The organism is Cedecea sp. VD22, assembly GCF_037150195.1.
In the GTDB taxonomy this organism is placed as follows: domain Bacteria; phylum Pseudomonadota; class Gammaproteobacteria; order Enterobacterales; family Enterobacteriaceae; genus Cedecea.
The window spans coordinates 55,110-111,518 of record NZ_JBBCPX010000008.1; the positions used below are offsets into that span (position 1 = coordinate 55,110).

Consider the following 56,409-nt stretch of genomic DNA (forward strand, 5'->3'; position numbering starts at 1 on the left):
TCGGCGGTATGGATAACTTTTTCGTCCGGCAGCGTCAGGAAAAACAGCTCGATGGGCGCCAGTTTGTGGTCGGATAGCCGGTCTTGCACTACCACCGCCGAGCCGGAATCGTCGAAAGAGACGGCAAGGTTGGTGTTTTCCAACTGGTACTGAGCCGCCAGCGCTGCGTTGCTCATGAACATAATAAGCAGGGAGCTTTTTATTATTGTCTTCATCAGATCTCCTTACACCAGAGAGTTAAAGCGCCGCTTCTGATTCCGGCAGCAACTTATTCGCCGAGCCGCATACAGCGACTTTGCTACGCACCACTTCTTTCATCGCGTCCATGCCGACGCGCATGTAAAAGCGTGGGTCGTTGCCTTCCGGGTTAGCGCCAAACCATTCTTTCACCGCGGCGGCGAAGGCGATTTTTAATTCCGTCGCGACATTCACTTTGCAGACCCCAAGCTCGATGGCGCGGCGTACAAACTCGTCAGGCACGTCACTCGCGCCGTGCAGCACCAGCGGGACGCTGACGACGTCGCGGATCTCACCCAGCCGTTTGAAGTCTATTTTCGGGCGTTTGGTATACAGGCCGTGTGCGGTGCCAATGGCAACCGCCAGGCTATCGACGCCGGTGAGCTCAACAAAGCGGCGGGCTTCCTGCGGATCGGTCAGAAAAGCGCTTTCTTCATCCACATCCATGTCGTCTTCCACGCCGCCGAGCCTGCCTAGTTCGGCCTCGACGCTGCAGTCGTTGCGGTGGCAAAACTCGACCACGGATCTCACCAGCTTCACGTTGTCAGCAAAGGGGAAATGGCTGCCGTCAATCATGGCGCTGCGCACGCCTGCGTTAACTTTGCGGCTGATGTCCGCCAGGCTTTCGTGATGATCGAGGTGCAGCGCTAGCGGTATGCCGTAGCTTTCGGAGTAGGCGTGACACAGTGCGTAAATCTCTTCGAAAGCGATATGTTTAAAGGTGCCCGGCGTGCCGGCAAGGATCACCGGGGAATGCATCTCTTTGCACACTTCAAGAATCGCCTGGATGGTTTCGGCATTGTGGATATTAAAAGCCGGTACCGCATAGCCTCTGGCCTGCGCGTCCTGAAGCAGATACTTCGTGGAGATAATGCTCATGATGAACCTCTCAGCCTTTCCAGGTATGAATAACGACGCCTTTAACTACGCGATTAACCGTGCCGCTGGCGGAGGGCGTGTCCGGCGTAATGCCTGCTTTAACGGAGGAGGTGAGGGCGAAAACCTGGGCATACATCAGGAAGCAAAACGCCTGCTCAACGTCGAGGAACGTCCGATCTGCCGCAGGCAGGAGGATATGCGGGCCTGATACGATCTCGGGGCTGGAGGAGGCTGAAATGGCGATCGTTTGCATAGCCAGACTGTCCCGGCGCAGCTCCGCCAGCAGATCCAGGTCGTACTGGCGAGTGTACGGATCGCTGGAGACCAGCACGATCGCCAGCGTCTTACTATTGACCAGGGATTTTGGACCATGCCTGAAGCCGGTTGGTGTGTCATAAAACGCCGCCAGCTTGCCAGCCGTGAGTTCAAGCACCTTCAGAGAGGCTTCTCGTGCCACGCCCTGCAAGCCACCGCTACCCAGGTAGACCACGCGTTCGTAGGGAAGATCGCCAAACGGAATTTCGCTGAAATCGCCCAGCGAATGAATAATTTGGGCACAGCGGTGAGCGACATCCTGAAATGACTGCGTATTGATGACGTCCGGGGCGAAAACCGCAAGGCAGCTTGCCATCATGGTCGTGATACTGCTCGTCATGGCAAAACCGCGATCGTGCGTTTCCGCAGGCATCAGCAGCGGCAGTGAGCGGTTGTCCTCCAGCGCACTACGGTAGAGGCTACCGCCCTCGTTACAGGTGATGGTGATGTGATAGCAGGATTTCACGAGCTGGTTGGCAAGTTCCACCGCAGCGACGCTCTCGGGGCTGTTACCGGAGCGAGCGAAGGAAACCAGCAGCGTGGGCTGTTCAGGGGAGAGATAGTCCAGCGGATTGGTCACCAGATCCGTGGTGGGCACGGCAACAAACTGTTTGCCGGTGTGGCGAGACAGCCACGGTGCAATGATGTCGCCGATAAACGCCGAGGTTCCAGCGCCAGTAAGGATAATTTTTAACTTGTCGTTCGCAAGTAGTGGATTCAGGAAGGCGGAGATCTCATCGCGCGCGCGGTCTATCTGTTGCAGGGAACGGATCCAGCTCACGGGCTGCTGACGGATCTCTTTTTCAGTCCATGTCGTGTGGCTGCGATCTGTGGCCGTGGAAGTTTCACTCATGACTCAGTCCTTAGCATTACAGCGTCAGATGTCGGCTTTTTATCGCCCATAATCTTTCGTTTTGTTTCACTTTATGGTTTTTAGTGCTTTATGAAAATTTATAGAAAGGAATCGATAAGATCAATATGAAAGGTGAAATAAAACGAAAATCATGATGTGGATCTCTGTTTGTGCATAACACTTTGTTTTATTTGGTTTTCATTGAAAATAAAACAATTAAGAAAAGAAAAAGAAAGGCCCATGGCGGATCTCGCCACAGGCCAAAGTGATGCATAATGAAAGCAACAGGAGCCGCCGCCTGCATTAAACGGGGTTCGAAACTGGAGATAAGCAATCCGGTCTTTTACTTCAGATGCCTTCTTCGCTGGCTTTCGTTGCCCGGTGGCGCGCCATTTCGTCGACCAGGCTGGTCAGGCCGCGGTGTCCGCATTCCAGCGCCATCTGGCGAAATTCGCTGCCGTTTAGCCCTTCTCGCTCGAGTACCATCTCCAGCAGTAGCTGCAGATTGACGCCAGTAACGACTTCGCGTCCCGGCTTCTCAAGCGCCAGCGTGGAGGCGACACGGAAAGGCGTACCGCCCAGCAAATCTGTCAGAAACACTAAACCTTCGCATTCATCCAACTGGCCGATAGCGGCTTGAAATTGTTCCGTCAGCCGTGCCGTGGAGGAGGTTTCCGGAAAGTCGATGGCAATAATCTGCGGCTGCTCGCCGAGGATCTGTTTCATTGCCTGCTCCATCCCGCTGGCAAAACCTCCGTGGCCGCTCAAAATGATGCTCAACATCTGCTTTTCTCCTCAGAGGAAGTGAAGGAACTTCCCAACAACGGCTAAAACGACGGTGATGCAAATCAGGCGCAAGGGGCTCCAGCCACGGCGCACCAGGGCGAACATTGCCAGGGTATAGACCAGCGGCAAAAACGCAGGCATCAATTTGTCGATGACGTCAGCCTGAAGCTTAACCACCGCATCCCCGGCCGTAATTTCAAGCGTAGTGGACAGGCGAACATAGGTGGCAACGAGAGCGCCGATAACGGTCATCCCGACGATGGAAGCGGCATGCCCTACTTTACGTGTATTAGCCTTAATTAACGGAATAGCGGCCACGCCCATGCGGTAAGCGTAGTGCGCCAGGCCGAAACGCAGGCCCAGATGCACCACGTTAAATAGCACGATAAACACGATGGCACCGAGTATCGACTCCTGAAGCGCCAGGCTGGCGCCGATACCGCCGCAGATTGGCAGCAGCGTCAGCCAGAACATCGCATCCCCGATGCCACCGAGTGGGGCACCAACGGCAATTTTTGTGCTCTGGATACTGTTTACATCCTGCTTCGAACGTTCCATCGCCAGAATAATGCCGATCACAAAGGTGACCAGGAAAGGATGGGTATTGAAGAACCCCATGTGCCCCTGCATCGCCCGCGCCAAATCGCGTTTGTTGGTGTGGATCTTTTTCAGGGCGGGTAGCAGGCCGTACAGCCAGCCGCAGGCCTGCATACGCTCGTAGTTAAATGAGGCCTGCAGCAACATCGAACGCCATGCTACGCGGTTGATATCTTTTCGGGTTAGCTCTGCGCCAATAGTCTGATCTTCATAAATCGTATCATTGGCAATGATGTTCTCAGACTCAATGGCCTGTGAAAGCGTTTGGGTATCAGATGCCATCTTCGAATTCCTCTTTCTGGACGCGAGCGGGCTGTGGTGGAGTAGGGTCTTTACGCATCAAATCCATCAGGGCCAGCGCTAGCGCGGCGGCGGCAATTGCCAGTACCGGTAATTTCAACCAGGCTGCGCCAACAAAGCCGATGATGAAGTAGGGGATATAAACGTTTTTCATCATGATTTTCAGCAGTACGGCGAAACCGATAGCTGGCATGATGCCCCCGGCGACGCCCAGCCCGTCAATCAGCCGCGCGGGTAACATATCGATGGCTGTTTTGGCATGTTCGGCCCCAAAATAAATGGGTAAGAAGGCGCAGAGAAAATAGAAGATGCCGAGTGCGAGCATCGCCAGATAGTTAATGCGCTCAATGCCATTGGTGTCGGCGTTTGCCGCCATGCGGTCGGCACGTGCCATGACGCCGGACATCACGGAGAACAAGAAGGTGATGCCCATCTGTACCGCAACCGCAAAAGGCACTGCGACGCCGACGGCGACTTCGGGCTTCACGCCGGTGGTAATGGCAAAAGTCGTGCCCACGATGGTGCCGATAATGACGTTAGGCGGCTGCGCGCCGGCGAGCGGAGCCAGGCCCATCCAAACCAGTTCCAGCGTGCCGCCGGTGAGAATACCGGTGTGTAAATCGCCAAGAATAAGGCCAACCAGCGGGCCAAGGACGACGGGGCGGTGCATATGGGTCAGGCCGTTGAACATATCCAGACCGGCGATAAAAGCCAGCAGGCCCAGGGCTATCGCTTGCAGTAAGCTGATTTCCATAGCAAATACCTCAGAGAAGTTTATAGAGATCCTGAGCTGATTCCGTCGGTACACCTTGCACAAAACATTCGACGCCGGCCTGTTTCAGGCCGGAGAAGGCGGCAATGTCTTGTTCATCAACCGACACGGTTTTAGCCACCTGCTTTTTGCCTTCGACGTAGTGCATGTTGCCCACGTTGATGCGCGTTACCGGCACGTTGCCGTTCACCAGGGTGAGGAAATCCCGCGGGTTTTTACAGACCAGCAGGATCTTCTGGCGATCCGCCGCGCGGTGAATGTTGTCGATGACTTTTTGCAGCGGCCAGAAGCGCACCGCAATTCCTTCTGCCAGCACCATCTCCATCAGGTTCTGTTGGATGGGATCTTCCGCCACCTCATCATTGGCGACCAGAACCAGGTTTGCGCCGGAAAACCCGACCCACTGCACGCCAACCTGACCGTGGATCAGGCGCTCATCAATGCGGCTTAAGACAATATTTGGCATGGTATTTCCCTTATTATCATTGTGTTAATGAGGAGATGACTCACCGTGACAGGCCGCGTAATACTGGCGCAGCACATCCTGAATATGGTCGATAATCAGCTCATGAGGTTTGGCTGCTAGCTGTGCTTCCCGCACTTTGGCGTACTGAAGCGGCAGGTACTGGCTGATTAACGGCAGCGGAATAGGTTCGTGGGCAAGGTTCCTGACCAGCACATCGTAAGCCTCATCGATATCGCGATCCGGCCAGTAGTAGCGCACCCGGTCAGAGTAGCTATAGCCGCGTGCCAGACGTAGCGCATCGCCGTTGCCGTGATAGTGCTGCTGCCAGTGCTCCGGGTGGTCAAGCATCACGCTTTCCAGGACGTCCCTCAGGCCGGAGCATTTGTGTGCCGGGAGCAGTTCTCGCTCAATGGCTGAGAGGGAAAAAAGGGCCTCACGCAGGGCAAAAGTCAGGGCCGGGCCGACTTTTAGTATCGCAAAGTGATCTTCCACTAACTGATGCAGCGCCTGCGTGGTCTGGTAATCCGTTGAATGTGCTTCAAAAACCATCGTGGGCGAATCTGCAATGAGTTTGCTTAGCGCCCGGGCTTTTTCTGGCTGGTAGTCAATCACCTGGGTGTGGTCGAACTCGACGCCGGGTTGAACAACAAGGCCAATAATGCGCGGCCAGATTTCACTTAGCGCCTGTTCTGCAAAGGCCCGGCGGTGAGCTTCCAGCGTAGTGTTTGCGGCCTGCGGCGTAGTGACGGCGAGTTCGGCGAGAGTTTCATGGGCACCGCCAGGGACCGGTACTTCGGTGCCGATGATGTACACCAGATCGGCATGGCCAAAGTGGTCGATACAGGTTTGCTCAGCAATCAGCGCCAGCCTGGCTGCTCGCCCGGCAACGACGTGATCCGTGAGCGGCACGGGATCGTCCACACAAGACATACTGCAGTCGAGGTGTATTTTCTTGAAGCCTGCGGCGACATAGCTGCGGATCAGCTCTTCTGCATGGGACATCGCCTCTTCGGCTGGTCGGGTTTGCCAGCGGTTTGGCCCAAGATGATCGCCGCCGAGTATCAGATTGGCATAAGGAAAGCGGTGTTGTTCCGCGAGTTGATAAACGAAACCGCAGAAATCCGCAGGCGTCATTCCGGTATAGCCGCCGTACTGGTCCACCTGGTTAGAGGTCGCTTCAATAAGCAAGCTGGTGCCAGCTTCGCGAGCGTGGCGCATGGCGGCCTCAAGCACCAGCGGATGCGCGGAGCACACGGCAAAGATCCCGTGCTGGTTGTTCCGTTTGTGGTTAGCGACAAATTCGATCAACTGTTTCACTTTCCTCTCCACGGCGATGGGTTAAAACATTTTCTTTCGATTCATTTCATTTAATCGTGCCTGAATGACGTTTGAGAATAAAAAGAAAGATACTGGAATTGCGATCTGTTTCGCAAAAGAAACATAATGAAAGTCGTTGGTGTGCTTACCGCGCCTTTTGAACGAAGATTCCTGGGGCTTGCTTTCTGCTAAAAGAAAGGTGTTAATAGGCAAATAGAAATGAAACGAAAGATATATTGAAAGGTTACCCTATGAGCAACAGCGATACCGCAACGGACAAACGTATTCCGGGTACCAGCGAAAGGCGCGAGCAGATTATTCAGCGTCTTCGCCAGCAGGGAAGCGTACAGGTTAATGATTTATCTTCTTTTTTCGGTGTTTCTACCGTCACCATCCGCAACGATCTCGCGTTTCTTGAAAAGCAGGGCATTGCGGTTCGTGCCTACGGCGGAGCGCTGATTTGTGAGCCCGGCAGCGTGGTAGCAGAGCCTTCGGTGGAGGATAAAAGCTCGCTGAATACTTCACTGAAGCGCAGCATCGCGCGTGTGGCTGCGGACTTGATCCAGCCCGGGGACAAGGTGATTCTGGACTCCGGCACCACAACGTATGAAATCGCCCGGCTAATGCGCCAGCATAAAGAAGTGATCGCCATGACCAACGGCATCAACGTGGCTAATGCGTTGTTAGAAGCAGAAGGGGTCGAGGTGCTGATGACCGGCGGGCATTTGCGCCGTCAGTCGCTATCGTTTTACGGCGACAGCGCGGAACAGTCGCTGCAAAATTATCATTTCGACATGCTGTTCCTCGGGGTAGATGCTATCGATCCGGAACGAGGTGTGAGCACCCATAACGAGGATGAAGCGCGTCTCAACCGCAAAATGTGCGAAGTCGCCGAGCGCATTATCGTGGTGACAGATTCCAGTAAATTTAACCGCTCCAGCCTGCATAAAATCATCGATATCCAGCGCATTCACCGGGTAATCACCGATAAAGGTATTCCGGCAGATAGCCTGAGCGCGCTGCGTAAGAGCGGGATTGAGGTTGTGCTGGTGGGCGACTAGCTTTTCGTTTCTGGCGGGCCCGCGTGACAGGGGAGATGAAACCCTCTATACTGCGCGCCGAAGCTGACCAGACAGTCGCCGCTTCGTCGTCGTCCTCTTCGGGGGAGACGGGCGAGGGGGAGGAAAGTCCGGGCTCCATAGGGCAGGGTGCCAGGTAACGCCTGGGGGGGAAACCCACGACCAGTGCAACAGAGAGCAAACCGCCGATGGCCCGCGCAAGCGGGATCAGGTAAGGGTGAAAGGGTGCGGTAAGAGCGCACCGCGCGGCTGGTAACAGTCCGTGGCACGGTAAACTCCACCCGGAGCAAGGCCAAATAGGGGTTCACATGGTACGGCCCGTACTGAACCCGGGTAGGCTGCTTGAGCCAGTGAGCGATTGCTGGCCTAGATGAATGACTGTCCACGACAGAACCCGGCTTATCGGTCAGCTTCAACTTCTTAATAAACGCCCCGCAGGTGCAAGCTTGTGGGGCGTTTTGCATTCAACACATACTATTTCAGCGTTTTAAGCATGCAGATCTCGCAGCTGTTGTGGCCGGTATTGCCCAGGCTGCCATCCAGGTGTTTGAAACCGAATGCTTCGTAGAGTGAGACCGCCGAGCTAAGCTCATCGAGCGTCTCCAGGTAGCAGTAACGATAGCCGAATGCTTCGGCCTGTTGTATCGCCAGCGCCATCAGGCGTCTTCCCAGGCCTATGCCCGTCACGCTGCTGTCCAGATAGAGTTTCTGTAATTCACAATATTCTTCACCTGCGCCCTGCAGCGGGGCGATGCCAACGCCGCCTAAAATCTTGCCTTCGTGTTCAACTACCCAGTAGCCAGACCCGGGTTTTTGGTAGGCGCTGGTCAGGTCATTCAGCGCCGGATCGTGCAGGCTCACGCCTTCGAGATGATCGATTTTATTATCGCGGAAGCTTTGGCGGATCACGTCGGCAATAGCGAGATTGTCCTCTGGGCGAATAGGCCGGATCTGAACCTGAAGATCCCGCTGGCTGCGGGCATTTACCAGCGCCCGGGTCAGCGATTTGACCGACTGATAGATCTGCTGCTTTTCGCTGTCTGATGCCAGAGAAAGGGCCTGGGCCGTGAAGTCGTTGGCGTGTTCGGTGAGATCTTTAAGCGCGACAACGCCCTCGTGGCTCAGGTTGGACACAGTGGCTCTCCCGTCGCTTTCATTCTGCGTTCTTGCCAGCAGATTGGCACTTTCAAGGCCGCGAAGCGTTCTGCTGATGCTGGATTTTTCCACGCACAGGCGGCGGGCAAGCTCCGTTACCCCGGCGGGCTCGCGATCGAGTTCGATCAAAATATGGCTTTGTAACGGCGACAGATCGGTCCCGCTGCTTTTCCTGTTCAGCATGCCCAGCTCGCGCACCATCTCGCGCAGCGCGGCGCGGAATGCTTCAATTTCGTTGGTCTGCATAGCAACTCACATCAATGAGGGAAATGTATTTAGTTAACACTGTTAACTAGTTTGTGTATCATACCGAAATTAAACAGGCAGGCAAGTGACCAGGAGGGCAGGATGCAAAACAGAGAACCGGATACAACGGACAGAAGGATTGTGATCGGCACGATCGTTGCCGTGCTGTGCTTTTACATTGTGGTTGCAGTGGGATCGCTTTGAGCCTCTGGCGGCAAATAAGTGCGCTTTGGCGAGTATTTGCCATAATGGCCCACAAGTTTCACTGTGGCGAAAAATCATGATCAAATCCCTCTACATCGACAACTACCGTTCCGTGCGCAAGCTTTCCATTGATTTGGGCAGGCTGAACGTGGTGTTTGGGCCCAACGGGTGCGGTAAGTCTAATATTTATAAGGCGATCCATCTGATCCACGGTGCGGGGAGTGGGCAACTGTCACATTGGCTTTCTGATGAAGGCGGGATCCAGAAAGCGATGTGGGCGGGCGATCGCGCCCGCGGCTACGCCGGCGCGCCGCGCAGGCTGACGCTGGCGGTAGAAACGGATACGTTTGAATATGAGCTGCAGGTGGGCTTTCCCGAGCCGCTGCCGTACCCGACGATGTTTGGCCTCGATCCCATTGTTAAAGAGGAGCAAATCTGGCTCAGCGGCTACCGGCGGCGCCCTTCGTCGTCGGTCATGCAGCGGCGTAATCAGACGGTTTTCCTTAATAACGTCAACGGCGAAAAGGTGACTCACGCCGCCACGCTGTACGAAAATGAATCCCTCTTTGGCCAGCTTGGCGAGCCGCATTTGTACCCGGAAGTCTCCAGCGCCAGGGAGACGCTTCGTAACTGGCGTTTCTACCACGAGTTCGATATTTCTAAAGGCGCTGGCCTGAGGCTGCCGCAGGTGGGCTACCGCTCCCCGGTGCTGTCCGGCGATGGCCTGAACCTGGCCGCCGCGTTTCAGACCATCGTCGAAATTGGCGACAGCGAGCTGATGTTTACCGTGCTGGAGCAGGCTTTCCCGGAATGCACGTTTTTCTGCGATAACAGCGGCGGGCGCTTCCAGATGATGATGAACCGACTGGGGATTAATCGCCCGCTGGAGTCCGCGGAGTTTTCAGATGGCACGCTGCGTTTTCTCTGCCTGACGGTGGCGCTGCTCAGCCCGAGACCGCCGCAGTTTATCGCCCTCAATGAGCCTGAAAATAGCCTGCATCCGCAAATGCTCCCTGCGCTTGCCCGCCTGATTGCTGAGGCAAGCCGCTACACGCAGATTTGGCTTACCAGTCACTCGCCTGAACTGGCTACCCTTATCGAAAAATATACGGCGTTTACGCTGTACGAGTTAGGTATTGAGAAAGGGGAAACCACGATGACCCAGCTGGCCTGACGCCGTTTTCCCTTCCCCGCAAGGAGAAGGGAAACGTAAGGTTACAGGCTACCGGCAATGGTGATGTAGTCGGTATAAAGCTGTGGGGCGCCGGAGAACGAAGCCAGTTCGCGCCATTCGTCGTACATCCTTTCGCTTTCCTGATGATCCTTCACGAACTGCAGCGATTTCTCCGTGGAGACATCCAGCTCCGGGTGGAAAGAGTTTAGCGAGGCCAGGCTTTCTATCTCGAGCATCACCAGATATTGCTCAACTCGATTGCCGCCGGTGCCTTTCAACATATGGAATTTCCAGCCCGGGTAGTCGTCGATACGGTGAACGTTGTCGCGGATAAACGTATCGAAAGTCTGCGGGGAAACACCTGAACGCAATGCCAGATTATGCAGCCCGACCACGCGTTTAATCGGTTCTTGTCCGTCGCGTAGCTGGTAGTTTGGCCCTTCTGCCAAAGAGCTATGTTCGTTTTCAGCGAGCTGCTGGTAGGTGGAGAAAATCGTTGGCAGTTCGCCAAACGTCGCGAAGGTTTTCCAGGTGTTGATAAGCTCAATGCCTGCAGGATGATCGCGCCAAAAAGCACGTGCCTGTTCCGTTTGTTCCCCCTGACTATCAATATAGCGCGCGTAGCTGTCGGCATTTTCTGCTTCGTACAGCATCAGATATTGGTTCTGACGCTCGCCGCGCAGGCCTTTCAGCAAGGTCCAGCGCCAGCCCGGATAAGCCGGGATGTGCACGCCTTTGGCCTGCACAAAGGCTTCGAACGTCTCTTCGGTGACGCCCTTTTTCAGGTTAAGACCTACATAGTGAAGGCTGAATACTGCCGGTGATGAGTGACTCATACAAACTCCTGTTTCATTAACGCTGGCGAGAAATAAACGGCGAACCTGAAGCCACACACAAAAGCAGCAACAGGGCACCGCTGAAGGTCAAACTGAGCCCAATGTGATGGGCGATAAAGCCAATCAGCGCAGGTCCCGCGAGCAGGCCGCTGTAGCCAAAAATCGTGACGGCAGGGATCGCGAAATCCGCTGAAACCCCCGGCTGGTTACCGGCGGAGGTGAATAGAATGGGAATAATGTTGGCAAGCCCGGCTCCGACCAGGATAAACCCCGGCAAGGTGCCCCAATGGGTGAAGACGAGCAGGATAATCCCGATGCCAGCAATAGCGCAGCCGAGGAGCAGCACGAGTTTGCCGCCCAGGGCGCTGACCAGACGATCGCCGCTGAGCCGCCCAAGGGTGACGGTGATGGAATATAAGGTGTAGCCGAAGCCCGCGAGCGAAGCGCTCATGCCGCGTTCCGAGGTCATAAATACCGCCGACCAGTCCAGCATGGCGCCTTCAAGCATGAAGACGAAAAAGCAAAGTATCGCGATGGCCAGCAAGGGCGGATGGCTCAGCACGCGTAACGTCTCGCCTTTGCTGCTCGTGGCTTTATTTTGTTTGGGCAAAATGTTCCGGGCAGAGGCGGCGAGCAGTAAAGTCAGAAAAACAGTGATGGTGCACACGGCAAGCAACGGTGTAGCCCCCAGCCACAGAAAGAAGCTGACGAAGCCTGCGCCGGCAATGCTGCCGATACTGTAAAAGCCGTGAAAGCCGGACATTTTTGCCTGCTCGCTCTCCTGTTCGACGACCACTGCGTGAGCATTCATGGCGACGTCGAGCATGCCGTTGAAGGTGCCGAACAGCAGCAAAGCCAGCGCCATGGCTTCACGCTGGTCAAACAGCATTAGCAGCGGTAAATCCGCGGCAAGCCCCAGCACGCTGAGGATCATCAGGCGACGGCAACCAAAGCGAGCGATCAGCCGGCCGGTAAACGGCATGACGAGCATCGAGCCTGCGGCGATGCAAAAGAGCAGCAGCCCTAAAGCGCCGTCGTTAATAGCCAGCCGCGCTTTAGCGAAAGGAATTAGCGGGGCCCAGGACGACATGGCTAAACCGGCCATAAAAAATATGGCGCGTGTGGCATGCTGTTCCCGCGACTGTACGTCCGCCAGGGTTGGTGTTGAGTTAATCGTCATAGTAATTTTGTGACTCAATGTGTGAATTCACTCGCGTGAATGCGTCGTGCCCGGTCTTTCGGGCACGCGCGGCGGTAAGCGTTAATTGAGGCTTTCTGCTACCGAGAGGTAATCGGTATAGATTTGTGGCGACCCGGAAAACGAGGCGAGTTTTTTCCATTCCTCGTACATTTGTTTGGTATCGCGGTGCGCCTGGGCGAATTTGGCCGCTTCGTCGGTAGCGATATCCGGTTCGGGGTAAAAGACATCCAGCGCCTCCAGGCTGGCGATTTCCATCAGCACCACATACTGATCGAGCCGGTTACCTCGCTCCCCTTTCAACAGCCGGAATTTCCAGTCCGGGTAATCTTCAATCCGGTGATGGTTGCCCTCGATAAAACGTTCAAACTGTTCGGCGCTGGCGTTGGGGCGCAGCGCGAGGTTGTGAATACCAATCACCCGAGCAACAGGGGGCTGCTGCTGGTAGCGGGGACCCGGCTGGACGGTGCTTTTCTGATTTTCGGCCAGCAGGCGATAATCGGTGAACAGCGTTGGCAGTTCGCTGAAAGTGCCGTAGCTGCGCCATTCGGCCAGCAGCGCTTCCGCTTCAGGATGCTGCCGCCAGAACTCGCGGGCCTCTTCGGTCTGGTTGCCGTCTGCGGCCATATAGCGATCCCGCATTGCCGCATTTTCGATTTCAAACAGCATCAAATATTGCCCGGCACGTTCGCCGCGTAGCCCGCGAAGCAGCGTCCAGCGCCAGCCCGGATAGCAGGGAATATGTACGCCTTTATTTTGCACAAAGGTTTCAAACGCCTGCTGGGTGATGCCCGCTTCGGTGTCGATGGCGATGTAAAACAGGCTGAAAACCGGCGTGGTTGAAGAGTGGCTCATCAGTTACTCCTGTTCTGCGTCGGCTGAGATGAATTGGGTGTTAATGATGGCTTCAACCAGCGTGACGCCGATGGGCGTCAGCGTGACCACGCCTTGATCAATCACCACGAGTTCTTTTGCCTGCAGCTTTTCCAGCGTTGGTTTGATGATGCGGTTTTCAAAAAAGCTGTTGCCGTTGAAGCGTGTCGCGAACACGGTATCGTCAACCGGAATGAGCGTGGAGAGGGCCATTTTGAAGGCGTTAACTTCGCGCTGTTCCGGTGAAATACCGTGGCTTTCTTCGATAGGCAGGCGGCCTTCATCGAGGAACTGCTTGTATTGCTTATAGCCGGTGATGTTGATGGCTTCGGCGCGGGTGCATTTCGAACTGCCGCCCAGGCCGATGGCGACCTCGGGATACTGCTTGTCCAGATCGGTGATCAGCCCTTTCCACTTTTCCGCTTCCAGGTGATTCTGGTGGAAATACATCGTGGGGTGTTCGCGATAGCCCTCGGTGAGGTATTTCTCGACCAGCTCGCGCATTTGATATTGCTTGCCCAGCCCAGGGAACGTCATGTTGTTCATGTTGATCAGCCCTTTTTTCTGCCACAGGCTTTCACGTTCGCCGGATACGCCGGTGCGCGTTTTCATGAACTCTTCCATGTGCAGCTTGGTGCAGACGACGTGGGAGAGATCCAGCGCCAGGGTGCGCTCCATGTCGTACTTCACGTCATCCACGGTTTGACCCAGCATGCCGTAGATAAGATCGACGCTGACCCAGTCAATGCCCTGTTCCCGCGCGCTGCGTATGGTTTCTTCACACTCGTCGGCGGTGTGCTGTCGGCCACAGGCGGCAATAATGGCGTCGTTAAAAGATTGGGTGCCGAAGCTGATTTTGCTGAAGCCCAGCTCTTTCAGAATGCCGATGTATTCGCGGTTTAATGTCCCAGGTTCGCCTTCAAAGCGAAGCGTTGCCGCCGAGAAATTAAAGTGGGTGTAATAGAAGTCCATCAACCGACGCAGTTCCGGCTCCGGGAGCAGGGAAGGCGTGCCGCCAAAGATATTGAATTCTCCAATTTCCGCTTTTGACAGGCTCGGTACTTTTTCCAGCCACATCTTCGCTTCTTTGATGTTGTAGTCCACCAGATCCCGGAAGACGCCTTCCGCCGAAGGCGATTTCGGGTTGAGAATCACCGTTGGATACTGGCAGAAGTGGCAGCGGTAGCGGCAGGTGGGGATATAGGCCCACAGATGGATCTGTTTCGCAGCCCGAATGTCGTGCTCCATATCGGCAAAGAACGACGCCAGCGGGTAGTGCTCAATGTCACCGGGAAAAACATGGCAGCCAAAAGGATCTTTATGGACGTAGTCCAGAAAAGCCTCGTTCTCCGGCTGAGAGAGGAAACCGTAAACTGCCGGAACCGGATAGGCCGGGTCGAGATCTTTTAATGACGCGAGAGCTTCGGTATTCATCAGAAAACACCTCCGTTGGCAAAGTAGTTGTGGGCTTCACCGGACTCGCGATCTTCACAGAAGTACCAGACAAAGCGTTCGAAATCTTTTTCCGCGACGTTGTCAAAGCAGGCCGGAAGCGGTGGTGCAAAGCCAATGTCCTCCCCGACGGCGTTGCGCAGCGCGGTGAATATCTCGTGGCGGAACTCGAAATAGAGCCGGTAGGCTGGCGTTTTGTAGCTATGGATCGGCTTAAAGTCGATGATGCTCATTTCATGCTTAATGGCGTGAATGCGCTGGTAAAGCCGCTCTGCAACCTGCGGTGAGAAAAAGGCACGTACCCGCTCGTTCTCCAGCAAGATGTGCGGATTCAGCAAGGCTGGAAGAACGATGTTTTTCGGGATGTAGTCTTTGATGGAGTATTCCCAACCCTGCCGGGCCTGCTCTTCGGTGAGGTCAATCAGCGTGTTTTTTTGGATTGAGACGTCCGGGCGCACATCTTTCATGATGATGATGCCGTCGCTGCCGTAGGCGATGCCGCTGATCACATCGTCAATAATGGTGTCCACGCGGCGGCTGTTGATTTCCACAAAGGATTCTTTGGCGTAAACAGGCTTGCCGCCGCAGGCGATGATCTTGATGCCGAAATCCCAGTCGTCGGAAAGGTGTTCTACGAAGCGTCCTTTTTCCAACTGGTAGAAGATCTCGATGCCACCAATTTTTTCGTACAGGCCTCGCTCAACAGCGAAGCCTTTGCCATCCGGAAAGCCGCCAAACAGCGAGAACGAAACGTCGCGGCAGCGCAGGGTTTTTTGGATTTCACGGAAAAGATTGGGGCGCTGCTGGAATGCTTCGCGGTCGTAATAGTAATTGCAGGTCCCGAGATCGCCGTCGTCGGCAATCATTTTTTCTATCAGGGTATGCAGCCAGTAAGGATCCACGGTGCAGTCGGCATCGGCGGAGACAATATAGTGTTTATTGCTTTTGCCCAGCCGGGCATCACGCGCCCTTGAGCGCAGGGCGGCGTAATCCATACCGCATTTACGGGCCGATGAGACACCCTGAATCTTCTCTTGAATAATGTGCACATCCATCGCCGGATGTTTTTCTTTGAAGAGGTTTATCTTTGCCACGGAATCGTCGCGGGAATTGTTATCCACGATGATCACTTCATAAGCGTCATGGGTTACCAATCGGCCTTGCGTTTGTTGGCCAAATAATGAGGCTAAAACTTCATCAATTCGGTCGCTTTCATTGTAAACAGGCAGCACTACCGAGACGAAAATGTTATCGCGCATATCTACTCCTAGGGCGGTGATATTCAGAATGTCCATCACGTTGTTAGAAAGGATGTTTTTGCCGATGGCGAAGTTCTTCGCGGCTATACGATCCATTTCAGGTTTATTGGTAAGCAGTAAAAAGACTTCGTTGATGAAGGCTTCGTCAGGCAGGCCGTCTTGTCCGTCTGAAATAGGCATCACTGGGGCTTCAAAGCCGTGCTGGCCGTAGACTTCCGGGTAATATTCGTAGCGGGTGGTGATGTAGCAGCGCTGGCTGCTGATCGCCTCCCCAATGGGGTTACCGTAGCTGTCGTAGTCCCATGAGGTCAGGAACGACACCAGGTCACAGGAATGGTAGAGATCCTCGATGGTGATTTTTCCCTGGCTTTTGGGCATGAAGTTATGGTGCAGCGGGCCAAGAAACTTCACATAGGGCTTAATGTCCAGCTCCTGTGCCAGTTGCTCCAGCTCGCCTGCATGCGTGGCGTGCTCACGGGTATCGCCGGCGATCAAAAGCCAGACGGTTTTATCAATATTGTGCTTTCTGAACAGGTGGTTAAGGCGTTGTACCAGCAGCACGTCACGGTCCAGGCGCTTCTGCGGAATGATGCGCGTCGTTCGGGCAATGACTATGTCATCGGCGGAAATATCCAGGGATGACCGAATGTTTTTCAGCGCCTGTTGGCCGGTAAAGCTGTAGGTATTTTTTACTACGTGAATATCGACTTCCCGTTGGCACCAGTGTTCCAGCTTTTCTTTGAGATCGTTATTCAGCGTTACGTAGCTAATAAAAGGGGATTTGATCGGTTTAATGGCATGGTTGTACGGCGGTAAACCATACTTCATGATATTTTTCTCGCTGTTCCACATGAGGTCGTGATCGCGCCAGATAACAAAATTTCCTAACTGGTGACGGTGGCCGTATTGTTCTATAGCGAGATAAAGTGCGCGGGTATAAATTATATTCTCTGGCAGCGTGCCGTTTTCGACAATCACGGTGCAAATTCGAAGCTGTTCCCATTGAAGTAAAATTCTTTCGGCCAGACTTTGGGAAGAATATTCAACGGCGCGGATTATTTCTGCTTTTTCTTCAAATGAAACAGAAAGCCTTTCACTGATAAGTACGGCGTGTGCTTTTTCAATAAACTCTGGGGAGTAATGAGGTACAGATGTAATCCCACTGATGCGCGTTAAGGTAAAAGCATCGCGATAAATTTCGAGCTCATGATCGTAAGGTTTATTAAAATTGCCTTTGTCAACTTTAATGTCATACCCAAGATCGAGATAAGAGTTGATACCTTTTTGCTTAAGGCTTTGAGAGACTTTTAATGCTTCCACCGTAATACCTGAGACGGCAACAGCATCAAAAGAGATAAACATGGCATATCTTTGACCATAAACGTCCATGGCAACTACCCCTTTGAAGCGAAACTGCTACGCTTATTTGTTGTAAGCAATTGATACATCCTGAATGACTGCGCTTTCGATAACGCCCGAAGTCATTCGGAACCGGCAAAATCAGAAAACATCGTCAGCAGCCGTGCCGGTGCTGACTTTCAAGTGCTGTATGTATCAAAGTGCCTGCAAGAATTAGCTTGCGGGATAGCTAAACGCAGTGGCGTTTATCAATGTAATATTTATATTTATTTTTAGGCCGAGCGCGTTCGCCGGTTTTATTCGTTTCCCGGATTTATACTCTGGCGATTTTCTGATTTTTAATTATCAGTATTTGATTTTTTTATTGATGTTTGTTGGCTTTCCAGAGTGGTTCAAAAGAGAGGTCAATCTTAAACGTCTCCTTTTTTTTCCGTAAAGCGGGAACGTTCCAGTTGGTGAGCGTTATCACACATTCTTATTTTGTTTTTAAACCGGAATTTTTAATAACCAGTCTAAAGTTAATATTCATTTTAGACCTTTTAAATAAGGAGTTGTGTTAGCGTTGAGATGTTTGTTTTGAAACTTTAGTCATGATTGGGAATGTTCCCAAGGCGCCGCGAATTTACTCATTCCGAGTCTTTTATTTTGAGCGTCACAGAGTTTACATATTAAGAAATATGTAACGCGATTTTCCTCTTTACCCTAATAAAAGAGCGCTCTCAGGTATACCGAACCCTTAACTTTGGTATGGGAAGAGTAAAACTCACACCAGGTATTCGTAACTCATTATAAATATTAGGTTATTATTTAAGTCATGATAAATAGTAAGGGCTAGAGGAAACGCAGCCCTTAAATATTTACTTACTATATGGGGCTTTTACAGAAGCTGAACTGGTAGTCTACGCGCGCGCTGATTGCAAGATTGAATGATGATTTATCGAAATATTTGAACGAGTTAGCGGTTGCGCCGACCATGCAAGTGAGCATTAACCAAAGTAATAAAGCACCAAAACCAACGAGAATATATCGGGGATGTTATTCGTAGGCATGGCAATATTTGGCCGTATGCGGCCTGTGTCCTGGACGAGGCGGTTTTCTACAGAATGAATTTTGCGGAGAAATGCCCAGGGATAGAAGGATGCTGCCCCTTTCAGGACGAAAGAGGCAGGCGGTAGGTTAGATCGGTAAGTCGATCAGCAGGCCGCGCAGCGGCGTATCGGCGACCAGGGTGATATTCGCCTCATCACGAATAAACGCGCCATCGCCGCATGTGAGCGCTTCTTTCTCTTCTGATGGCGTCACCGCATGCACCGTGCCGTGAATTGACTGCAGATAGGCCCGTGGGCCATGAAGCTGGAAGCTTAGCTGCTCGCCCTTTTGCATCTCAATATGGTGGATCCACACCTGCTGGCGGAGCTGCAGGCTATGATTGCTGCCATCCGGCGAGGCAATCAGCTGATGAGATGTTCCCGCTAACGGGATCTTTTGTACCAGCGGATTTTCACGATCCGGGCAGGCATCCAGCCACAGCTGCATACGCGTCAGCGATTTGTCTTTGCTGAGGTTGTGCTCGCTATAGCTGATCCCCGGCTGGGTGGAAAGCAGCAGGACCTCACCGGCGCTGGCCTGGATATGGTTGCCGTCGCTGTCGCGGTATTCCGCTTCCCCTTCCAGAATCAGGTTGAGGATGTCTACTTTCGGGTAGCCGCGCGGTTGAAACGAGGCTCCAGGGGCCAGAACTTCCTGGTTGAGCACGCGCAGAGAGGCGTAGCCCAGCAGTTTCGGGTCGAAGTAGTGTCCAAAAGAAAAGGTGTAGCGAGCCTGCAGCCATCCGTAGTCAGCTTTACCACACTGTTTGGCTGTTCTTGTCGTAATCATAATTCTTGACCTCTCTTTACACTAAACCCATGTTAAGGGTCTGGACGCTGCATTGTTAGCCAGTTAATCTGCTCGGTATGTTCAAATTTCCTGAATGAGAACGAAATGGCGAAAGAAAGGGCGTTGACGCTGGAAGCGTTAAGGGTCATGGATGCGATTGACAGGCGCGGGAGCTTTGCCGCTGCGGCCGACGAGCTGGGACGTGTACCGTCCGCGCTCAGCTACACCATGCAAAAACTGGAAGAAGAGTTAGATGTGGTGCTGTTTGACCGATCCGGCCACCGCACCAAATTTACCAACGTGGGGCGTATGCTGCTGGAACGAGGGCGCGTGCTGCTCGAAGCGGCGGATAAGTTGACCACTGACGCGGAAGCGTTGGCGCGGGGCTGGGAGGCAAACCTGACCATCGTCACCGAAGCGCTGGTGCCGACGGAAAAACTGTTCCCGCTGGTGGATAAGCTGGCCGATAAAGCTGACACCCAATTATCTATTTTCACCGAAGTACTGGCCGGGGCCTGGGAGCGCCTGGAGCAGGGCAGGGCGGATATTGTTATCGCGCCGGATATGCACTTCCGCAGTTCCTCGGAGATTAACTCCCGCAAGCTTTACAAAGTGATGAGCGTTTATGTTGCCGCGCCGGATCACCCGATTCATCAGGAGCCGGAGCCTCTTTCTGAGGTGACCCGCGTGAAGTATCGTGGCGTGGCGGTGGCCGATACCGCCCGTGAAAGGCCGGTGTTAACGGTACGTCTGTTGGATAAACAGCCGCGCCTGACGGTGAGCTCTATCGAAGAGAAGCGGCTGGCGCTGCTGGCCGGGCTTGGCGTGGCGACGATGCCGTATCCGCTGGTTGAGCAGGATATTGCCGAAGGTCGCCTGCGGGTGGTTAGCCCGGAATATACCAACGAGATTGATATCATCATGGCGTGGCGGCGCGACAGCATGGGCGAGGCCAAAGCCTGGTGCCTGCGTGAACTGCCTAAACTGCTGAAATAAAAAAACGCGTTGGTTTTTTGCCAACGCGTTTTGCCCTTCCTTGAAATTACAGGCTGCCAGGCGTTCTGGCGGCTCTGCCCGCGGATTTAATCGTCTTACTGCTACGTTGCCCGCCGAGGCTCTCCAGACGCATCTGGAACGGTGGGAACGGCATCTCGATGTTGTGCTCGCGGAAGCCCTGCAGAATCAGCTGGTGGATTTCGTGGCGCAGCGGCATTCGGTGGCCCATTTCCGCCGCGTGAATACGCAGTTCGAACATCTGGATACCTTGCTGGAGATCAACCAGGAAGGCTTCCGGCGCTGGCGTATCGAGCACCAGCGTGCAGCGGTGTGCGGCTTCCAGCAGGATCTGGGTGACCTCTTCCGTATTTGCTTCTGACGGAGCAGGAATAGTGAGTACCACGCGCGTGACCGAGTCCGAAAGCGACCAGTTGATGAACTGTTCGGTAATAAAGGCCTGATTCGGCACGATGATTTCTTTGCGGTCCCAGTCGCTGATGGTTGTCGCGCGGGTGTTAATTCGCGTGATGGTGCCCGTCAGATCGCGGATGGTGACCGTGTCGCCGATGCGTATCGGCTTCTCGAACAGAATAATCAGGCCGGAGACGAAGTTGGCAAAGATTTGCTGTAAACCGAAACCTAAGCCTACGCTGAGCGCCGCCACCAGCCACTGCAGTTTGGACCATTCAATCCCCACCATCGAGAAGCCAACCAGGCCGCCAATCAGCAGCAGCAGGTACTTCGTGATGGTTGTGATCGCATAGCCGGTGCCGGGGGTTAAGTTCAGGTGCTGGAGAATCGCCAGCTCCAGCAGCGCGGGCAGGTTACGCACCAGTTGGGTGGTAATAATCAGCACCAGAATGGCAATCAGTACCGCACCAAGCGTAATCGGCTCGATGCTTTCCACACCCTGAACCGTGGAGGTGACATCCCACAGAGTAATGTTGCCGAGGAAGCCAAACGCCGAGTGGATTTCCGACCACAGAACGATCACCGACAGCAGGGCGATCAGCGTCAGAATCGAGCGAACCAGGCGCAGGGACTGGGCGCTGATGGTATCCAGATCGACTTCCGGTTCGTCCACGGTTTCGGCCGATCCTTCAGTGCTGTTGGCATGCGCCGTCTCTTCTTCGCCACGCGCTCGCTGGGCCAGGATTTCAGCCCGGCGGTGTTTGGCACGATCAAAGGCCAGACGGCGGCGCTGAATCAGCATCCAACGGCGAATAATGTGATAAATCACCAGCAGCAGGAACCAGATAGCCACCGAGGTTTCCAGCCGCGCCAGTAGCGCCTGAGCCGTCGCCAGATAGCCGACGACAGCCGCCAGAATGGCCATCAGCGGTGCGCAAAGCAGCAGGTTCCAAAGAATGGTATTGACGATGTTGTCGCCATCGCCCTGTTTGTCGAGGTAGAGCGGCAGCCCGGCGCGCTTAAGGCTAAGCGTGACGATAGCCAGCGCGCCGCAAATCATGATGAAGCAAAGCCTGCCCAGAGAGGCAGAAAACTCTCTGTCGTTGAGGTTATCGAACATAATCAGCGCCATGATCAGCGGCACAATCAGGCCGATGCTCATGATGTAGTAGCGCATGGCCCGGCCTACGCGCTCGCGCGGCCAGCCGAAATGCACCACAAACAGCCCGGTAGGGCGGGCGAAGGTTGCACAGATCATCACCCCCCAAAGCAGGGGAACCGTGGCGGTTACACCGTCGCCAATCGCCACGGCGATAGGGTAAGGCCATGCCTCCTGCAAACCATAGCCGAGCGTCGCCCACAGTACGGGAAGCGGAGAGGCGACCAGAATCGACCAGAACACGGTGCGCAGCGTCAGGCGGAAGTGATCCTGGGTCACTTTGCCGACTTTGGCGCTGGAGCGCTCCAGGAAGGCGGTGAAGTGTCGGCGCGAGCTAATGCTAAACCCGACCAGAATCAGCGCACCAAAGAGCGGCAGCAGCGTCTCTTTGCTGGTCACCATCATGATCGCGGCCTTCCCCAACTGACTGAAGGTATCCAGCGAGACCAGACGCCGCAGATCCTGAACGATTTCCAGCGGCCAACTGATGCCGATTGGGCTGACGTCCGATGTCCAGAACAGGTAGCGGTGGGTCGCCTCGTTCACCTCTTTCAGGGCATCTTCCAGCTGGCTGTTGGCCACTTTCAGCTTGGTGAGTTCAAGGATCAGGGTATCGCCGCCCTGCAACAGCGAATTCAGCAGCTCTCGCTGGGTGCGAAGCTGGGCCTGCAGGATCTTATTTTGTTCCGGCGTTAACGGGCTGCCGTCTGCCTGGCGAACCTGTCGCAGTTGAGCATGCTTATTGAGCAAATCTTCATAGTGCAGGCGCTCTACGCGCAGCTGAGCCAGCTCGGTATCCAGTTGCTGCGGTTTGGGCATGTCCGGCAGCCGGGCGACCTGGGCACGAAGCGCTTCACCCAGCACGTTGGAAACGCCGAGCCACTGGGACTGCTCGCGGAGCGTATTCAACGCCTGGCGGACCTCCAGCGTCTGGTTATTAGCCTGCCGCTGCTGAGAGGCGACCAGGTCCATACGCTGAGCTTGCTGATTGAGTGCCTGGGAAAGCTCGCGGTTATTTTTGAACTGCTCGACGATTTCCGGCGGCAGGTTAGCGCTGGTTTCCGCCAGCAGTTCGGTGCTTTCCAGCGCCTGTTCCGCCTCACGTTGGCGCTGGCTATTGAGCTGATTTCTCAACGCCTGGAGATAGGCATCCAGCTGGGTGCTTTGCTTCTGCGCCAGTTCGGCGCGCATGCGCGAAAGCTCCTGGCGGTTGTTAGCGGAAAGCTGCGCCAGTTCGAGTTCATCAACCTGCGCTTTCAGGCGTGCGGATTCGGCCTGCAGCAGGAAGTGCTGGGCCTGGGCGAGCGGGGTACTGCCGCTTTGCTGGGAACCGGCGCGGCGCTCGATATCGTTCAGCTGGCGGCGCGCATCCGTTTGCTGCTGAGGCAGCTGGCTTAACGAATCGCTGATGTCCCGGGTTCTTTCCTGTTCCTGCTGAGCAAGGCGGCTTTTGTCCAGAAGCTGGCTGCTGACCTGCAGGATCTCCTGGTTCAGCGCGTCGCTGCTCATGCCCGGGGAAACTTCCTCGGGTTCATCGCGCAGGTTGGTCAGTTGCTTACGCAGGGTTTGCGACAGTTTAGGGAAATTATCAATGACTTGTTGGTATTGTTCGGCGCGTTCGAGCGAGGCTTTACGCTCGTCCAGCGCATTCAGTGCCGACTGGAGTGCTTCAACAATTTCTGCCTGGTTAGGCGTGTTTTTGGCGGCCTTAGCCTGCTCCAGTTCTTGCGAGATTTGTTTTGCATCGGGGGCTGTCGCTGCGTATGCCCCCAGGCTGAGGCACCAGGCCATCAGGAACGTGATAATCAGGCGCACGTCAGTTACCTATAACGTTGCTGGGAAAGAGGGAAAACCATGTCTCCCTCTTGGATGTTTTAGCAGAAAATCAATGGGTTGATTTTCGTGGTTAAGTGCTGTGAGCTTGCAGGCTCCGGGGTGACCGGTCGCCTGATTTTAGACGTTATTCTGCGGTTTTTGGCGCTTCGGGTTCGTCTGCTTTGGTGTCCAGCACCTCGGCAGGGATTTCGCTCACCGGAACTTCAGGCTCAATGACGGGTTCGCTTGAGACAGCCAGCACTTCGCCGATTTTGGTGACGGACAGGTTTTTCAGCTGCTCTGCCAGGTTTACTTTACCCGGTGCAAAGAGGTTAATCACCGTCGAGCCCAGCTTGAAGCGACCCATTTCCTGGCCCTTAAGCAGTGCAACGGCGCCTTCACTTTCGCCTGCAGGCCATGTCCAGCGTTTAATCACGCCTTCACGTGGTGGCGTAATGGTGCCAGCCCAAACGGTTTCAATGCTGCCAACAATGGTAGCACCAACCAGAATTTGCGCCATTGGGCCAAACTCGGTGTCGAACAGGCAGATCACGCGTTCATTACGGGCAAATAGGTTCGGGACGTTTTGCGCCGTCAGGTGATTGACAGAGAAAAGGTCACCCGGAACATAGATCATTTCACGCAGAATGCCGTTACACGGCATGTGCACGCGGTGGTAGTCGCGAGGTGAAAGATAAGTTGTGACGAAGCTGCCGTTGCGGAACAGGTCGGCCATCAGGTAGTTACCTGCCAGCAGCGCTTCCAGGCTGTAGTTATGGCCTTTTGCCTGCAGGATTTTATCTTCTTCGATGTTGCCCAACTGGCTGATCACACCGTCGGCCGGCATCACTAGCACGTTAGGATCGGTATTTACCGGGCGCACGTCGTCGCGCAGCGGGCGCACAAAAAAGTCATTGAAGGTGCGGTAAGCGGCGGTGTCCGGCTTCTGCGCCTCATTCATGTCGACTTTGTAGTATTTGACGAACAGATCGATGACCAGTTTGGTCAGCCAGCCAGCACGTTTGCTTGCGCCCCAGCCCGCCAGGCGAGTCAGCCACAGTTTTGGCAGAATGTACTGCAGCGAAAGTTTAATGTTGTCTAACAAAATAGCCTCCTGGCTAAATGCCCTCTATGTGGGCCGATACAGAAAAGGGGCGATTCTAGCGACGCCCAGCTTAATTGTCAGTTGTCCGTATCAGAAAAGCTTTTACGCGTTTTTACCTGCGCCATGCTTTCCAGAATACGGTGGTAGTTTTCGAAACGTGTTTCAGCGATCTGGCCTTGTTCCACGGCTTCTCGCAGGGCACAGCCTGGATCGTTGTCGTGACGGCAGTCGCGGTATTTACAACGGCCTAAATAATCATGGAATTCGACAAACCCGTGGGTGATTTGTTCATGCTCGAGGTGCCAGAGGCCAAACTCACGTACGCCGGGGGAATCAATGACATCACCGCCGCCAGGGAAGTGATAAAGTCGAGAAGCCGTGGTGGTATGCTGGCCAAGCCCGGAAACGTCGGAAACGTCATTCACCAGAATTTGCTTATCGGTGAAGCCTAACAGGTGATTCAGCAGGCTTGATTTGCCTACGCCGGACTGACCCGCAAAGATGCTGATGCGGCCCACGAGCTCGGCTTCAAGCTCTTTAAGCCCTTCCGCTTTGTAGCTGGAAACCATCAGCACGCGATAGCCAATTTTGCGGTAGATATCCATCTGCTCGTTAACGAAGGCCCGGCCTTCATCGTCCAGCAGATCGGTTTTGTTCAGCACCAGCAGCGGCTCAACGTCGAGGGTTTCGCAGGCGACGAGATAGCGGTCGATGATATTCAGCGACAGCTCCGGCAGGATGGCCGAAACGATGATGATTTGATCTATGTTGGCCGCAATCGGTTTTACGCCGTCGTAAAAGTCTGGGCGGGTCAGAACGGAGGTACGCTCATGCACGGCCTCCACAATCCCTTTTTTCGAGACGCCTTCGGCGGCCTCTTTCGCCAGGCGCCAGACTACCTTGTCGCCGGTAACCAGCGAACGAATGGTGCGACGAATGTTGCAGCGATGTACCGTGCCTTCATGCGACTCGACGTCCGCATGCTGGCCAAAGCGGCTGATGACCGTGCCTTCGCGCGGTTCACCAAACTGGGCATCGTCATAGTCGGCTTTCTCCACGGTTTTTGTAAGACGACGCTGGTGGTTCGCGTTGACGCGGCGCTGCTGTCCTTTGGAGAGTTTATTTTTGCTCAAGCGTACTGGCTCCTGGTCGCCCCTGGTGGGCAAAACCTCTATGATACACACTATTTTATACGAATTAACCCATCGTCAAGGGTGGGCGACGCACAAGAAGGGTGGAAAATAGCATGAGTGGAAACGAAAACAATCTGATTTGGATTGATTTAGAAATGACCGGTCTGGATCCCGAGCGGGATCGCATTATTGAGATTGCTACCCTGGTGACCGATGCCAACCTGAACATTCTGGCAGAAGGGCCAACCATCGCGGTACATCAGTCTGATGCACAGCTGGCGTTAATGGATGACTGGAACGTTCGCACCCATACTGCAAGCGGGCTGGTTGAGCGCGTGAAGGCAAGTCAGCATGACGATCGTGCGGCGGAGCTGGCAACGCTGGAATTCCTGAAACAGTGGGTACCTGCGAATACATCCCCGATTTGTGGGAACAGCATCGGGCAGGATCGTCGCTTCTTGTTTAAGTATATGCCTGAGCTGGAAGCCTACTTCCATTATCGATACCTCGACGTGAGCACGTTGAAAGAGCTGGCGCGCCGCTGGAAGCCAGAAATTCTGCCCGGCTTTAAAAAACAGGGGACCCACCAGGCGATGGACGATATTCGCGAGTCCGTAGCGGAACTGGCTTACTATCGCGAGAATTTTATTAAGCTTTAAAAACAGTCCCCTTGCCGAAAGGTGAGGGGAAAATAGCCAAAGACGACGATAAAATAATCATCATGGCGATTTAACCAGCAGTCAGACGAAAATCGCGAAAAAAAACGCTTGAGGGCTTGCGACAAAAACGAATTCTCGTATAATGCGCCTCCCGTACCGATGCAGAATTTGCAGCGTTACACAGAGCGGGAATAGCTCAGTTGGTAGAGCACGACCTTGCCAAGGTCGGGGTCGCGAGTTCGAGTCTCGTTTCCCGCTCCAAAATTTGATTTGGCTTTTACAGCCATGCACCACCCAAGCGGGAATAGCTCAGTTGGTAGAGCACGACCTTGCCAAGGTCGGGGTCGCGAGTTCGAGTCTCGTTTCCCGCTCCAAAATTTGATTGGCTTTTACAGCCACGCACCACCCAAGCGGGAATAGCTCAGTTGGTAGAGCACGACCTTGCCAAGGTCGGGGTCGCGAGTTCGAGTCTCGTTTCCCGCTCCAAATTTTCCTTTCAAGCATAAATTATCCACAGCGTCCAGCAAGCGTCGCGGATGGTATTTTGCTGTCTTGCAATACAACTATGAACAGACTTATCCACAGCCTTCTGTCGTTCCTCGCATCTTCTACAAATGTAATATTTATTACACCAATATTTTAATGCATTGATAATTAAGGTATTAATTTAGTGTCGAAATATTAATGTAATGCTTGCAGAAATTTTGACACTTGAATGACAACGTGTTTTTGAATGTTATGCACACGCTGTGGACATATCACGCGTCGCGCGGAAGCCCTTTCTCAATCACCCTCACCAGACGCTGTTTCTTCGGTAACTGAACCTCAACGGCCTGCTCGCTTCGTCTGGCTAATTGTTGCGCAATCGCCCATTCAATGTGCTCATCCAGAAGTGGGTGCTCACCTTGTCTCTGTTCAAGCGCGGCCAGATTCGCCTCATCCCAGGGCGCGTTGCCCAGCGCAACGGCGATATTACGCAGCCAGCGAAGGTGGCCAATGCGACGGATCGCTGAGCCTTCGGTCACGCGCAGGAAGTGCTGCTCACTCCAGGCAAACAGCTCGATCAACGGCGGAGAATGGAGTGCTTTACGAGGGCTGAAGTCATCTTCTTCGCTAAGCTGCGAGTAGCGGTTCCACGGGCAGATTAGCTGGCAGTCATCGCAGCCGTAGATGCGGTTGCCGATAAGCGGCCGGAATTCTTCCGGGATTGCACCTTCAAGTTCTATGGTCAGATAGGAAATACACCGTCTTGCGTCCACCGTGTAGGGCTCGACGATGGCGTTGGTCGGGCAAAGGGTCATGCAGGCTACACAGCGGCCGCAGCCCTCCTCAACGGGGGAATCAATCGGCAGCGGAATGTCGACCAGCAATTCGCCGAGGAAGAAGAACGAACCCGACTCGCGATTAAGGGTTAGTGAGTGCTTACCTGTCCAGCCCAGCCCGGCTTTTTCGGCCAGGGGGCGCTCAAGAAGCGGCGCGGAGTCAACAAAAGGTCTAAAATTCAGCGTGGAGCAATGGGACTGAATCATTTCCCCCAGCTTTTTTAAGCGGTTACGCAAGACTTTATGGTAATCACGGCCCAGCGCGTAGCGGCTGACGTAACCTAGCTGCGGGTTTTTCAGCGTTGAGGCGAAGGCGGCGTTGGTTGGAAGGTAATTCATGCGAACGCTAATGACCCTAAGCGTACCGGGCACCAGTTCGTGTGGGCGCGCGCGCATCATGCCGTGCCGGGCCATCCAGTCCATTTCACCGTGATATTGCTTGTCGAGCCATTCCTGCAGCTGCGGCTCGCTGGCGGTGAGATCGGTATCGGTAATACCGACCTGCTGGAAGCCAAGATCTTTGCCCCATTGTTTAATGCTTTGCGCTAACTGATTGTAATCGAGGGGCTGTGACATGACGGACCATAACCTGAAAAAGTACGTCAAAAGTATACCACATTCGGTCTGGCCGGCAGACTGGCTGCGTAATGCTGAAAAAGACGCCGCCGATAGCCTGGGCATTACGCTTTATGAACTGATGCAGCGTGCCGGTGAAGCGGCATTTCAGATTGCCCGCACGCGTTATCCTGACGCTCGCCACTGGCTGATTGTCTGTGGGCACGGAAATAACGGCGGAGACGGGTATGTCGTTGCCCGGCTGGCGCAGGCGGCTGGTTTTCAGACAACGTTGCTGGCGGTAGAAAGCGATAAGCCCTTGCCCGAAGAAGCCGCTCAGGCGCGTGAAGCGTGGCTTAATGCGGGCGGCGTTCCGCACGATCCCGATAAAATCTGGCCCGCAGACGTTGATTTGATTATTGATGCCTTGCTGGGCATTGGCTTAAGTAGCGCGCCGCGTGAAGGTATTGCTCAACTGATTGAGCATATAAACGATCACCCTGCACCGGTTGTTGCGTTGGATATTCCTTCTGGTCTGCTGGCAGAAACGGGCGCTGTGCCCGGCACGGTGGTTCAGGCGGCGGATACGGTGACGTTTATCGCACTCAAACCAGGTTTACTCACAGGGAAGGCGCGAGATGTGGTTGGTAGATTGCACTATGCCGCTCTGGGGCTTGAACCCTGGCTCGAAAGGCAGATCGCGCCCATTTCCCGGTTTGATGTTCAGCAGCTTGCCGGGTGGATTAAACCGAGGCGGCCGACTTCGCATAAAGGGGATAACGGGCGGCTGGTACTGATTGGTGGCGACAGCGGCACTGCCGGAGCCATTCGTATGGCCGGCGAAGCTTCGCTTCGTGCAGGCGCGGGTCTTGTTCGGGTACTTACTCGTGCTGAAAACGTTGCGCCACTGCTTACCGCTTGCCCTGAGTTAATGGTTCATGAGCTGACGCCACAATCGCTTGATGAGGCTCTGGAATGGGCGGATGTGGTGGCCATTGGGCCAGGGCTTGGGCAGCAGGAATGGGGCAAGAAAGCGCTGCAGAAAGTCGAAAACAGCCGTAAACCGATGCTTTGGGATGCGGACGCGCTTAACCTTCTGGCAATCAACCCGGATAAACGTCAGAATCGCGTGATTACGCCTCATCCCGGCGAAGCGGCACGGCTGCTAAATTGCGCTGTGTCACAAATTGAGAGTGACCGCTTACTTGCAGTAAGGCGTTTGGTCAAACGTTATGGCGGAACCGTGGTCTTAAAAGGTGCCGGCACGCTGGTTGCCAGCCACGATCGGCTGGGCGTTATCGACGTTGGCAATGCCGGGATGGGAAGCGGTGGAATGGGGGATGTGCTGTCGGGGATCATTGCCGCATTGCTGGCACAGAAGCTTACCCCTTATGATGCTGCCTGTGCAGGCTGCGTGGCCCACGGCGCGGCGGCTGATGTTTTAGCTCGCCAGCGAGGCATGCGCGGCATGCTGGCAAGCGACCTGCTTTCAACGCTTTACCTGTTTGTTAACCCGGATTTGAATACCTGAAGCCATGATGAATCGAGTTATTGCATTACCTGAAGAAGCGGCAACGTTAGCGTTGGGTGAACGCCTGGCACAGGCCTGTGAGGGCGCGACGGTGATTTACCTTTATGGTGACCTCGGCGCGGGCAAAACCACCTTTAGCCGTGGTTTTTTACAGGCCCTGGGGCACAAGGGCAACGTTAAAAGCCCAACCTATACATTAGTTGAGCCATATCAGCTTGATAACCTGATGGTTTATCACTTTGACTTGTATCGTCTGGCAGACCCCGAAGAGCTTGAATTTATGGGGATCCGTGACTATTTCACCAACGACGCAATTTGCCTGGTGGAATGGCCGCAGCAGGGGACAGGTGTGCTCCCGGACCCGGATGTCGAAATTCACCTGAGCTACGAGGCGCAAGGTCGCGAAGCGCGCATTGCCGCCGTTTCCTCATCTGGTGAAGCGTTACTGGCGCGGTTAGCCAAATAGCAAGGATGACGGGATGATCTATCGCGTGAAAGGTTGGTTGATGGCTGGATTCCTGCTGCTGTGCTGTGCACAAGCGGGGGCGGCGGCGCTGTCTGATATTCAGGTTTCCAACGGTGAAAATCAGGCACGTATCACTTTTAGTTTTATGGGCGACCCGGAATACACTTTTTCACAGGATAATAAGCGAAGCGTTGCGCTGGATATCAAACAAACCGGCGTGATTCGCGGACTGCCTTTGCAGTTTAGCGGCAGTAATCTGGTGAAAAGCATTAGCGCCGGACAGCCAAAAGACGATCAATCTTTGCGCCTGGTCGTCGATTTAACCCAGCCTGGTAAAACCCGCGCGGTGAAACAGCAAAACGGTGCCAACTATACCGTTATCTTTACAATCAACGCTGATGCACCTCCACCTCCACCTCCACCTCCACCACCGCCGCCGGTTGTGGCTAAGCGCGTTGAACCCGTTGCCCCCGTTCAGGCTCCAGATCCTGCCCGTAATCCCTTTAAGCCTCAGCAGGTCACCGGCGTTATAGGTTCTAATACCGTGACTCGCCCGGCGGCTCGTGCAAAAAACAGTGGCCCGTCGGATACCGTTGTGGTCGCCATTGATGCCGGTCACGGCGGTCAGGATCCCGGTGCGATTGGCCCCGGCGGCACGCAGGAAAAGAACGTCACTATTTCTATCGCGCGGAAGCTGAAAGCCCTGCTGAATGATGACCCGATGTTCCGTGGCGTACTGACCCGTGATGGGGATTATTTTATCTCGGTCATGGGGCGTTCAGATGTAGCACGTAAGCAGAATGCAAACCTGCTTGTGTCCATTCATGCGGATGCAGCGCCGAATCGCGATGCCACTGGCGCATCCGTCTGGGTGCTTTCTAACCGCCGTGCAAACAGTGAAATGGCGGGCTGGCTGGAGCAGCACGAGAAACAATCTGAGTTGCTGGGCGGCGCGGGAGATGTGCTGGCAAATAGCCAGGCCGACCCCTACCTGAGCCAGGCTGTGCTGGATTTGCAGTTCGGTCATTCTCAGCGCGTCGGGTATGATGTCGCGACCAAAGTGCTGGCTCAGCTGCAGCGCGTAGGCTCTTTGCATAAGCGCCGCCCGGAACACGCGAGCCTGGGCGTGCTGCGTTCACCGGATATTCCTTCTCTGTTGGTTGAAACGGGCTTCATCAGCAACAGTTCCGAAGAGCGCTTGCTTGGCAGCGACTCTTACCAGCAGCAAATAGCTCAGGCCATTTATGAGGGGCTGCGTAACTATTTCCGCGAGCACCCGCTGCAGTCTGCTCCATCGAATGAGCAAACTGCCCGTAGCCAACTGGGTTCGCCGCAGCAGGTCGCGGTGACCAACTAAGGAGATAACATGCCGATTCAGGTTCTGCCGCCGCAGCTTGCGAACCAGATCGCCGCTGGCGAGGTTGTAGAGCGCCCTGCGTCGGTAGTGAAGGAGCTGGTTGAGAACAGCCTTGATGCCGGGGCCACGCGCATAGATATCGACATTGAACGTGGTGGCGCGAAGCTCATTCGTATTCGGGACAACGGCTGCGGTATCAAGCAGGAAGAGCTGGCGCTGGCGCTGGCTCGCCACGCCACCAGTAAAATTGCTTCGCTTGACGATCTGGAGGCCATTATCAGCCTCGGGTTTCGTGGCGAAGCGCTGGCAAGTATCAGCTCCGTTTCCCGCCTGACCCTGACATCGCGTACCGCAGAACAAAATGAAGCCTGGCAGGCCTACGCCGAAGGGCGTGACCAGGCTGTGACGGTCAAACCAGCCGCGCACCCCGTTGGAACAACGCTCGAAGTGCTCGATCTGTTTTACAACACGCCTGCGCGCCGAAAGTTCATGCGCACCGAAAAAACCGAATTTAATCATATTGATGAAGTGGTCCGCCGCATTGCGCTGGCGCGGTTCGACGTTTCTATCACGCTTAATCACAACGGCAAAATGATCCGCCAGTACCGTGCCGTACAGGAAGATGCGCCACGCGAGCGTCGCCTGGGGGCCATTTGCGGTACGCCGTTTCTTGAACAGGCGCTGGCCATTGAGTGGCAGCACGGGGATTTGATGCTACGTGGCTGGGTTGCTGAGCCTTCTGCAACCACTTCGGCCCTGGCGGAGATCCAATATTGTTATGTTAACGGGCGCATGATGCGCGACCGCTTAATTAACCATGCGATTCGCCAGGCCTGTGAAGACAAACTGGGCGTGGATCAGCAGCCAGCCTTTGTGCTGTATCTGGAGATCGATCCGCATCAGGTGGACGTTAACGTTCACCCTGCGAAGCATGAGGTGCGTTTCCATCAGTCACGGCTGGTGCATGACTTTATTTATCAGGGCGTGATAAGCGTACTTCAGCAGCAGGGTGAGAACGCTCTGGCGCTGGAAGAAACGGCGGAAACGCCCGTTGAGCGCTGGCAACCGGAGAACCGTGTTGCCGCCGGGCGCAATCAGTTTGCCACGCCAGCCGTCGCGCGTGAGCCCCGTGAGACTGCGCCAAGGCAGATTTCGTCTACATCTGGCAGCGGTGGCCGTCCAGCCGGGGTCGGAGGTACGCCCCTTTGGCCACACGCAGCGCCTGGCTATCAAAAGCAGCAGGGTGCCCTTTACCATCAGTTGCTTGAGACGCCTGAGGTCGAGCCAAAACCTGCCGTTCGTGCTGAAGAACCAGCTGCGTTAGAGGGCCACTCGCAAAGTTTTGGCCGGGTGTTAACGGTTTTACCGCCGGATAAAGCTTTGCTGGAGCGACAGGGCAAACTTTCGCTGCTTTCGCTGGTGGTGGCCGAACGGTGGCTAAAACAGGCGCAACTGGCGCCGGGGAGTGAAGGCCTGCGTGCTCAGCCGCTGCTGATTCCGCTCCGGCTGAAAGTCAGTCGCGAAGAACATGACGTATTGGTTAAATATCAGGCGCTTTTAAAAGAAATGGGCATTGAGTTTGATACCGATGCCCGGCAGATAACAATTCGCACGGTACCTTTACCTTTACGGAAACAAAATTTACAAATCTTGATTCACGAACTGCCAGGATACCTGGCGCAACAGGCGGACGTTTCGGCGGGCCAGCTGGCTTTGTGGATTGCTCGTCATTTGGCAAGCGATCATGAACAGTGGAGTCAGGCTCAGGCGATTACCCTGCTGGCAGACGTTGAACGTCTTTGCCCGCAGTTGGTGAAATCACCCCCCAGCGGTTTACTGCAACCTGTTGATTTACAATCGGCGATGAACGCCCTGAAAGATGACTGAAGATAAAAAAAGGCCACAGGCGATTTTTTTAATGGGGCCAACGGCCTCAGGTAAGACGGCACTTGCTATTAATTTGCGTAAAACTTTGCCGGTAGAGTTGATAAGCGTAGATTCGGCCCTCATCTATCGTGGAATGGATGTCGGTACCGCTAAGCCAACGGAACAAGAGCAAGCCCAGGCGCCTCACCGGTTACTGGACCTGCTTGACCCGGCTCAGGCGTACTCTGCGGCAGATTTTCGCCGTGATGCGCTGGCCGAGATGGCTGAAATTACCGCCGCCGGGTGTATTCCGCTGCTGGTCGGTGGGACTATGCTCTATTTTAAAGCGCTGCTGGAAGGGCTTTCGCCACTGCCGTCGGCGGACCCGGAAGTCAGGGCAAGAATAGAGCAACAGGCGGCAGAGCAAGGATGGAATGCGCTGCATCGTCAACTGGAGGAAATCGATCCGGTTGCCGCTGCCCGGATTCATCCAAATGATCCGCAAAGGCTTTCCCGGGCACTGGAAGTTTTTTTCATTTCGGGTAAAACTTTAACGGAACTGACGCAAACGTCAGGAGAAGCTCTGCCGTATCAGGTGCATCAGTTCGCCATCGCCCCGGCGAGCCGTGAACTGCTCCATCAGCGAATTGAGCAGCGTTTTCATCAGATGTTAGCTTCAGGTTTTGAAGCAGAAGTGCGGGCGCTTTTTGCTCGCGGAGATTTGCATACGGAGATGCCTTCCATCCGTTGTGTGGGCTACCGCCAGATGTGGGCTTATTTGGCCGGTGAAACGTCATACGATGAAATGGTTTATCGAGGTATTTGCGCGACGCGTCAATTGGCTAAGCGCCAGATGACCTGGCTGCGTGGTTGGGAAGGTGTTCACTGGTTAGACAGTGAAAAACCTGAGCAGGCATACAGCGAAGTGCTACAGGTTGTTAGTGCGAAGCATGGGTGAATGTGTACAATTGAATCGTCAGCGTGCGCAAATTTTTACGCAGTTTTTCAGAGCTAATCGCTCTTGAGTGACAAACAACAAACATATAAGGAAAAGATAGAATGGCTAAGGGGCAATCTTTACAAGATCCGTTCTTGAACGCACTGCGTCGTGAACGTGTTCCAGTTTCTATTTATTTGGTGAATGGTATTAAGCTGCAAGGTCAAATTGAGTCTTTCGATCAGTTCGTGATCCTGTTGAAAAACACGGTCAGCCAGATGGTCTATAAGCACGCGATTTCTACCGTTGTTCCGTCTCGTCCGGTTTCTCATCATAGCAATAACACCGGCACCGGCGGTTCTGGCGGCTACCATCACGGCGGCAGCGCGCAGGCTGGTTCTGCGCCGCAACAAGACAGCGAAGAAACCGAATAAGGTTGCTTGCTGTTTTCCCGGTCGGGGGACCAGTTCAACTGCGTTCCCCGCTGGTCTTTTTGAGAGGTTATACGCTTGTTTGACCGTTATGATGCCGGTGAGCAGGCGGTACTGGTTCACATCTATTTTTCGCAAGACAAAGACATGGAAGACCTGGCGGAGTTTGAATCCCTGGTCTCTTCAGCCGGTGTCGAAGCGCTGCAGGTGGTAACCGGTAGCCGCAAGTCCCCGCACCCAAAGTATTTTGTTGGTGAAGGCAAAGCCGTTGAGATTGCCGAGGCCGTTAAGGCCACTGGGGCGTCGGTTGTGCTGTTTGATCATGCGTTATCGCCCGCCCAGGAACGTAATCTGGAAGCCCTGTGCCAGTGTCGTGTTATCGATCGCACCGGGTTAATTTTAGATATTTTTGCCCAACGTGCACGTACCCATGAGGGTAAATTGCAGGTTGAGCTGGCCCAGCTTCGCCATTTGGCTACGCGCCTGGTACGCGGCTGGACTCACCTTGAGCGCCAGAAAGGCGGGATCGGTTTACGTGGTCCAGGGGAAACCCAGCTCGAGACGGACCGTCGTCTGCTGCGCAATCGTATTATGCTGATCCTTTCGCGGTTAGAGCGCGTAGAAAAACAGCGCGAGCAGGGACGGCGTTCACGTAATAAAGCCGATGTGCCGACGATTTCATTGGTGGGTTACACCAACGCCGGTAAATCCACGCTATTTAATAGAATTACCGCGGCCGATGTTTATGCCGCGGATCAGCTATTTGCCACACTCGATCCTACACTGCGCCGTATTGACGTCGCCGATGTGGGCGAAACCGTGCTGGCAGATACTGTCGGTTTTATTCGCCACCTGCCTCACGATCTGGTAGCGGCGTTTAAGGCCACTTTGCAGGAGACACGTCAGGCCACGCTGTTGTTACACGTGATTGACGCGGCCGACTTCCGGATGCAGGAAAACATTGCAGCAGTCGATACCGTACTGGAAGAGATTGAGGCGAATGAAATCCCTACGCTGTTGGTCATGAATAAAATCGATGCGCTGGATGAGTTTGAGCCGCGTATCGACAGGAACGACGAGAATGTGCCGATCCGCGTCTGGCTTTCCGCACAGACCGGTGCCGGTGTCCCACTGCTTTTCCAGGCTCTGACGGAGCGTTTGTCTGGTGAAATTGCGCAGCATACGCTGCGTTTACCCCCTCAGGCAGGGCGTTTGCGGAGCCGTTTTTATCAGCTTCAGGCAATAGAAAAAGAGTGGACAGAGGAAGACGGGTGCGTGGGGTTAGAAGTTCGTATGCCTATCGTGGACTGGCGTCGCCTCTGTAAACAAGAACCGGCACTCGCGGATTACATCGTTTAGATGTCATCAGACTGGTTCATATACCCTAAATAATTCGAGTTGCAGGCAGGCGACAAGGCCGAGAGTTCCCAGGAGCATAGCCTAACTATGTGACTGGGGTGAGCGGGCGCAGCCACCGCACCTGCGGCTTGAAGTATGACGGGTATAAATGTCCTGAAGACTATTTCCCCCTCGGGGGATATCACCGCACAACAAATATGGAGCATAAACATGGCGTGGAATCAGCCCGGTAATAACGGACAGGACCGCGACCCGTGGGGAAGCAGCAAGCCTGGCGGCGACTCTGGGGGTAACAAAGGAGGGCGCGATCAGGGGCCACCTGATCTGGATGATATCTTCCGCAAGCTGAGTAAAAAACTCGGCGGCCTTGGCGGCGGGAAAAGCGGTGGCAGCGGCGGTGGTAATGCATCGCAGGGGCCGGGCAATCCTATTGGCGGTCGAGTGGTCGGTATTGTGGCTGCAGCCGCGGTCATTATCTGGGCCGCAACCGGGTTCTATACCATTAAAGAAGCCGAACGCGGTGTTGTGACCCGCTTTGGTAAATTCAGCCATCTCGTTGAGCCGGGTCTGAACTGGAAACCGACGTTTATCGACAGCGTCCAGGCAGTGAACGTTGAGTCGGTACGTGAACTTGCGGCGTCCGGTGTGATGCTGACTTCTGACGAAAACGTCGTGCGCGTTGAGATGAACGTGCAGTACCGCGTGACCGATCCACAGCGCTATTTGTTCAGCGTGACCAGTGCGGATGACAGCCTGCGTCAGGCCACCGACAGCGCACTGCGGGGCGTTATCGGTAAATACACCATGGATAAGATCCTCACCGAGGGGCGTACCGTAATTCGTAGCGATACCCAGCGTGAGCTTGAAGAAACCATCAAGCCTTACAACATGGGTATCACGCTGCTGGACGTAAACTTCCAGACGGCACGTCCGCCAGAAGAAGTTAAGGCCGCCTTTGATGATGCGATTGCCGCTCGTGAGAACGAACAGCAGTACATTCGTGAGGCAGAAGCTTACAGCAACGAAGTACAGCCGCGTGCAAACGGCCAGGCTCAGCGTATTCTGGAAGAAGCGCGTGCTTATAAAGCACAAACCGTTCTGGAAGCGCAGGGTGAAGTGGCTCGCTTTGCGAAGATGCTGCCAGAATATAAAGCCGCACCGCAGATTACTCGCGAGCGTCTGTATATCGAAACCATGGAAAAAGTCCTTAGCCACACCCGTAAAGTGCTGGTTAACGATAAAGGTGGCAACCTGATGGTGCTGCCGTTGGATCAGATGTTGAAGGGCGGCGCTCAGCAGCCGGCCGCGAAGAGCGATAACAGCGCAGCGAACAATTTGCTGCGTCTGCCGCCAGCGTCCAGCTCAAGCAGCAGTGCCAGCACCTCTTCGTCCTCCTCGAGTGGCGATATCATGGATCAGCGCCGTGCCAACGCACTGCGCAACGATACCCAGCGCGTAGGGAGTGAATAACGATGCGTAAGTCTTTTGTGGCAGTAATTATCATCGTGCTGGTCGTGATCTACACCTCGCTGTTTGTGGTGCATGAGGGCGAGCGCGGCATTACATTACGCTTCGGCAAAGTCCTGCGTGATGATGAAAACAAACCGGTCGTGTATGAGCCAGGTCTGCACTTCAAGATCCCGTTCATTGAAACCGTGAAAACTCTGGATGCGCGTATCCAGACGATGGACAACCAGGCCGATCGCTTTGTAACCAAAGAGAAAAAAGACCTGATCGTTGACTCCTACATCAAGTGGCGCATCAGCGACTTCAGCCGTTACTACCTTGCCACCGGTGGTGGTGATGTTTCTCAGGCAGAAGTCCTGCTGAAGCGTAAGTTCAGTGACCGTCTGCGATCTGAGATTGGTCGTCTGGATGTGAAAGACATCGTGACCGATTCCCGTGGTCGCCTGACGTTGGACGTCCGTGACGCTCTGAACTCCGGTTCTGCGGGCACGGATGATGAAGTCGCAACGCCTGCAGCTGACGATGCCATTGCTTCCGCAGCGGCGCGTATTACTGAAGAGACCAACGGTAAAGTGCCGGTGGTTAACCCGAACAGTATGGCGGCGTTGGGTATTGAAGTTGTGGACGTCCGTATTAAGCAGATTAACCTGCCTGCTGAAGTGTCCGAGGCGATTTACAACCGTATGCGTGCAGAGCGTGAAGCAGTTGCCCGTCGTCACCGTTCACAGGGTCAGGAAGAAGCTGAGAAGCTGCGTGCAACCGCAGACTACGAAGTTACCCGTACGCTGGCAGAAGCCGAGCGTGAAGGGCGTATCTCTCGTGGTGAAGGTGATGCTGAAGCCGCGAAGCTGTTTGCTGATGCGTTTAGCCAGGATCCAGACTTCTACGCCTTTATCCGTAGCCTGCGTGCTTATGAAGCCAGCTTCCAGTCTAATCAGGACATCATGGTACTGAGCCCGGACAGCGACTTCTTCCGTTACATGAAAACGCCAGCCAATAGCTCACGCTAATCGCTGAGTAATGAGAAAGAGCCGGTTTACCGGCTCTTTTTTTATGCCCGCAAAGGATGATTATGAATTCAACAATCTGGCTGGCGCTTGCGCTGGTTTTGGTACTCGAAGGCCTGGGACCGATGATTTATCCGCGCATTTGGCGGCGAATGATTCTGGCTATGGCGCAATTACCGGACACGCTATTGCGCCGTTTTGGCGGTGGTCTTGTGGTTGCTGGCATCGTTATCTACTACATGTTGAGTCGCGCCAGTAGCTGAGTGAAATTTATCCGGCAGAAACTGATTTTGTATACTAAAAGGGCTGTTCATCTGAGAAACCGATGGTAGAATCCATTTTTAAGCAAACGGTGATTTTGAAAAATGGGTAACAACGTCGTCGTACTGGGCACCCAATGGGGTGACGAAGGTAAAGGAAAGATCGTCGATCTTCTGACTGAACGGGCTAAATATGTTGTGCGCTATCAGGGCGGTCACAACGCAGGTCACACTCTCGTAATCAACGGTGAAAAAACCGTTCTTCATCTTATTCCATCAGGCATTCTTCGCGAAAACGTCACCAGCATCATCGGTAACGGCGTTGTGCTGTCTCCAGCTGCGCTGATGAAAGAGATGAAAGGTCTGGAAGACCGCGGTATTCCAGTACGTGAGCGTCTGCTGCTGTCAGAAGCTTGCCCGCTGATCCTTGACTACCACGTTGCGCTGGACGTTGCGCGTGAAAAAGCTCGCGGCGCGAAAGCTATCGGTACAACCGGTCGCGGCATCGGGCCGGCTTACGAAGACAAAGTGGCCCGTCGTGGCCTGCGCGTTGGCGACCTGTTCGACAAAGCCACCTTTGCAGACAAGCTGAAAGAAGTGATGGAATACCATAACTTCCAGCTGGTGAACTTCTACAAAGTTGAAGCCGTTGACTACCAGAAAGTGCTGGACGATGCGATGGCGGTTGCCGACATTCTGACCAGCATGGTTGTGGATGTCTCTGACCTGCTGGATCAGGCGCGTCAACGCGGCGACTTCATCATGTTCGAAGGTGCTCAGGGTACGCTGCTGGACATCGACCACGGTACCTATCCGTACGTAACCTCCTCTAACACCACCGCAGGTGGCGTTGCGACCGGCTCCGGCATCGGTCCGCGCTATGTGGATTACGTTCTGGGTATTATCAAAGCTTACTCCACTCGCGTGGGTGCTGGTCCGTTCCCAACTGAACTGTTTGATGACATCGGCGAATTCCTGTGCAAACAGGGTAACGAATTCGGGGCTACTACCGGTCGTCGCCGTCGTACCGGCTGGCTGGATGCGGTTGCCGTGCGTCGTGCCGTGCAGATCAACTCCTTGTCCGGCTTCTGCCTGACCAAGCTTGACGTCCTGGACGGCCTGAAAGAAGTGAAAATCTGCGTAGGCTATCGTATGCCTGATGGTCGTGAAGTGACCACCACGCCAATGGCTGCGGATGACTGGGAAGGTATCGAACCGATTTATGAAGTGATGCCAGGCTGGTCTGAAACCACTTTCGGCGTGAAAGAGCGCAGCGGTCTGCCGCAGGCAGCGCTGAACTACATCAAACGCATTGAAGAAGTCACCGGCGTACCGATTGATATTATTTCAACCGGCCCGGACCGTACTGAAACCATGATTCTGCGCGATCCGTTCGACGCATAATGATGTCACGGGGTGTGGTTTCACACCCCGTATCGCTTTCTTCCCGCCGCTTTATTCATCATTCCAATCAAATAAATTAGCTGGCAACCATATGGCTGGTTTATCATCAATATGTACCTGCTTTAAGGTACAACTTGCCTTACGCAAAGCGTTTCCCCTCCCACCCATGAGGTTGATGTGCAGTTAACGAGTTTTACTGATTACGGTTTACGTGCTTTGATTTATATGGCTTCTCTTCCCGAAGGGAGAATGACCAATATCTCTGAAGTCACAGAGGTGTACGGCGTGTCCCGTAATCACATGGTGAAAATCATCAATCAACTCAGCCGCGCGGGCTATGTTATGGCCGTGCGAGGAAAAAATGGCGGCATTCGCCTTGGTAAGCCAGCGGAAACGATCCGCATTGGCGACGTGGTGCGCGAGCTGGAGCCGCTCTCATTGGTGAACTGTAGCAGTGAGTTTTGTCATATCACCCCCGCCTGCCGACTCAAACAGGCTTTGGCTGAGGCGGTGCAGAGTTTCCTTCAGGAACTGGACAAGCACACGCTGGCCGACCTGGTGGACCAAAACCAACCGCTCTACAAATTACTGCTGGTGGAATAATCACGATTCCATCTGCGGATGACAACGGAGGACCCGAAATGTCAAAAGATCCTTTCCAGGAACGAGAAGCCGAAAAATACGAAAACCCGATCCCAAGCCGGGAGTTTATTCTCGACCATCTCTCAAAACGTGAAAAACCGGCCAGCCGCGAAGAGCTGGCGGAAGAACTAAAAATCTCCGGTGAAGAACAGCTTGAAGCTTTGCGCCGCCGCCTCCGTGCGATGGAGCGTGATGGCCAACTGGTCTTCACCCGCCGCCAGTGTTACGCGCTGCCGGAACGCCTGGATCTGCTGAAAGGTAAAGTGATCGGCCACCGCGACGGATTCGGTTTCCTGCGAGTTGAAGGAAGTAAAGACGATCTCTATCTTTCATCCGAGCAGATGAAAATGTGCATGCATGGCGATCTGGTGCTGGCGCAGCCGCTCGGCGCGGACCGTAAAGGCCGCCGCGAAGCGCGTATTGTGCGAGTGCTGGAGCCAAGAACCGGGCTGATTGTTGGCCGCTACTTTACCGACGCAGGCGTAGGTTTTGTGGTGCCGGACGACAGCCGCCTGAGCTTCGACATTCTGATCCCGCCGGAAGCGCTGATGGGCGCCCGTATGGGCTTTGTGGTGGTGGTCGAGCTGACCCAACGTCCGACCCGTCGTACCAAAGCGATCGGTAAGATTGTTGAAGTGCTTGGCGACAACATGGATACCGGCATGGCCGTTGATATGGCGCTGCGTACCCATGAAATCCCGCACGTCTGGCCGAAAGAAGTTGAAGCCCAGGTTGCAAAACTGAAAGAAGAAGTGCCGGAAGAAGCTAAAATCGGCCGTGTTGATCTGCGCGATCTACCGCTGGTGACCATCGACGGCGAAGACGCGCGTGACTTTGACGATGCCGTATTCTGCGAGAAAAAACGCGGCGGTGGCTGGCGCCTGTGGGTTGCGATTGCCGACGTAAGTTACTACGTTCGTCCCCCTACGGCGCTGGATAACGAAGCCCGCAATCGCGGGACGTCAGTTTACTTCCCGTCGCAGGTAGTACCGATGCTGCCGGAAGTGCTTTCAAACGGCCTGTGTTCCCTCAACCCGCAGGTTGACCGCCTGTGTATGGTCTGCGAGATGACCATCTCCGCGGCAGGGCGCCTGACGGGCTATAAATTCTATGAAGCGGTGATGAGCTCCCATGCGCGTCTGACCTACACCAAGGTCTGGCATATGCTGCAGGGCGATCAGGAACTGCGCGAGCAATATGCGCCGCTGGTTAAACACATCGAAGAGCTGCATAACCTCTACAAAGTGCTGGAAGTTTCTCGTGCTCAACGCGGCGGGATCTCGTTTGAAAGCGAAGAAGCAAAGTTTATCTTCAACGCTGAGCGCCGCATTGAGCGCGTCGAGCAGACCGTGCGTAACGATGCACACAAACTGATCGAAGAGTGTATGATCCTCGCTAACATCTCGGCGGCGCGTTTTGTCGAGAAGAATAACGAGCCAGCGCTGTTCCGCGATCACGATCGCCCAAGCAACGATGCGATCACTGCGTTCCGTTCGGTGCTGGCTGAGCTGGGCCTTGAGTTGCCAGGCGGGCAGAAACCAGAACCGCGTGATTACGCCGATCTGCTGGAATCTATCGCCGATCGCCCTGACCACGAAATGCTGCAAACCATGCTGCTGCGCTCGATGAAACAGGCGATTTACGATCCGGAAAACCGGGGGCACTTTGGTCTGGCGCTGCAGTCCTACGCGCACTTTACTTCGCCAATTCGTCGCTACCCGGACTTGTCCCTGCACCGCGCCATTAAATACTTACTGGCAAAAGAGCAGGGGCATACCGGGAACAGCACCGAATCCGGCGGCTGGCACTACAGCATGGAAGAGATGCTGCAGTTGGGTCAGCACTGCTCGATGACCGAACGCCGCGCTGACGAAGCGACTCGCGACGTAGCGGACTGGTTGAAGTGCGACTTTATGCAGGATCAGGTCGGCCAGGTATTCAACGGCATTATTGCCAGCGTAACAGGCTTCGGTTTCTTCGTGCGTCTGGACGATTTGTTTATCGACGGCCTGGTTCACGTCTCGACGTTGGACAACGACTACTACCGCTTTGACCAGATTGGTCAGCGCCTGATTGGCGAATCCGGCGGGCAGACTTATCGTCTGGGCGATCGCGTTGAGGTTCGGGTGGAAGCTGTACACATGGACGAACGTAAAATTGACTTCGCGTTGATCTCAAGCTCGCGTGCGCCGCGTGGCGAAGGTAAAACGGCAAAAGACAAAGCGAAGCGAGGCGGAAAGGGTGGTGCGCCATCTAAGCGCCGTCAGGCAGGCAAGCGCGTAAACTTCGAACCGGACAATGCTTTCCGTAAAGAGAAAGACGGAGCGAAAGCAAAGAAAGAGAAGGCTGGAAAGAAACCGAAGAAAGCCAAAGCGCCGTCTGACAAAACCCGTAAAATAGCCGCAGCAACGAAGGCGAAGCGCGCCGCGAAGAAGCAGGCGAGCTGATATTACCCTCACTCTGGCGTATTCCCTCCCGGAGAGGGAGAGGGGGCAAACAGAACGATAATGTATGCTTTTATCGTTTTCCCCCTCGCCCCTTTGGGGAGAGGGCCGGGGTGAGGGGAAAAATCCCGATTATGAACAAACCAACACGGGCGAACCCTCGTCCGCAATGAGTGATATCGATGAGTGAAATTATTTACGGCATTCACGCCGTCCAGGCCCTGCTTGAACGTGCTCCGCAGCGTTTTCAGGAAGTCTTTATCCTGAAAGGTCGCGAAGACAAGCGCCTGCTGCCGCTGATCCACGCTATTGAAGCACAAGGGATCCCGGTACAGGTGGCAAATCGCCAGTGGCTCGACGAGAAAGCCGAAGGCGCGGTACACCAGGGTATCATCGCCCGAGTGAAGCCGGGCCGCCAGTATCAGGAAAACGATTTGCCTGACCTGATCGCCGAACACGAACGTCCGTTCCTGCTGATTCTGGACGGTGTAACAGATCCGCATAATCTTGGTGCCTGCCTGCGTAGCGCAGACGCGGCCGGTGTGCATGCCGTTATCGTCCCGAAGGATCGTTCCGCGCAGCTGAATGCGACGGCAAAAAAAGTTGCCTGTGGCGCAGCGGAGAATGTGCCGCTGATCCGCGTCACCAACCTGGCCCGCACCATGCGTCTGCTGCAGGAAAAGAACGTCTGGATCGTCGGCACCGCCGGTGAAGCGGACCATACTCTGTTCCAGAGCAAATTCACTGGCCCGATGGCGCTGGTTATGGGCGCAGAAGGTGAAGGCATGCGTCGTCTGACCCGCGAGCACTGCGATGAGTTGGTCAGCATTCCAATGGCCGGGACCGTTTCTTCTCTGAACGTGTCCGTTGCCACCGGCGTTTGCCTGTTCGAAATCGTGCGTCAGCGCGGTTAAGCCACATCATCTGAATGGGGTGGAAACACCCCGTTTGTGATCCCCCTCCGCGCAGAACCCGCATCTCCGTCCATACTTACTGGCATTGCCACAGATGGAGGGAACAGCATGCGCTGGCAAACTCACACCGTTTTTAATCAACCCAAACCCCTCAGCAACAGCAATCTTTTTCTTTCAGACATCCCGTTGCGAGAAGCTGTCGTCCGTGAAGGGGCTGGCTGGGATGTTGAACTGCTGGCCAGCATCGGCCAACAGCTGGGATCTGCAGAATCTCTGGAGCTCGGCCGCCTGGCAAACATCAATCCGCCGGAGCTGCTGCGGTTTGACGCCAGCGGAGAGCGCCTGGACGACGTTCGTTTTCACCCCGCCTGGCATTTGCTGATGCAAGGCCTGTTTGCTAATCGGGTTCACAACCTGGCCTGGCAAGAAGATGCTCGTCAGGGCGCTTTTGTTGCCCGTGCGGCTCGGTTTATCCAACATGCTCAGGTTGAAGCGGGCACGCTTTGCCCGATTACGATGACGTTTGGAGCAACGCCACTGCTGCTACAGCATTTACCCAAAGTATTTGAAGGCTGGCGCAAGCCCTTGCTGAGCGATCGCTATGATGCACATTTGCTGTCGGGTGAACAAAAACGTGGTTTGCTGATCGGTATGGGAATGACTGAAAAGCAGGGTGGATCTGACGTGCTGAGTAACACGACTCGCGCAGAACCGCTGGCTGGCCGAGGGGCCGGTGAGGCTTACCGGCTGGTGGGGCACAAATGGTTTTTCTCCGTGCCGCAAAGCGATGCGCATTTGGTGCTTGCTCAGGCTAAGGACGGACTGTCGTGCTTCTTCTTACCGCGTATTCTGCCGGACGGCCAGCGCAATGCCGTTCGTCTTGAACGGCTCAAGGACAAGCTGGGTAACCGTTCAAACGCCAGCAGTGAAGTCGAGTTCTGTGATGCCACGGCCTGGCTTATTGGTGAGGAAGGCGAAGGCATTCGTCATATTTTGAAGATGGGCGGATTTACCCGCTTCGACTGTGCGCTGGGGAGTCACGGTCTGATGCGGCGAGCACTCTCCGTGGCCTTGTGCCACGCCCTTCAGCGGCAGGCCTTTGGCAAAACGCTTATCGAACAGCCGATGATGCGTCAGCTACTGGGAAAAATGGCGCTGCGGCTTGAAGGCCAGACGGCTTTTCTTTTCCGTCTGGCGCGAGCGTGGGAGTCGCCGGACAATGCTCTACAGCTGGCCTACAGTCGTTTGTTGACCCCGGCCGCGAAATTCAGCATCTGTAAAGCAGGGATCCCTTTTGTGGCAGAAACGATGGAGGTACTGGGTGGCGTGGGCTACTGCGAAGAGAGCGAGTTGCCTCGGTTATATCGTGAAATGCCTGTAAACAGCATCTGGGAAGGATCGGGCAATATTATGAGCCTTGATGTGCTGCGCGTGTTCGCCAAACAGCCTGCGGCAATGGAGATGCTGTGCAGCGAATTTGATGAGGTTAAAGGGCAAAACCGGCATTTCGATCGCAACTGGCGGCAGTTGCAGCAGCGTTTGCGGAAGCCTCAGGAGGAGAGAGGCAGAGAAATTACTCAGCAGCTGGCTAATCTCGCCTGTGGGGCACAATTACTTAAATCACTTTCACCCCCGGCAGCGGAAGCCTGGTGCCGTATGATGCTGGATGAACGGGGAGAATCGCTTTTGCCCGAGCAGGTCATCAATGACGTGCTGCTGCGGGCAACGGGAGGCGTGGCTTAATAAAATCGCGGGCCTTTACGCGTAGAGAATGGCCTGCGCTCGCCAGCTATCGGCCAGAGAGTTTTCCTGCATCTGAATAATGCGGTACCAGGAAGCGCCTTGCTCGTCAGCTTTCAGCGCGATCATACGTTCGACGTCCTGCGGGCTGCCGGCAATGTTATTGACCGAAATTAATCCGATTTCATTGAGGCCCGTTACGCAGTCCGCGCTGGCAAACTCGGCGGACTGCGCCAGAGTCGGAATGAGGCCAACAGATAACAGCAGTGTCGTTAAGGCAAGGGATCGTTTCATTGTCAGTTCCTTATCATTTTACCCCGAAGTGACAGGGCAATCCTTCGCTTACTCAAAGCTGACCCCGCTTCCTGAGGGCGAGGTCCATTGTGCATAAGAAACGATCAAGCGGCGAAAAGCTGTGTAAATATCAATAAATAACGGCTATCGGCCTCGGCTATTTTCGATACAAAATAGCCTGTGAATACCACTGGCCCGGGATAACCGTCTCATCATTCATAATGATGAGATAATAATCGGCTTTTGCTGCTGCGGCTTTCTTCTTAATAATGGCTTCTGAGTCCATCGGAGAGCCACGTACCACGGCGGTCACGGTGCCTATTTTTGTTAATTCCGCAGTCTGAGTGCGCTGTACTTCCTGCGGATAATTCGTCGGCGACGGTGCTGGTTGCGGTGTACCCTGAAGCACGCTGCAGGCGCTGAGTAAGGCTGCCAAAAATAGTACGGATAGCCGTGGCATGATGGTTTCTCGTTTCTTGACGATCATAGTGTAGTTCCGGGTTTGGCCGTGCAAAGGGGGAATGTTCCCGATTTGTTATCTCAGGCGCGCTTTTGGCTGACTTTCGAATGAAAATCGCTAGCTAGATCTCATCGTTACAATAATCCCTAATCTGCGTTACTTTCCCTGATATTTCGCCGGAGGAGAAGAGAAGATGATCGAAATTTATAATGAGCGGTTTGCCGATGTTGAAGTGCTGCACGCGGTCCCTGCCAGAATGAAGCAGTCCCCGCTGCCGACGGTTATTTTCTATCACGGGTTTACCTCTTCAAAACTGGTCTATAGCTATTTCGCTGTGGCGCTGGCGCAGCGGGGATTTCGTGTTGTCATGCCTGATGCGCTCGATCATGGCGCTCGATACAGCGGTGACGCTCACGCTCGCCTGCAGAAGTTCTGGCCGATTTTAAAAAACAGTATTGATGAATTCCCGGCTCTCTATCAGGCATTAATCAACTCCGGCGGTGTTGCTGAGGGCAGACTTGCCGTGGGAGGGGCTTCTATGGGGGGCATGACGGCGCTGGGGATTATGGCGCGGCAGCCTGAAGTCCGCTGCGTTGCCTGCCTGATGGGATCTGGCTATTTTACGACGCTCGCCCAGACGCTGTTTCCACCTTCGGTGGAGGTACGTGACAAGATTATCGTCAGTCTGAAGGATTACGATGTTGGCGAGCAGCTTGAAGCGCTAAGCAACAGGCCGTTACTGCTCTGGCACGGTGAAGAAGATGATGTTGTGCCCGCCGTCGAAACGTTCAGGTTGCAGCAGGCGCTGGGGGCGAACAAGCTGGATAAAAACCTGACTTGCGTATGGGAAGCGGGCGTCAAACATCGCATTACGCCCGAAGCGTTAGACGCCACAAGCCAGTTTTTTGTCCGGTACCTGTAAGCACTAAACCAAGATGACTTTGATGCCACGTTCCTGAAGTTTTAACACGACTTCAGGATCGGCCTGCTTGCCGGTAATGACCAGATCTATTTGATCTGTGCGGCTGAACAGCATTCCAGCCCGTTGCCCGACTTTGCTGCTGTCAACCAACACCACCAGTTTGCCCACCACTCCCAGCATCTTCTGCTCTGCCATTGCGGTTAGCATATCGGTTTTATACAAACCTTCGGCGGTCAGTCCCTTGCCACTGGTAAACATCCAGTGTCCGGCATACAGCGACGTTTCATTCTCCTGTGGCCCGAGGGTGATAGAGTGGCTTTTATTGTACTGCCCCCCCATGATAACCACGCTGTCATGCTCCTGTTCGATAAGATAATTTGCCAGCGGTAAGTAGTTGGTAATGATTTGTACCGGTTTACTACAAATCTGTTGGCCGAGCAGAAAGGCTGTGGAGCCGCAGTTGATAACAATGCTTTCACCTGGGCTGACCAACTGAGAAGCCGCGCGGGCAATCCGTACTTTTTCATCATGGTTTTGAGCCTGATGAATGTTCATCGGCGACCAGCGCGGACGCTGCTCACTAACGGCTTCCGCACCGTTGCGGACTTTTTTCAGTTTGCCGCTCTCGTCGAGTTTATTGATATCACGCCGAGCCGTTGCGGGAGAGATTTTCAGCCGGGATATCACTTGCTCCACGGTGACAAACCCCGTTTGTGCAAGCAAATCCAGTAAAATTTGATGTCTTTGCGCTTCCGTCATGAGCAAATCCGATTAAAAGTGATAAGCAAAGATAATATTTAAAATCAGATGAAAATACTAATGTGGACGGAAAGAAATTCCGACGAGCGGCTTGTATTGACCGCTCGCCGGAGACATCTTACAGGAAGGACTTAAAGGGCAGATCGGGTTCCAGGGTGAAGCAGTCATCGAACCCACGTGGATAGTGGTATTCGTAGTTGTCTTTGTCCAACGGCCAGGTGAATTTCCCCCCAACCTGCCAGATAAAGGGCTTAAAGTGATATTTCAGCCGATCTTTCTTCATTTCCCACAGCATGCGGATTTCCTGTGGGTCGGCCTGGAAATTTGACCAGATATCGTGATGGAACGGGATGACCACTTTGGCGTTCAGTGATTCGGCCATACGCAGGATATCCGCGCTGGTCATTTTGTCGGTAATACCGCGTGGGTTCTCGCCATAGGAGCCCAGAGCCACATCGATTTGGTGCTCGTTACCGTGTTTTGCGTAGTAGTTAGAGTAGTGAGAATCACCGCTGTGGTACAGCGTGCCACCCGGCGTTTTGAATAAGTAGTTCACTGCGCGCTGGTCCATCCCGTCCGGCAGCACCCCCGCAGCTTTTTGATCGACCGGTAACGTGATCAGCGCGGTACGGTCAAACGCATCGAGCGCATGGATTTCAATATCTTTTATTTTTATAACGTCGCCGGGTTTTACCACGATGCAGCGTTCTTTCGGTACACCCCAGCCAATCCACAGATTAACGCAGGTTTGTGGGCCAATGAACGGTACGTCATCAGCACAGTTCTGCATGACTGCGGCGGCAACGTTCACATCAATGTGATCATTATGATCGTGCGTGGACAGTACGGCATCGATCTGGCGAATGGCGAATGGATCCAGAACAAACGGTGTAGTACGTAGGTTGGGTTGGAGTTTCTTCACGCCCGCCATGCGTTGCATCTGATGGCCTATTTTCATCAGCGGGTTGCCGTGACTTTGCTTACCTGTTCCGCACCAGAAATCGGTGCAAATATTGGCCCCGCCTTCTGATTTCAGCCAGATGCCTGTACAGCCCAGCCACCACATGGCAAAGGTGCCCGGCGCAACCTGCTCTTGTTCAATTTCTTCATTCAGCCAGCTCCCCCATTCCGGAAAGGTACTCAGAACCCATGATTCACGGGTGATCGTGTTCACTTTATTCATCGTTTTCACTCCTTTTTAATTCAAAATAAATCATATGGTGATTTCGTTTGATTTAAAGTGGCACTATTTGATTCAGCTTGCAATAGCCTGATAGTGATATTTCGACTTGAAAACGGCAGCGTAAATCTATCTTTATGTTGGTTTGATATCGGTGAACTGTGGTTATTTAATTGAATTTAATGATTTATTTTCTTTGCTTTGAACGGCGGTGATAATCCATTCTCATCCTATGGAAATAATTTGCGTGATGCATCACAAATAATCAAATTTGATCTTTTTGTGATCATTTGTGATTGCTAGAGTGATGGCACCCACCACGAAGGGATTGCCCCTCGCGTTCTTATTTCTGGAGAGAGTTATGGAGATCCTCTACAACGTCTTTACCGTGTTCTTTAATCAGGTCATGACTAACGCCCCGCTGTTGCTGGGTATCGTGACGTGTCTGGGCTACATCCTTCTACGCAAAAGCGTCAGCGTCATCATTAAAGGCACCATCAAAACCATTATTGGTTTCATGTTGCTGCAGGCGGGTTCCGGCATTCTGACGAGCACTTTTAAGCCCGTGGTGGCAAAAATGTCGGAAGTGTATGGTATCAACGGCGCGATCTCTGACACCTATGCGTCAATGATGGCAACTATTGAGCGTATGGGTGATGCCTACAGTTGGGTGGGATATGCCGTACTACTCGCGCTGGCGCTGAACATCATTTACGTTCTGCTTCGCAGGATCACAGGCATTCGCACCATCATGTTGACCGGCCACATCATGTTCCAGCAGGCGGGGTTGATTGCCGTTGCTTTCTATATCTTCGGCTACCCAATGTTGACGACGATTATCTGTACTGCAGTGCTGGTGTCGCTCTACTGGGGCATTACCGCCAATATGATGTTTAAGCCGACGCAGGAAGTGACTGACGGCTGCGGTTTCTCTATTGGCCATCAACAGCAGTTTGCCTCCTGGGTGGCTTATAAAGTCGCGCCGTATCTTGGTAAAAAAGAGGAGAGCGTTGAAGACCTCAAGCTACCGGGCTGGCTTAATATTTTCCATGACAACATCGTCTCTACGGCGATTGTGATGACCCTCTTCTTCGGTGCCATTTTGCTCTCCTTTGGTATCGACGTTGTCCAGGCGATGGCGGGCAGCACCCACTGGACGGTTTATATCCTGCAAACCGGTTTCTCGTTCGCCGTGGCTATTTTCATCATCACTCAGGGCGTGCGTATGTTCGTCGCCGAGCTGTCCGAAGCGTTCAACGGTATTTCCCAGCGTTTGATTCCTGGCGCAGTGCTGGCGATTGATTGTGCCGCTATCTATAGCTTTGCGCCAAACGCCGTAGTTTGGGGCTTTTTGTGGGGCACCATCGGCCAGTTGATCGCCGTCGGTATTCTGGTGGGCCTCGGTTCTTCCATTCTGATTATTCCGGGCTTTATCCCAATGTTCTTCTCGAACGCCACCATCGGCGTCTTTGCTAATCACTTTGGCGGTTGGCGTGCTGCGCTGAAGATTTGTCTGGTGATGGGGATGATTGAAATCTTTGGCTGTGTCTGGGCGGTAAAACTCACCGGCATGAGCGCCTGGATGGGGATGGCCGACTGGTCAATTCTGGCACCACCGATGATGCAGGGCTTCGCCTCTGTCGGACTGGTCTTTATGGCCGTCATCATTCTGATTGCTCTGGCCTATATGTTCTTCGCTGGCCGTTGTTTGCGAGCGGAGGAAGATGCGGAAAAACAAACAGCAGAAGTTTCTGCTCGCTAAGGAGTCTCGATTATGACCGTACGTATCCTGGCCGTGTGTGGCAATGGGCAAGGGAGTTCCATGATCATGAAGATGAAAGTGGACCAGTTTTTAACTCAGTCAAATATTGACCATACGGTAAACAGTTGCGCGGTGGGGGAATACAAAAGTGAACTCAACGGCGCGGACATCATCATCGCATCCACGCATATCGCGGGAGAAATCACCGTAACAGGCAATAAATATGTTGTTGGGGTGCGAAATATGCTCTCGCCTGCTGATTTTGGGCCAAAACTGCTGGAGGTGATCAATGCTCACTTTCCACAGGATGTGAAGGAGGGCAGCTAATGAAACTACGTAATTCGCTGGCAGACAATAACACCATCCTTTTACAGGCTGAGGCCCGTACCTGGCAGGAAGCGGTAAAGCTGAGTGTTGATCTGTTGGTTAAGGCTGACATTGTTGAGCCGCGTTATTACCAGGCCATTCTTGATGGTGTTGCGCAGCATGGTCCTTACTTTGTGATTGCGCCAGGGCTGGCGATGCCGCATGGCCGCCCGGAAGAGGGGGTCAAGAAAACCGGCTTCGCGCTGGTGACGCTAAAAACGCCTCTGGTGTTCAACCATGAAGATAATGATCCGGTCGATATTCTTATCACCATGGCGGCCATTGACGCCAGCACCCATCAGGAAGTGGGCATCATGCAGATCGTCAATCTGTTTGAAGATGAGGCTAATTTTGACCGTTTACGTGCCTGCCGCACCACGCAGGAAGTACTCGATTTAATTGATAATGCCACTGCGGCGGCTGTTTAAAAGGAGCATCAAATGTCATTACCAATGTTGCAGGTTGCGCTGGATAATCAATCAATGTCTTCCGCATATGAAACAACCCGCCTGATTGCCGATGAAGTGGACATCATTGAAGTTGGTACCATTCTTTGTGTGGCTGAAGGTGTACGCTCCGTTCGCGATCTGAAGTCGCTCTATCCGCAAAAAATTGTGCTGGCTGATGCCAAAATTGCCGATGCCGGTAAAATTCTTTCCCGCATGTGTTTTGAAGCGAGCGCCGACTGGGTAACCGTTATTTGCTGTGCGGATCTTAACACCGTCAAGGGCGCACTGGATGTGGCGAAAGAGTTTGACGGTGACATACAGATTGAACTGACAGGCTACTGGACGTGGTCGCAGGCGAAGGCGTGGCGTGATGCGGGCATCGCGCAGGTGGTTTATCACCGTAGCCGTGATGCACAGGCGGCCGGTATGGCGTGGGGCGAAGCAGATATCAATGCCATTAAATGTCTGTCTGATATGGGCTTTAAGGTCACCGTAACCGGCGGCCTGACGCTGGAAGATTTGCCGCTTTTCCAGGGGATTCCGATTCACGTCTTTATTGCCGGTCGCAGCATTCGCGATGCGGCTGCACCTGCGGAAGCGGCACGGCAGTTTAAACGTTCTATTGCCCAGTTGTGGGGCTAAGGAGCGGTTATGCTGTCGAAACATATTCCGCTCGGCATCTATGAAAAAGCACTTCCCTCCGGGGAGTGCTGGCTGGAACGCCTGCGGCTGGCGAAAACACTCCTTTTTGACTTCGTCGAGATGTCGGTTGATGAAACCGATGCCCGATTGGCTCGCCTGGACTGGCGCAAAGAACAGCGCCTCGCTTTGGTCAATGCGATTGCCGAAACCGGTGTGCGTGTTCCTTCTATGTGCCTCAGTGCTCATCGACGTTTCCCGCTCGGTAGCGAAGACGATGCGGTACGGAACCACGGTCTGGAGATCATGCGCAAGGCGATTCAACTGGCACAGGATGTGGGCATTCGAGTTATCCAACTGGCGGGTTACGACGTTTATTATCAGGAGGCCAATGACGAGACGCGCCGCCGTTTTCGCGAGAGCCTTAAAGAGTGCGTCGAAATGGCAAGCTGCGCGCAGGTGATGCTGGCGATGGAAATCATGGATTACCCGCTGATGAATTCAGTCAGTAAGGCATTGGGCTATGTCCATTACCTGAATAATCCGTGGTTCCAGCTCTATCCTGATATTGGCAACTTGTCCGCGTGGGATAACGATGTGCAGATGGAGCTACAGGCCGGGATGGGGCATATCGTCGCAGTGCATGTGAAGGATGCAAGGCCAGGTGTGTTTAAAAGCGTGCCGTTTGGTGAAGGCGTGGTTGATTTCGAAGGTTGTTTTGAGACTCTCCAACAGAGTGGCTATTGTGGCCCCTACCTGATTGAAATGTGGAGTGAAACGGCCGATGACCCGGCAGCAGAAGTGGCGCGCGCGCGCGATTGGGTGAGAGCGCGGATGGTGCAGGCTGGACTGGTGGAGGCATCATAATGCAAAAGCTCAAACAGCAGGTTTTTGACGCTAATATGGATTTACCGCGCTATGGCCTGGTGACCTTCACCTGGGGCAACGTGAGTGCCATTGACCGCGAGCGTGGGCTGGTGGTCATTAAACCCAGCGGCATAGCCTACGAGATCATGAGTGTGGACGATATGGTGGTGGTGGATCTGGAGGGCAATGTGGTGGAAGGTAAGCTCCGTCCTTCTTCCGATACGGCTACGCATCTGGCGTTGTATCGCCACTATCCGCGTCTTGGCGGCGTGGTGCATACCCACTCGACGCATGCTACGGCCTGGGCGCAAGCCGGTCTTGCCATTCCTGCGCTGGGCACGACTCATGCGGACTACTTCTTTGGCGACATCCCGTGCACCAGAGCGTTAAGCGCCAGTGAAGTTGAAGAGGATTACGAGCTGAACACCGGGCGGGTGATCATTGAAACGCTGGACGTAATGGAGCCACTGCATACGCCGGGAATTGTGGTGTTTCAACACGGGCCTTTTGCCTGGGGCAAAGATGCTCATGATGCGGTGCATAACGCGGTCGTTATGGAAGAAGTCGCCAGAATGGCGTGGATTGCTCGCGGCATTAATCCCCTCCTTGGCCGCATGGATGATTACCTGATAAACAAGCATTTCATGCGTAAGCATGGTCCGAATGCCTATTACGGGCAAAAGTGAACGCGTGTGTTGGATGTTAAAGCCGCTGTCACCAGCGGTATTGGGGCGTTATCCAAAAAAAGCCCCCGCAAGCGGGGGCAAGTCAAACATGGATTTTTAGGTCGTGGTGTCTTCTCTGGTGTTTACGCGTACTCTCAAACTACCGGTAGATGTCAGCGCTGACGTGCATATTGCCGTTGCTGCCCGGTTCTCTCATGATTATCGTGTGATAAAACTTCGCGTTGTGCTGGTCAGCATCCTGTTGAATGGCCGATTCCGCTTCAGAAACGGTAGCGAAGTTGTGGTTGATGTAAATAACGCCCAGGCTCTGAACGTCGTCCATATTTCTGGCCTGGCGGGCGTCGATTTTTATAGCTGCGGCCGCATTTGCGCTAAAGAGCAGAACAGCGGCAAGGGCAATAACGATATTTTTCATGATGCGCTCCACTACAACAAACCTGAAATCCGTGGTCGTCGCTCCTGTTAATGGCTGTGGCGGCCTGTTACCAATAAGTGTAATTCCTGATGGTTGAATAAAAAGCGACCATTTCTGATGGTCTCTTTCAAAATATTTTGACGATCTGCTGCTTTGTTTTGAAATTCACAGGCTTAGCCATTCCCCCTGTCATAAAGAGAATTTATTTGCCTGCGGCCTTGAGTTTGGCGGCCTGGGTAAGTATGATTACGCGTCAATTTTTCAGCCGCAATTCAAACACGTTCCTTGCTTCCATGGGCCGCGGCTGACCCTGACAGGAGGCTGAATAATCCGTAAGGAGCAATTCGATGCGTCATTACGAAATCGTTTTTATGGTCCATCCTGACCAGAGCGAACAGGTTCCGGGCATGATCGAACGTTACACTGGTGCAATCACTGCAGCAGCAGGTACGATCCACCGTCTGGAAGACTGGGGCCGCCGTCAGCTGGCTTACCCGATCAACAAACTGCACAAAGCTCACTACGTTCTGCTGAACGTTGAAGCTCCGCAGGAAGCGATCGATGAGCTGGAAACTAACTTCCGCTTCAACGACGCCGTTATCCGCAGCATGGTTATGCGCGTTAAGCACGCGGTTACCGAAGCATCTCCAATGGTTAAAGCGAAAGACGAGCGCCGTGAGCGTCGCGATGATTTCGCTAACGAAACCGCTGATGATGCAGATGCTGGGGATTCTGAAGAGTAATTCTGATGATGGCCAACCGCCTGGCGTTGTCTGGCACAGTGTGCAAGACGCCCCTTCGCAAGGTCAGCCCCTCAGGAATTCCTCACTGCCAGTTCGTGCTTGAGCACCGTTCTGTGCAAGAGGAAGCCGGTCTTAACCGGCAGGCATGGTGCCGAATGCCAGTGATTGTTAGCGGGCACGCGAACCAGGCCATTACTCACAGTATAACGGTCGGTACGCAAATCACGGTTCATGGGTTCATTACTTGTCATCAGATGAAAAATGGCCTGAACAAAGTGGTCTTGCATGCCGAGCAGATTGAATTGATAGATTCTGGAGACTAGCCATATGGCACGTTATTTCCGTCGTCGCAAGTTCTGCCGTTTCACCGCGGAAGGCGTTCAAGAGATCGACTATAAAGATATCGCTACGCTGAAAAACTACATCACCGAAAGCGGTAAGATTGTCCCAAGCCGTATCACCGGTACCCGTGCAAAATACCAGCGTCAGCTGGCTCGCGCTATCAAACGCGCTCGCTACCTGTCTCTGCTGCCGTACACTGATCGTCATCAGTAATCGGTCACGGTCCATTAATACGACTTTGAGAGGATAAGGTAATGCAAGTTATTCTGCTTGATAAAGTAGCAAACCTGGGTAGCCTGGGTGATCAGGT

General features: G+C 54.0%; 54 protein-coding genes, 3 tRNA genes and 1 other RNA gene (2 of these 58 running past the window's edge). 34 read left to right on the top strand and 24 right to left on the bottom strand.

The window, feature by feature from the left end; all coding sequences use genetic code 11:
• The 8 genes from WFK85_RS15195 to kbaZ all read right to left on the bottom strand — a co-directional run.
• Positions 1–215, bottom strand: the beginning of a protein-coding gene (locus WFK85_RS15195; RefSeq protein ID WP_336708792.1) for an enterotoxin. The gene continues 1,675 nt to the left of window position 1, outside the view; the window shows 215 of its 1,890 coding nt (coding positions 1–215); the start codon lies at positions 213–215; its stop codon lies off the left edge, out of view.
• Positions 216–237: 22 nt separating this feature from the next.
• Positions 238–1,116: a tagatose-bisphosphate aldolase subunit KbaY gene (gene kbaY, locus WFK85_RS15200; protein ID WP_008453662.1), complete on the bottom strand. Its 879-nt coding sequence runs from the start codon at positions 1,114–1,116 to the stop codon at positions 238–240.
• 10 nt (positions 1,117–1,126) lie between these two features.
• Positions 1,127–2,284, bottom strand: coding sequence for an SIS domain-containing protein (locus WFK85_RS15205; RefSeq protein WP_336708794.1), 1,158 nt, complete (start codon positions 2,282–2,284; stop codon positions 1,127–1,129).
• 348 nt (positions 2,285–2,632) lie between these two features.
• Entirely contained in the window at positions 2,633–3,067 is a 435-nt protein-coding gene (gene agaF, locus WFK85_RS15210) for a PTS galactosamine/N-acetylgalactosamine transporter subunit IIA (RefSeq protein WP_336708795.1), read from the bottom strand.
• A 12-nt stretch (positions 3,068–3,079) separates the two neighbouring features.
• On the bottom strand, positions 3,080–3,949 hold the full coding sequence (agaE, locus tag WFK85_RS15215) for a PTS N-acetylgalactosamine transporter subunit IID (protein ID WP_336708797.1): 870 nt from the start codon (positions 3,947–3,949) through the stop codon (positions 3,080–3,082).
• A complete protein-coding gene (agaW, locus tag WFK85_RS15220; RefSeq protein ID WP_008453654.1) occupies positions 3,939–4,721 on the bottom strand; it encodes a PTS N-acetylgalactosamine transporter subunit IIC in 783 nt (260 codons plus the stop codon). Before agaW ends, agaE begins: the two co-directional genes overlap by 11 nt.
• 10 nt (positions 4,722–4,731) lie before the next feature.
• The gene (agaV, locus tag WFK85_RS15225) at positions 4,732–5,205 is read right to left on the bottom strand and encodes a PTS N-acetylgalactosamine transporter subunit IIB (protein WP_039289641.1); all 474 of its coding nucleotides are present in this window, start codon (positions 5,203–5,205) and stop codon (positions 4,732–4,734) included.
• Between the two features lie 24 nt (positions 5,206–5,229).
• A complete protein-coding gene (gene kbaZ / locus WFK85_RS15230; RefSeq protein ID WP_336708799.1) occupies positions 5,230–6,522 on the bottom strand; it encodes a tagatose-bisphosphate aldolase subunit KbaZ in 1,293 nt (430 codons plus the stop codon).
• A 251-nt stretch (positions 6,523–6,773) separates the two neighbouring features.
• Here kbaZ and WFK85_RS15235 point away from each other — a divergent pair, with 251 nt between their 5' ends.
• A complete protein-coding gene (locus WFK85_RS15235; RefSeq protein WP_008453648.1) occupies positions 6,774–7,583 on the top strand; it encodes a DeoR family transcriptional regulator in 810 nt (269 codons plus the stop codon).
• Between the two features lie 59 nt (positions 7,584–7,642).
• An RNA gene (rnpB, locus tag WFK85_RS15240) (RNase P RNA component class A) lies at positions 7,643–8,019 on the top strand.
• A gap of 56 nt (positions 8,020–8,075) precedes the next feature.
• Here the strand turns inward: rnpB and WFK85_RS15245 are convergent.
• Positions 8,076–9,002 carry a bifunctional helix-turn-helix transcriptional regulator/GNAT family N-acetyltransferase gene (locus tag WFK85_RS15245; protein WP_336708801.1) on the bottom strand — a complete coding sequence of 309 codons (927 nt, stop codon included), beginning with the start codon at positions 9,000–9,002 and terminating at the stop codon, positions 8,076–8,078.
• Positions 9,003–9,282: 280 nt separating this feature from the next.
• Between WFK85_RS15245 and WFK85_RS15250 the strand changes: the two genes are divergently transcribed.
• Positions 9,283–10,380 (top strand): AAA family ATPase, encoded by a 1,098-nt coding sequence (locus tag WFK85_RS15250; protein ID WP_166993267.1) that lies wholly within the window; start codon positions 9,283–9,285, stop codon positions 10,378–10,380.
• A gap of 41 nt (positions 10,381–10,421) precedes the next feature.
• Here WFK85_RS15250 and WFK85_RS15255 read toward each other — a convergent pair whose 3' ends face one another.
• From WFK85_RS15255 to WFK85_RS15280, 6 genes are all read right to left on the bottom strand, one after another.
• Complete coding sequence (locus tag WFK85_RS15255; RefSeq protein ID WP_166993271.1) at positions 10,422–11,216, bottom strand: hypothetical protein; 795 nt, start codon at positions 11,214–11,216, stop codon at positions 10,422–10,424.
• Between the two features lie 16 nt (positions 11,217–11,232).
• A complete protein-coding gene (locus WFK85_RS15260; protein WP_336708803.1) occupies positions 11,233–12,396 on the bottom strand; it encodes an MFS transporter in 1,164 nt (387 codons plus the stop codon).
• Between the two features lie 81 nt (positions 12,397–12,477).
• Positions 12,478–13,269 (bottom strand): hypothetical protein, encoded by a 792-nt coding sequence (locus WFK85_RS15265; protein WP_336708804.1) that lies wholly within the window; start codon positions 13,267–13,269, stop codon positions 12,478–12,480.
• A 3-nt stretch (positions 13,270–13,272) separates the two neighbouring features.
• Entirely contained in the window at positions 13,273–14,721 is a 1,449-nt protein-coding gene (locus WFK85_RS15270) for a radical SAM protein (protein WP_008453637.1), read from the bottom strand.
• Positions 14,721–17,360 (bottom strand): glycosyltransferase, encoded by a 2,640-nt coding sequence (locus tag WFK85_RS15275; protein ID WP_336708806.1) that lies wholly within the window; start codon positions 17,358–17,360, stop codon positions 14,721–14,723. The genes WFK85_RS15270 and WFK85_RS15275 overlap by 1 nt, the downstream gene beginning before the upstream one ends.
• Positions 17,361–18,533: 1,173 nt before the next feature.
• Positions 18,534–19,235, bottom strand: a complete 702-nt coding sequence (locus WFK85_RS15280) for a pirin family protein (protein ID WP_166993284.1) — start codon at positions 19,233–19,235, stop codon at positions 18,534–18,536.
• Positions 19,236–19,340: 105 nt separating this feature from the next.
• On the opposite strand from WFK85_RS15280, the gene WFK85_RS15285 reads away from it, so the two are divergent.
• A complete protein-coding gene (locus tag WFK85_RS15285) occupies positions 19,341–20,231 on the top strand; it encodes a LysR family transcriptional regulator (protein WP_008453630.1) in 891 nt (296 codons plus the stop codon).
• Between the two features lie 46 nt (positions 20,232–20,277).
• On the opposite strand, the gene mscM is transcribed toward WFK85_RS15285, so the two are convergent.
• The 3 genes from mscM to rsgA all read right to left on the bottom strand — a co-directional run bounded on the left by mscM (position 20,278) and on the right by rsgA (position 25,854).
• Positions 20,278–23,616, bottom strand: a complete 3,339-nt coding sequence (gene mscM / locus WFK85_RS15290) for a miniconductance mechanosensitive channel MscM (protein WP_336708809.1) — start codon at positions 23,614–23,616, stop codon at positions 20,278–20,280.
• A 145-nt stretch (positions 23,617–23,761) separates the two neighbouring features.
• Entirely contained in the window at positions 23,762–24,721 is a 960-nt protein-coding gene (gene asd / locus WFK85_RS15295) for an archaetidylserine decarboxylase (RefSeq protein WP_166993290.1), read from the bottom strand.
• A gap of 77 nt (positions 24,722–24,798) precedes the next feature.
• Entirely contained in the window at positions 24,799–25,854 is a 1,056-nt protein-coding gene (gene rsgA, locus WFK85_RS15300; RefSeq protein ID WP_205246434.1) for a small ribosomal subunit biogenesis GTPase RsgA, read from the bottom strand.
• A 113-nt stretch (positions 25,855–25,967) separates the two neighbouring features.
• On the opposite strand from rsgA, the gene orn reads away from it, so the two are divergent.
• From orn to WFK85_RS15320, 4 genes are all read left to right on the top strand, one after another.
• A complete protein-coding gene (orn, locus tag WFK85_RS15305; RefSeq protein WP_336708812.1) occupies positions 25,968–26,513 on the top strand; it encodes an oligoribonuclease in 546 nt (181 codons plus the stop codon).
• A 185-nt stretch (positions 26,514–26,698) separates the two neighbouring features.
• Positions 26,699–26,774 (top strand) — tRNA-Gly (locus WFK85_RS15310).
• Between the two features lie 37 nt (positions 26,775–26,811).
• Positions 26,812–26,887 (top strand) — tRNA-Gly (locus WFK85_RS15315).
• 36 nt (positions 26,888–26,923) lie between these two features.
• A tRNA-Gly gene (locus WFK85_RS15320) sits at positions 26,924–26,999 on the top strand.
• Positions 27,000–27,271: 272 nt separating this feature from the next.
• On the opposite strand, the gene queG is transcribed toward WFK85_RS15320, so the two are convergent.
• Entirely contained in the window at positions 27,272–28,411 is a 1,140-nt protein-coding gene (gene queG / locus WFK85_RS15325; RefSeq protein ID WP_336708813.1) for a tRNA epoxyqueuosine(34) reductase QueG, read from the bottom strand.
• Between queG and nnr the strand changes: the two genes are divergently transcribed.
• The 15 genes from nnr (at position 28,410) to WFK85_RS15400 (ending at position 46,218) form a co-directional block, all read left to right on the top strand.
• Positions 28,410–29,921 (top strand): bifunctional ADP-dependent NAD(P)H-hydrate dehydratase/NAD(P)H-hydrate epimerase, encoded by a 1,512-nt coding sequence (nnr, locus tag WFK85_RS15330; protein ID WP_336708815.1) that lies wholly within the window; start codon positions 28,410–28,412, stop codon positions 29,919–29,921. The genes queG and nnr overlap by 2 nt on opposite strands.
• Before the next feature lie 4 nt (positions 29,922–29,925).
• Complete coding sequence (gene tsaE, locus WFK85_RS15335) at positions 29,926–30,387, top strand: tRNA (adenosine(37)-N6)-threonylcarbamoyltransferase complex ATPase subunit type 1 TsaE (protein WP_008453617.1); 462 nt, start codon at positions 29,926–29,928, stop codon at positions 30,385–30,387.
• 13 nt (positions 30,388–30,400) lie between these two features.
• The gene (gene amiB, locus WFK85_RS15340; RefSeq protein ID WP_336708817.1) at positions 30,401–31,744 is read left to right on the top strand and encodes an N-acetylmuramoyl-L-alanine amidase AmiB; all 1,344 of its coding nucleotides are present in this window, start codon (positions 30,401–30,403) and stop codon (positions 31,742–31,744) included.
• Positions 31,745–31,753: 9 nt separating this feature from the next.
• Entirely contained in the window at positions 31,754–33,631 is a 1,878-nt protein-coding gene (gene mutL, locus WFK85_RS15345; protein WP_166993305.1) for a DNA mismatch repair endonuclease MutL, read from the top strand.
• Positions 33,624–34,568: a tRNA (adenosine(37)-N6)-dimethylallyltransferase MiaA gene (miaA, locus tag WFK85_RS15350; RefSeq protein ID WP_166993308.1), complete on the top strand. Its 945-nt coding sequence runs from the start codon at positions 33,624–33,626 to the stop codon at positions 34,566–34,568. Before mutL ends, miaA begins: the two co-directional genes overlap by 8 nt.
• A 101-nt stretch (positions 34,569–34,669) precedes the next feature.
• The gene (gene hfq, locus WFK85_RS15355) at positions 34,670–34,981 is read left to right on the top strand and encodes an RNA chaperone Hfq (protein ID WP_008453608.1); all 312 of its coding nucleotides are present in this window, start codon (positions 34,670–34,672) and stop codon (positions 34,979–34,981) included.
• A 75-nt stretch (positions 34,982–35,056) separates the two neighbouring features.
• Complete coding sequence (hflX, locus tag WFK85_RS15360) at positions 35,057–36,337, top strand: ribosome rescue GTPase HflX (protein ID WP_008453606.1); 1,281 nt, start codon at positions 35,057–35,059, stop codon at positions 36,335–36,337.
• Between the two features lie 210 nt (positions 36,338–36,547).
• Positions 36,548–37,807: an FtsH protease activity modulator HflK gene (gene hflK / locus WFK85_RS15365; protein ID WP_008453604.1), complete on the top strand. Its 1,260-nt coding sequence runs from the start codon at positions 36,548–36,550 to the stop codon at positions 37,805–37,807.
• Positions 37,808–37,809: 2 nt separating this feature from the next.
• Entirely contained in the window at positions 37,810–38,814 is a 1,005-nt protein-coding gene (gene hflC, locus WFK85_RS15370) for a protease modulator HflC (protein WP_008453602.1), read from the top strand.
• A 62-nt stretch (positions 38,815–38,876) separates the two neighbouring features.
• A complete protein-coding gene (locus WFK85_RS15375; RefSeq protein WP_336708821.1) occupies positions 38,877–39,074 on the top strand; it encodes a DUF2065 domain-containing protein in 198 nt (65 codons plus the stop codon).
• A gap of 102 nt (positions 39,075–39,176) precedes the next feature.
• On the top strand, positions 39,177–40,475 hold the full coding sequence (locus WFK85_RS15380; protein WP_008453598.1) for an adenylosuccinate synthase: 1,299 nt from the start codon (positions 39,177–39,179) through the stop codon (positions 40,473–40,475).
• Positions 40,476–40,652: 177 nt separating this feature from the next.
• Positions 40,653–41,078, top strand: a complete 426-nt coding sequence (gene nsrR, locus WFK85_RS15385) for a nitric oxide-sensing transcriptional repressor NsrR (RefSeq protein ID WP_008460383.1) — start codon at positions 40,653–40,655, stop codon at positions 41,076–41,078.
• Between the two features lie 38 nt (positions 41,079–41,116).
• A complete protein-coding gene (gene rnr / locus WFK85_RS15390) occupies positions 41,117–43,564 on the top strand; it encodes a ribonuclease R (RefSeq protein WP_008460386.1) in 2,448 nt (815 codons plus the stop codon).
• Between the two features lie 179 nt (positions 43,565–43,743).
• A complete protein-coding gene (rlmB, locus tag WFK85_RS15395) occupies positions 43,744–44,475 on the top strand; it encodes a 23S rRNA (guanosine(2251)-2'-O)-methyltransferase RlmB (RefSeq protein WP_336708824.1) in 732 nt (243 codons plus the stop codon).
• 108 nt (positions 44,476–44,583) lie between these two features.
• Entirely contained in the window at positions 44,584–46,218 is a 1,635-nt protein-coding gene (locus WFK85_RS15400) for an isovaleryl-CoA dehydrogenase (RefSeq protein WP_166993314.1), read from the top strand.
• 15 nt (positions 46,219–46,233) lie between these two features.
• On the opposite strand, the gene yjfN is transcribed toward WFK85_RS15400, so the two are convergent.
• A complete protein-coding gene (gene yjfN / locus WFK85_RS15405; protein WP_008460389.1) occupies positions 46,234–46,509 on the bottom strand; it encodes a DUF1471 family protease activator YjfN in 276 nt (91 codons plus the stop codon).
• A gap of 157 nt (positions 46,510–46,666) precedes the next feature.
• The gene (bsmA, locus tag WFK85_RS15410) at positions 46,667–46,996 is read right to left on the bottom strand and encodes a biofilm peroxide resistance protein BsmA (RefSeq protein ID WP_008460390.1); all 330 of its coding nucleotides are present in this window, start codon (positions 46,994–46,996) and stop codon (positions 46,667–46,669) included.
• A gap of 166 nt (positions 46,997–47,162) precedes the next feature.
• Here bsmA and yjfP point away from each other — a divergent pair, with 166 nt between their 5' ends.
• The gene (gene yjfP, locus WFK85_RS15415; protein WP_008460391.1) at positions 47,163–47,891 is read left to right on the top strand and encodes an esterase; all 729 of its coding nucleotides are present in this window, start codon (positions 47,163–47,165) and stop codon (positions 47,889–47,891) included.
• Positions 47,892–47,894: 3 nt separating this feature from the next.
• Here yjfP and ulaR read toward each other — a convergent pair whose 3' ends face one another.
• The gene (ulaR, locus tag WFK85_RS15420; protein ID WP_008460394.1) at positions 47,895–48,650 is read right to left on the bottom strand and encodes an HTH-type transcriptional regulator UlaR; all 756 of its coding nucleotides are present in this window, start codon (positions 48,648–48,650) and stop codon (positions 47,895–47,897) included.
• A gap of 118 nt (positions 48,651–48,768) precedes the next feature.
• The gene (gene ulaG, locus WFK85_RS15425) at positions 48,769–49,833 is read right to left on the bottom strand and encodes an L-ascorbate 6-phosphate lactonase (RefSeq protein ID WP_166993320.1); all 1,065 of its coding nucleotides are present in this window, start codon (positions 49,831–49,833) and stop codon (positions 48,769–48,771) included.
• Positions 49,834–50,191: 358 nt separating this feature from the next.
• Here ulaG and ulaA point away from each other — a divergent pair, with 358 nt between their 5' ends.
• Genes ulaA through WFK85_RS15455 form a run of 6 tightly spaced genes read left to right on the top strand, consistent with a single transcriptional unit; the run spans position 50,192 to position 54,599 of the window.
• Complete coding sequence (gene ulaA, locus WFK85_RS15430) at positions 50,192–51,592, top strand: PTS ascorbate transporter subunit IIC (protein ID WP_008460399.1); 1,401 nt, start codon at positions 50,192–50,194, stop codon at positions 51,590–51,592.
• A 12-nt stretch (positions 51,593–51,604) separates the two neighbouring features.
• Positions 51,605–51,919: a PTS ascorbate transporter subunit IIB gene (gene ulaB / locus WFK85_RS15435; RefSeq protein ID WP_008460400.1), complete on the top strand. Its 315-nt coding sequence runs from the start codon at positions 51,605–51,607 to the stop codon at positions 51,917–51,919.
• Positions 51,919–52,386, top strand: coding sequence for a PTS ascorbate transporter subunit IIA (gene ulaC, locus WFK85_RS15440; RefSeq protein ID WP_008460401.1), 468 nt, complete (start codon positions 51,919–51,921; stop codon positions 52,384–52,386). The genes ulaB and ulaC overlap by 1 nt, the downstream gene beginning before the upstream one ends.
• A 12-nt stretch (positions 52,387–52,398) precedes the next feature.
• Positions 52,399–53,049, top strand: coding sequence for a 3-keto-L-gulonate-6-phosphate decarboxylase UlaD (locus WFK85_RS15445; RefSeq protein ID WP_008460402.1), 651 nt, complete (start codon positions 52,399–52,401; stop codon positions 53,047–53,049).
• A gap of 9 nt (positions 53,050–53,058) precedes the next feature.
• The gene (locus tag WFK85_RS15450) at positions 53,059–53,913 is read left to right on the top strand and encodes an L-ribulose-5-phosphate 3-epimerase (RefSeq protein ID WP_336708830.1); all 855 of its coding nucleotides are present in this window, start codon (positions 53,059–53,061) and stop codon (positions 53,911–53,913) included.
• Positions 53,913–54,599, top strand: a complete 687-nt coding sequence (locus WFK85_RS15455; RefSeq protein ID WP_008460404.1) for an L-ribulose-5-phosphate 4-epimerase — start codon at positions 53,913–53,915, stop codon at positions 54,597–54,599. The genes WFK85_RS15450 and WFK85_RS15455 overlap by 1 nt, the downstream gene beginning before the upstream one ends.
• A 139-nt stretch (positions 54,600–54,738) precedes the next feature.
• Here WFK85_RS15455 and yjfY read toward each other — a convergent pair whose 3' ends face one another.
• Positions 54,739–55,014 carry a DUF1471 family protein YjfY gene (yjfY, locus tag WFK85_RS15460; RefSeq protein WP_008460405.1) on the bottom strand — a complete coding sequence of 92 codons (276 nt, stop codon included), beginning with the start codon at positions 55,012–55,014 and terminating at the stop codon, positions 54,739–54,741.
• A gap of 347 nt (positions 55,015–55,361) precedes the next feature.
• On the opposite strand from yjfY, the gene rpsF reads away from it, so the two are divergent.
• The 4 genes in view from rpsF to rplI are tightly spaced (at most 41 nt apart) and all read left to right on the top strand, a layout consistent with a single transcriptional unit that may run on beyond the window.
• The gene (gene rpsF / locus WFK85_RS15465) at positions 55,362–55,757 is read left to right on the top strand and encodes a 30S ribosomal protein S6 (RefSeq protein ID WP_008460407.1); all 396 of its coding nucleotides are present in this window, start codon (positions 55,362–55,364) and stop codon (positions 55,755–55,757) included.
• A gap of 8 nt (positions 55,758–55,765) precedes the next feature.
• Positions 55,766–56,080, top strand: coding sequence for a primosomal replication protein N (gene priB / locus WFK85_RS15470; protein WP_008460409.1), 315 nt, complete (start codon positions 55,766–55,768; stop codon positions 56,078–56,080).
• Positions 56,081–56,084: 4 nt separating this feature from the next.
• Positions 56,085–56,312, top strand: coding sequence for a 30S ribosomal protein S18 (gene rpsR, locus WFK85_RS15475; protein WP_000135199.1), 228 nt, complete (start codon positions 56,085–56,087; stop codon positions 56,310–56,312).
• 41 nt (positions 56,313–56,353) lie between these two features.
• On the top strand, positions 56,354–56,409 hold the beginning of the coding sequence (rplI, locus tag WFK85_RS15480) for a 50S ribosomal protein L9 (protein ID WP_008460412.1). 394 nt of this gene lie beyond the right edge of the window; 56 of the gene's 450 nt are visible here — the first part of the coding sequence; it begins with the start codon at positions 56,354–56,356; the stop codon falls past the right edge of the window.

What these genes read in the sequence shown, in the direction of transcription:
- yjfP (WP_008460391.1), top strand. Translation starts at nt 47,163, where the DNA reads ATGATCGAAATTTATAATGAGCGGTTTGCCGATGTTGAAGTGCTGCAC.
- agaW (WP_008453654.1), bottom strand. Translation starts at nt 4,721, where the DNA reads ATGGAAATCAGCTTACTGCAAGCGATAGCCCTGGGCCTGCTGGCTTTT.
- agaF (WP_336708795.1), bottom strand. Translation starts at nt 3,067, where the DNA reads ATGTTGAGCATCATTTTGAGCGGCCACGGAGGTTTTGCCAGCGGGATG.
- rlmB (WP_336708824.1), top strand. Translation starts at nt 43,744, where the DNA reads ATGAGTGAAATTATTTACGGCATTCACGCCGTCCAGGCCCTGCTTGAA.
- agaV (WP_039289641.1), bottom strand. Translation starts at nt 5,205, where the DNA reads ATGCCAAATATTGTCTTAAGCCGCATTGATGAGCGCCTGATCCACGGT.
- WFK85_RS15245 (WP_336708801.1), bottom strand. Translation starts at nt 9,002, where the DNA reads ATGCAGACCAACGAAATTGAAGCATTCCGCGCCGCGCTGCGCGAGATG.
- WFK85_RS15205 (WP_336708794.1), bottom strand. Translation starts at nt 2,284, where the DNA reads ATGAGTGAAACTTCCACGGCCACAGATCGCAGCCACACGACATGGACT.
- WFK85_RS15455 (WP_008460404.1), top strand. Translation starts at nt 53,913, where the DNA reads ATGCAAAAGCTCAAACAGCAGGTTTTTGACGCTAATATGGATTTACCG.
- WFK85_RS15450 (WP_336708830.1), top strand. Translation starts at nt 53,059, where the DNA reads ATGCTGTCGAAACATATTCCGCTCGGCATCTATGAAAAAGCACTTCCC.
- WFK85_RS15255 (WP_166993271.1), bottom strand. Translation starts at nt 11,216, where the DNA reads ATGAGTCACTCATCACCGGCAGTATTCAGCCTTCACTATGTAGGTCTT.
- miaA (WP_166993308.1), top strand. Translation starts at nt 33,624, where the DNA reads ATGACTGAAGATAAAAAAAGGCCACAGGCGATTTTTTTAATGGGGCCA.
- nnr (WP_336708815.1), top strand. Translation starts at nt 28,410, where the DNA reads ATGACGGACCATAACCTGAAAAAGTACGTCAAAAGTATACCACATTCG.
- rpsF (WP_008460407.1), top strand. Translation starts at nt 55,362, where the DNA reads ATGCGTCATTACGAAATCGTTTTTATGGTCCATCCTGACCAGAGCGAA.
- yjfN (WP_008460389.1), bottom strand. Translation starts at nt 46,509, where the DNA reads ATGAAACGATCCCTTGCCTTAACGACACTGCTGTTATCTGTTGGCCTC.
- hfq (WP_008453608.1), top strand. Translation starts at nt 34,670, where the DNA reads ATGGCTAAGGGGCAATCTTTACAAGATCCGTTCTTGAACGCACTGCGT.
- WFK85_RS15375 (WP_336708821.1), top strand. Translation starts at nt 38,877, where the DNA reads ATGAATTCAACAATCTGGCTGGCGCTTGCGCTGGTTTTGGTACTCGAA.
- WFK85_RS15380 (WP_008453598.1), top strand. Translation starts at nt 39,177, where the DNA reads ATGGGTAACAACGTCGTCGTACTGGGCACCCAATGGGGTGACGAAGGT.
- queG (WP_336708813.1), bottom strand. Translation starts at nt 28,411, where the DNA reads ATGTCACAGCCCCTCGATTACAATCAGTTAGCGCAAAGCATTAAACAA.
- WFK85_RS15250 (WP_166993267.1), top strand. Translation starts at nt 9,283, where the DNA reads ATGATCAAATCCCTCTACATCGACAACTACCGTTCCGTGCGCAAGCTT.
- rpsR (WP_000135199.1), top strand. Translation starts at nt 56,085, where the DNA reads ATGGCACGTTATTTCCGTCGTCGCAAGTTCTGCCGTTTCACCGCGGAA.
- ulaR (WP_008460394.1), bottom strand. Translation starts at nt 48,650, where the DNA reads ATGACGGAAGCGCAAAGACATCAAATTTTACTGGATTTGCTTGCACAA.
- priB (WP_008460409.1), top strand. Translation starts at nt 55,766, where the DNA reads ATGGCCAACCGCCTGGCGTTGTCTGGCACAGTGTGCAAGACGCCCCTT.
- amiB (WP_336708817.1), top strand. Translation starts at nt 30,401, where the DNA reads ATGATCTATCGCGTGAAAGGTTGGTTGATGGCTGGATTCCTGCTGCTG.
- hflK (WP_008453604.1), top strand. Translation starts at nt 36,548, where the DNA reads ATGGCGTGGAATCAGCCCGGTAATAACGGACAGGACCGCGACCCGTGG.
- hflC (WP_008453602.1), top strand. Translation starts at nt 37,810, where the DNA reads ATGCGTAAGTCTTTTGTGGCAGTAATTATCATCGTGCTGGTCGTGATC.
- rnr (WP_008460386.1), top strand. Translation starts at nt 41,117, where the DNA reads ATGTCAAAAGATCCTTTCCAGGAACGAGAAGCCGAAAAATACGAAAAC.
- orn (WP_336708812.1), top strand. Translation starts at nt 25,968, where the DNA reads ATGAGTGGAAACGAAAACAATCTGATTTGGATTGATTTAGAAATGACC.
- WFK85_RS15260 (WP_336708803.1), bottom strand. Translation starts at nt 12,396, where the DNA reads ATGACGATTAACTCAACACCAACCCTGGCGGACGTACAGTCGCGGGAA.
- ulaC (WP_008460401.1), top strand. Translation starts at nt 51,919, where the DNA reads ATGAAACTACGTAATTCGCTGGCAGACAATAACACCATCCTTTTACAG.
- agaE (WP_336708797.1), bottom strand. Translation starts at nt 3,949, where the DNA reads ATGGCATCTGATACCCAAACGCTTTCACAGGCCATTGAGTCTGAGAAC.
- ulaB (WP_008460400.1), top strand. Translation starts at nt 51,605, where the DNA reads ATGACCGTACGTATCCTGGCCGTGTGTGGCAATGGGCAAGGGAGTTCC.
- WFK85_RS15235 (WP_008453648.1), top strand. Translation starts at nt 6,774, where the DNA reads ATGAGCAACAGCGATACCGCAACGGACAAACGTATTCCGGGTACCAGC.
- yjfY (WP_008460405.1), bottom strand. Translation starts at nt 55,014, where the DNA reads ATGAAAAATATCGTTATTGCCCTTGCCGCTGTTCTGCTCTTTAGCGCA.
- mutL (WP_166993305.1), top strand. Translation starts at nt 31,754, where the DNA reads ATGCCGATTCAGGTTCTGCCGCCGCAGCTTGCGAACCAGATCGCCGCT.
- WFK85_RS15285 (WP_008453630.1), top strand. Translation starts at nt 19,341, where the DNA reads ATGGCGAAAGAAAGGGCGTTGACGCTGGAAGCGTTAAGGGTCATGGAT.
- WFK85_RS15265 (WP_336708804.1), bottom strand. Translation starts at nt 13,269, where the DNA reads ATGAGCCACTCTTCAACCACGCCGGTTTTCAGCCTGTTTTACATCGCC.
- WFK85_RS15280 (WP_166993284.1), bottom strand. Translation starts at nt 19,235, where the DNA reads ATGATTACGACAAGAACAGCCAAACAGTGTGGTAAAGCTGACTACGGA.
- WFK85_RS15445 (WP_008460402.1), top strand. Translation starts at nt 52,399, where the DNA reads ATGTCATTACCAATGTTGCAGGTTGCGCTGGATAATCAATCAATGTCT.
- tsaE (WP_008453617.1), top strand. Translation starts at nt 29,926, where the DNA reads ATGATGAATCGAGTTATTGCATTACCTGAAGAAGCGGCAACGTTAGCG.
- WFK85_RS15400 (WP_166993314.1), top strand. Translation starts at nt 44,584, where the DNA reads ATGCGCTGGCAAACTCACACCGTTTTTAATCAACCCAAACCCCTCAGC.
- WFK85_RS15270 (WP_008453637.1), bottom strand. Translation starts at nt 14,721, where the DNA reads ATGAATACCGAAGCTCTCGCGTCATTAAAAGATCTCGACCCGGCCTAT.
- WFK85_RS15275 (WP_336708806.1), bottom strand. Translation starts at nt 17,360, where the DNA reads ATGTTTATCTCTTTTGATGCTGTTGCCGTCTCAGGTATTACGGTGGAA.
- ulaA (WP_008460399.1), top strand. Translation starts at nt 50,192, where the DNA reads ATGGAGATCCTCTACAACGTCTTTACCGTGTTCTTTAATCAGGTCATG.
- bsmA (WP_008460390.1), bottom strand. Translation starts at nt 46,996, where the DNA reads ATGATCGTCAAGAAACGAGAAACCATCATGCCACGGCTATCCGTACTA.
- ulaG (WP_166993320.1), bottom strand. Translation starts at nt 49,833, where the DNA reads ATGAATAAAGTGAACACGATCACCCGTGAATCATGGGTTCTGAGTACC.
- kbaY (WP_008453662.1), bottom strand. Translation starts at nt 1,116, where the DNA reads ATGAGCATTATCTCCACGAAGTATCTGCTTCAGGACGCGCAGGCCAGA.